We start from the raw sequence: 57,671 nt of genomic DNA, 5'->3' as shown, positions 1-57,671 counted from the left end.
ACATCCCGCTATCAGAATTGTAAGTAGCTGGTAATTGACATATAACCTGCTCTTCACAAGTCCCTGTTCTTACATTGTATTCACCCAAGCCACAGCTACATTGCCCCTCGGATTCCACCATTCCTTCGGGACAACCTGATGAATACCAAGGAAATTGATAAAAATATATATCATACCCTGTCCACCAGGTTGATATGTCATCACAGCCGTAACCTATGATACCACCAGATTTCCTGTACCCATCAGATTGCCTTACAGCAACTACATCCCAAACTACTGGAACTGCATATTTTGTCCACTGGGGCCCTGTACTTTTACAGATACCAGTATTTGGATGTTCCTCACATACAGAAAATGCAGCCGCCGAGGAGCTATAAACCCCTGCCACTATTTCTGTACATTCCTCCCCCTCAGCAAAAGCCACACATGGAAAAAATAAAATGAAAATATATATAACGATCCTACACATCTACATTCAACTCAACACAAACTTATATTATTAACTCGGCAAGCAAATAGCTCCCGCATTCATCTTTGAAGGTTACTATTCAGCACTAACTTCAAAATTTTAAATTTCCCAAGCGAATATCCAGGCCACTCCCCATTAAATAGTTATGTTAACATTTTTCCAGGGGCGATGAGCACTTAATGTTTAACTTCAGGACAACCAAGTATTAGCAAACTCTTTATTAATTATTAAACATCGCAAGTATGTGATTACACACCTTTAGCATAACCCAATCCCCAGAAAATCTGACGAAGGATATCAAGACACTATTAAGTGTGTCACCATATCAATGCTGCAAAGTTCACAAAACTAAACTTCTCTGTAAGGAAAATTTGTGATGCTAGTTATTTATACACATACCTTTGCAGTCAAATTTGGCAACGAGCAATTGCTTGGTAATATGCAGAACCACTCAAAAACCGCTTTACCCCCCACCACCCAAAACCTAACCATTTGGGGCAACGGAAGCCATCTCCTTCAAACTTATTCCAGCTTGAAAATGCCCGCCTCTAAAACGAAAGCTCTGACCTAGACAACCAAGAAAGAAGCTGATTATTGCGAACTGTTAAGCCATCATATACAACACCGCACATGGGATTTTCATCTTTACATTTTTCTGGACACTCACTAAAGGCAAAACTTAAAGCGTCACGTTCATTGACACAACACCAAGGCCGCAATAAAAATACTGAATATTAAAATAGATGCCCCCCCGATGACTCAACCTCGCCACTCACAAACCTCTCTCGACGCGACACCTTACTATCACTGTGTCTGCCGCTGTATTTCTTTGTGGAACAGATGCTCAGTCAGGACAGGATTACGAGCACCGGCGCCAGTGGATTGAAACCAGGATGCAGGAATTGACCGATATCTTTTCCCTGGATATTGCCGCCTATGCGGTGATGAGCAATCACTACCATATCGCGCTCTATATCGATACCAAAACAGCCAAATCCTGGTCTGATACTGAGGTTATTACCCGTTGGCAGGCGCTATTCAAAGCTTCCAGCTTGGCTCAGCGCTTTATTCAGGGCGAAGCTCTGGATCGCAGTGAAAAGGACAAGCTTAATGAACAGGTCAGCCTGTGGCGGGAAAGGTTGATGGATATCAGCTGGTTTATGCGCTGCTTGAACGAGTCGATTGCCCGCCAGGCCAATACAGAAGATCGTTGTACTGGTCGTTTCTGGGAGGACCGCTTTAAGTCTCAAGCACTATTGGATGAAAGCGCCCTGGCCACCTGTATGGCCTATGTCGACCTCAATCCCATCCGCGCCGATATGGCGAAGACTCCAGAAGATTCTGATTACACTTCCATCCAACAACGCATTCGCGCTGCCGTTTCCAGTGAGCAACCGAAAGGGCTACTTCCTTTTGTAGGCGACGAGCGCCTCAATATGCCGAAAGGATTGCCGTTTCAACTGGATCGCTATTTGGAGCTGGCAGACTGCCCCCTACGTCAAGATAGTTGCACCATGTAATAACAGTTGTATGAAAATGGCCCTTTTATGGGCGGCACAGATGTCGCGCTACAACTCCGGCCAGTAGAGTGGGATGAATTAATCGGAAGAGCTATCGCGGTTAAATCACGAGGACTGTCTAACACCTCAGGAAGAGAAGAAAACACTACCCTTGAGACGCTCTATGAGCACACCCCTGCACGCTCGTTATCGGCAGCCATGCCTTAAACGAAAAAAACCGGCGGCCTTGCGGCTGCCGGTTTTTTAAAACTATCAGCCGGAATTAAATGCCCAGCTCTTCGATCAGGCGATCCGGCGGCAGGTAACCGGGAACAACCCGGCCATCTTCCATCACTATCGTCGGCGTACCGCGCACATCGATAGCCTCATTGCCCAGCTTGTACTGAGCCGCAACAGGGTTTGATTTACACACATCCAACGGCACATTTTCACGGTTCTTAAGTGCTGTCAGGGCCTTGTTGCTGTCATCGGCACACCAGGCGGTCGCCAGCTTGCGGTAGCCCAGGGAGTTGAGGCCGCCGCGCGGGAATGCCAGGTAGCGCACCTCGATGCCGCGCTTGTTCAACTCGGGCACATCCTGGTGCAGCTTGCGGCAGTAACCGCAGTCTACATCGGTAAATACATAGACACTCGCCTTGGTCTCCCCCTCTGGGGAAAAGACGATCATATCCTCTTTATCCAACTCGCCCATCACTTCGGCGCGTCGCGTCGCTCGACGCTGCTCGGAGAGATTGGCAACGCCACTGCTCTGCACCTGGAAGAGATCACCGTGGACAAAGTAATTGCCATCTGCGGAGACAAAGACCGTGGTACTGGTACCGTCAATATCCACTTCATAAAGGCCCTTGATCGGGCTCTCACGCACCTCTCCGTAGGCCATCTGCGGGCTGCTCGCCTCGAGGCGCGTCTTGATAGTTTTTGCCACTCCCGCATCGACTTCCGCCAAGGCCGCCGTAGAACCTATCAGACTGAGTAGTGCTCCAGCGATCGCCAGCGGCTTCTTGATAAGCGTCATTACCAATTGCTCCTTAAATTCTCATTGGGCTTCGACTTAATCGTCGGCCTTCAGTTCCAGCCAGTATGGCAACTGTTTACCGCTGCGAACCTATTTGGCACGTTTTAACATATCCAGGCACCCCGAGCTATGTAAAACACCGCAAGACGTGAGCACTTTAGCGAAACCTGGCGCACTGCGCCAATCGGCCTCTGCCAGAGGGCTCAAAAAGCGCCGGCACAATCCCATTATTGCCAACCCACAAACAAAAAGGCCGAAGCATATGCTTCGGCCTTTTTCTGCGTCCAAGGAGAGCTTAGTTGAGCTTCTCTTTGATACGTGCAGCTTTACCAGTCAGGCTGCGGAGGTAGTACAGCTTGGCCTGGCGCACGTCACCGCGACGCTTAACCTTGAGGCTGTCAACCAGCGGGCTGTGAGTCTGGAAAGTACGCTCAACGCCAACACCGTGGGAAATTTTACGCACGGTGAAGGAGGAGTTCAGACCACGGTTGCGCTTAGCGATAACCACGCCTTCAAACGCCTGCAGACGCTCGCGGTTGCCCTCTTTTACTTTTACCTGAACGATTACGGTGTCGCCCGGTGCGAAGGGAGGTACTTCGCTCTTCAGCTGTTCCTGCTCCAGCTGCTGGATAATTTTGTTAGTCATTTGGATCGCTCCCAAATACAGATTGTGTAGCTTCTCAGCTAGTTCACCGAACTACTCGCGCCTCCCGGCGAATTCGGCCTCAATGTTCTTCGAGCTTCTGTTCCCGCTGGATTTCGTCCAGCAACAACTTCTGCTCATCGCTCAGCGCCAACCCTTGCAATAAATCCGGGCGTCGCTGTTGCGTGCGCGCCAATGCCTGTTTCAGGCGCCAGCGGCGTATTCTTTCATGGTTGCCGGAAAGCAATACTTCCGGTACCGCTACTCCCCGATATTGTTCCGGTCGGGTGTAGTGTGGGCAGTCCAGCAGGCCAGAGGAGAAAGAGTCCTCAACCGCCGATTGGTTGTGTCCAAGCGCGCCGGGAATCAGGCGGGTAATAGCATCCACCATCACCATCGCGGCCAATTCGCCACCGCTGAGGACATAGTCACCAATGGACCACTCCTCGTCGATCATAGACTCGACGATACGCTCATCCACACCTTCGTAGCGCCCCGCCAACAACACCAGGTTGCCAGCTGCGGACAGCTGCTCCACTCCACCCTGGTCGAGCTGTCGACCCTGGGGAGACATGTAGATACTGCGCACAGATTCGCCGTCTTCACCAGCCCAAACTCGAGCAGCCTCGAGAGCCTGGTAAAGGGGCTCAGCTAACATCACCATGCCCGGTCCGCCGCCGTAGGGGCGATCGTCCACAGTCCGGTGCCTGTCACTGGTAAAATCCCGAGGATTCCAACAGCGAACTTCTAACAGACCGTCTTTCACAGCCCGTCCGCTGACGCCATACTCGGTCAATGCGGCAAACATCTCCGGAAAAATGCTCACCAGAGCGATTCTTTTCGCCATCGCTCCAACGCCTTAAAAAGCCGGGTCCCAGTCGACGGTAATTACACCGACTTCCAGGTCAATATTGGTAATAAACTGATCGGGCAGGTAGGGAATCAAGCGCTCGCGCTTATCCGTCCCACCGCGCACCACCATCACATCGTTGGCGCCAGTTTCCATCATGCGAGCGACGCTACCAAAGTCGTGATCTTCGCCATCGAAATGGCTGATAACCTTCAATCCCTCGAGCTGGTGCCAGTAATACTCACCCTGCTCAAGCTCAGGCATCAATTCACGAGCTACAGCAATATCGCGCTGGCAAAGTCGAGCCGCCAAATCGCGGTCATCAATGCCTTTCACATGCACAATCAAGCCCTTGCCGTGACGCTTGCCGGCGTCAACTTCGAGAGCTTCCCAACCTTTCGGCCCCTGCAAGCGCCAATTAGGGAACTGCAGGATGTTGTCCATCGGCTCGGTATAGGAGTGAACCTTGACCCAGCCGCGCACACCATAAACGGTAGTAACGCGCCCAACCGTGACCAACTCTTCGGAAGGTTTTCCGTTATCTGTCACAGGAGCACCACTTACGCGCAAATTAAGCAGATTCTTTCAGAAGCTTGCCGACGCGGTCAGAAACCTGTGCGCCACGACCCAGCCAGAAATCAACGCGCTCGCGATCAACACGCAGACGCTCTTCCTGACCACGGGCAACCGGGTTGAAGAAACCAACACGCTCAATGAAACGACCGTCGCGAGAGTTGCGGCTGTCGGTAACGGTCAGATGATAAAACGGGCGCTTTTTAGCACCACCACGGGCCAAACGAATGGTTACCATGTAACTTTCCTATAGATTCAACACTAGGCGACCGCACTAAGCAGTCACCACAACAACTTTTTACCGGCAGCAGGGCCGGCAGAAAGGCGGCGTATTCTAATGTACCACCCCAGATTTGTATAGGGTCGTCAAGCCGCCCCGGGAGCCGCCGCTCTCTATTTCTTTTTCATGCCCGGTGGCAGGCCGCCGGGCATTCCACCCATCCCCCCCATACCGCCGGGCATGCCGCCACCCATACCGGGCAGGCCGCCGAGACCGCGCATCATCTTGCCCATGCCGCCGCCCTTGAGCTTCTTCATCATTTTGCCCATCTGCTTGTGCTGCTTGAGCAGGCGATTCAGGTCCTGCAGCTGGGTGCCGGAACCGGCGACGATACGGCGCTTGCGCGAACCGTTGAGCAGCTCGGGATTGCGGCGCTCGGCGGGTGTCATGGAGGAGATCAATGCATCCATACGCTTGAATTCTTTGCCCATGTCGGCCTGCTGTGCAGCCTGCGCCACACCGCCCATACCGGGCATTTTCTCCAGCAGGGAGCCGAAGCCACCCATATTTTGCATCTGTTGCAGCTGATCGCGCAGGTCTTCCAGGTCGAAGCCTTTACCCTTCTGGACCTTCTTAACCAGCTTTTCAGCTTTCTCTTTATCGATCTTCTGCTCCGCCTCTTCAATCAGAGACAGAATGTCACCCATCCCCAGAATACGGGAGGCGATACGATCCGGGTGGAAGGTTTCCAGGGCGTCGGTCTTTTCGCCGACACCGATAAACTTAATCGGCTTGCCGGTAACATGGCGCACGGAGAGGGCGGCACCACCGCGGGCATCGCCGTCGGCCTTGGTGAGAATCACACCGGTCAGCGGCAGCGCATCGTTAAAGGCGCTTGCGGTATTCACCGCGTCCTGACCGATCATGGCGTCGATCACAAACAGGGTCTCTGCCGGGTTCAACTCGCTGTGCAGCTCACGGATCTCATCCATCAGCTCGGAATCCACATGCAGTCGGCCCGCCGTATCCACAATCAGCACATCGGCAAATTGTTTGCGCGCGGCATCGACAGCGCCCTTGGCAATATCCAGCGGCTTCTGTTCAGCGGTAGAGGGATAGAAGTGCGCTCCCACTTCGCCGGCCAGAGTTTCCAGCTGCTTGATCGCGGCGGGGCGGTACACGTCCGCACTCACCACCATAACTTTTTTCTTTTCGCGCTCTTGCAGGTATTTGGCCAGCTTGGCCACACTGGTAGTTTTACCGGCGCCCTGGAGGCCCGCCATCAGGATTACCGCCGGGGGTTGCACGGCGAGGTTGAGAGGCTCAGCCGCCGCGCCCATCACCTTAACCAGTTCATCCTGAACAATCTTGACGAACTGCTGCCCCGGATTCAGGGCCTTGCTAACCTTCTGTCCCACCGCTGCGGTGCGCACCTGCTGAACAAATGCTTTGACCACGGGCAGGGCGACATCCGCCTCCAACAGCGCCTTGCGCACTTCGCGCAAAGTATCGCGGATATTGTCATCCGTAAGGCGCGCTTTACCGGTAACTTTTTTTAAGGCCGCCGATAAGCGGTCACTCAGGTTGTCGAACATAAATTCGTCTCGATCTCTCCGTTTACGGACTCAACCCCAGTGCGGAGGGGCGCGAAATTAGGGGGAGCAAACTGCAACTCCCACTCTGAGGCGCGGCAGTATAGCCCAGGTCGCGTCACAGCCGAAATATCACCAAGCCTTCCTTGTTGCAACAGGCTGTGACACACTCCCGCCTTATCGCAACAATGAAGACACGGATTTACCCATGGCGGCTCTCGCCCACTGGATAGCTATCGCGCTCTACCTGGCCACAACAGTCGTTGCTGGTGCGGCCCTGGCCCGAAAACAACAGCCGGATTCCAAGCTACTTCTCAGCCTCTTGGCCGGTGCGCTTGTCACCCACGGAATATCTCTCGGGCATATGCTCTTTTCCCCCGAGGGCTACCGCTTCGATCTGCTGGCAATGCTCTCACTGATCTCCTGGGTAGTGAATTTTCTCCTGCTGATCCTGGCGGTCGGGCGGCCGCTGACACTGCTTATTCTTATCTTCGCACCGGTAGGCGCCGCCACCGAATTTGCCGCCTCTCATATTTGGGGCGCAGTCACACCACACCAACAGATTTCTGCGGGCATCGCCGTACACGCACTGCTGTCTATTTCCGCCTACTCGCTGTTAACCCTAGCCACATTGCAGGCGATCTACCTCTATTACCTTAACCAGCAGCTGCACAACCACCGGCCGGTGGGTGCCACCCGACTCCTGCCGCCACTACAGAGCATGGAGTCCCTACTGTTTGGCCTGATTACTTTCGGGCAACTGCTTTTGACCGTCTCCCTGCTGACCGGCTTTGTCTTTGTCGGCAACCTGTTCGAAGAGGGGCCGATCCACAAGACTATTCTCTCTATAGTCGCCTGGGCGCTTTACAGCATACTCCTGTGGGGGCACTGGCGGCTGGGCTGGAGAGGCAATACCGCCGTGCGCTGGACCCTGAGTGCTTTCGCCGCCCTACTGCTCGCTTATTTTGGCAGCAAGCTGGTTATGGAGGTTATCCTCCAGCGCGGATAGTCGAATATATGACTGCAAAACTTGCGGAGGTCGGCAATATGTTCCAATATCTCCGCTTGGAAATAAAAAGAGTTCTCCCTTGAACGAGATGCCAACGGGTCTGCTATTTGGTTTGCTGGCCCTATTGATAGTGATATCCGCCTTCTTCTCCAGCTCCGAAACCAGCATGATGGCGCTGAACCGCTATCGCCTGCGGCACCAAGCCAAGAGCGGGCATCGCGGGGCCAAACGGGCCATGGAGCTGCTCGCGCGCCCGGATAAATTGATCGGCGTTATCCTGATCGGCAACAACCTGGTCAATATTCTCGCTTCGGTTATCGCCGGTGCTGTTTTCACCCAACTGTATGGCGACGCCGGCCTCTTCTATGCCACCGGTGCACTCACCATCGTTATTCTTATCTTTGCGGAAGTCACTCCAAAAACGATTGCCGCTTTGCACCCGGAAAGAGTAGCGTTCCCAGCGTCCTTAGTTTTGCGTCCACTACAGTGGCTCCTGACACCGTTTGTATTGCTCGTAGGTGGCATCTCCAACGGGCTTGCACGCCTGGTGGGTGTAGAGGCAACTGCCGGCAGTGAAGCGGAGCACCTGGCCCCCGAAGAACTTCGAACCGTGGTGTTCGAATCCGGCGCCCTACTTCCCAGCAAACACAAAGGCATGCTGCTCAACGTGCTGGATCTGGATCAGGCGACCGTTGAAGATATTATGATCCCGCGCAATGAAGTTGTGGGGATCGATCTGGAAAATAGCGCCGAGCAGATTCTGCAACAACTGTCGGAAAGTTCTTACACTCGCCTTCCGGTATATCGGGGCGATATCAATCAGGTGGTGGGCATTCTCCATCTGCGCAAGGCCGCACAAATACTGCGCGACGGGCCGGAGCACTTAACCGCAGAGCGCCTCAACTCTTTTACCGATGAGCCCTACTTTGTCCCCGAGGCAACACCGCTCCCCACCCTGCTGATGAACTTCCAGAAAACCAAACGCCGCATGGGACTGGTGGTAGACGAGTACGGAGAGGTGATGGGTATTGTCACCCTGGAGGACCTCCTGGAAGAGATTGTCGGCGATTTTACCGCAAGCCCGGTGCCCAGTGACGACGAGGAAATAGTCGCGATAGAGGACGGCTGGTATATGATCGAAGGCGGCACCTCTATTCGCGATATCAATCGCACCCTGGACTGGGAGCTGCCCACCGACGGACCGAAAACCTTTAACGGCCTGGCGATGGAGCACCTTGAGAGTATTCCCGACGGCAATATCAGCCTGTATATCCTCAATTACCTGGTGGAAATTGAGGAGGTATCCGACAAGATGATCACCCGGGCCAGAGTCAAGCGAATCGACAAGTAGCCCCAAGGCTAGCTGTCACTCGCCGCCTTCCAGCAAGCGCCTGACCGGGGCGAAGCTGGTGCGGTGTATCGGGCTCGGCCCCTGCACCTGCAAAGCCTCCATATGCGCCTTGGTGGGATAGCCCTTGTGGCCCGCAAGGCCGTAGCCGGGATGCTCGGAATCCAACGCCACCATCTCTCTATCCCGGGTCACCTTGGCTAATATAGACGCGGCCCCAATGGCAGCGACGCGACCATCGCCCTTTACAACCGTGTCACAGGGGTAATCCCAATTCGGTTTTTTATTGCCATCCACCAGCACAAATTCAGGCTGTACGGATAACTGGGCCACCGCTCTGTGCATCGCCAGCAGGCTCGCCTGCAAAATATTTAACTGGTCGATTTCGGCAACAGTGGCACGGGCTATGGAGTAACTGAGTGCTCGCTCACAAATCTCATCAAAAAGCTGCTCGCGCTTTTTCTCAGTCAGCTTCTTCGAGTCCGCCAGCCCTACTATAGACTTCTTCGGGTCGAGGATTACAGCCGCCGCCACCACGTCGCCGGCCAGAGGGCCGCGCCCGACCTCATCGACACCGGCTATCAATTCGCCCTTGAAAGGGCAGACATAGGGGGGTAATTCTTTCTTACTGCTCATAATTTACTACTGCTTATCGGATTCGGACTCTGCATCCAACAGGCCCAGCACTGCATCCGCAGCCCGCTCAGAAGCGTTGCGTCTCAACTGCTGATGCATCTCAAAAAATTCGCGCTGCAAATGATCCCCGAGAAGCGGGTCGTCAAAGTATCGCATCAACGCCGCACCGAGATTTTCCGGGATCGCATCATTTTGCAAAATTTCCGGGACCAACTCTTTTTGCGCTAACAAATTCGGCAGGGAGACCCACGGGGTATGCAGCATCCGCGAGACGATCATAGATGTCAGTCGCCCCAGCTTATAGGTAACAACCATCGGTTTTTTTAGCAGCATGGTTTCAAGGGTTGCAGTGCCCGATGCGATAAGCACGCAATCGGCTGCGGAAACCGCCCGCCTCGACTGCCCATCTAACAGCGTAATCGGCAGCTCAGGGTAATCTTTTAGCTGCTCTTCAATTTCCACCATACGCTGCTGGCTGGCAGCGGGGATAACAAATTTAATATCCGGGTGGCGCTGATGGCACCAGCGCGCCGTTTGCAAAAACAGCGGCCCGAGCATGCGGACCTCGCCGCCGCGACTGCCCGGCAACAGGGCAATGACCCGGTCGTCCCTCTCAAAACCCAGCGCCTTGCGCTCGCTGACAGTATCTACCTGAAGAGGGATTTCATCGGCCAGGGGGTGGCCAACAAAGGTAACCGGCACCTGGTTTTCCCGATAAAATTTCGCCTCAAACGGGAGCAGCGTCAGCATATGATCCACAGCGCGGGCGATTTTTTTAATCCGCCCCTGCCGCCAGGCCCAAACCGAAGGGCTGACATAGTGAACCGTGGGAATACCCTCCGCCTTCAGCGCAGCCTCAAGGGTCAGGGTAAAATCCGGCGAATCCACGCCGATAAACAGATCCGGTGGGTTGTCGGTAAAATGGCGGCGCAGGGACCTGCGGATTTTCAACAGCTCCGGAAGGCGCTTCAGGGGTTCAACCAAGCCCATTACCGACAGCCGCTCCATGGGGAATAAGCTCTCAGCCCCCAACACCAGCATTCGCGGCCCGGCAATGCCCTCAAACTGCACATTGGGAAGCCGCGCCTTTAATGCGGCCATCAAACCAGAACCGAGGATATCCCCCGACGCTTCACCGACAACAATACCAATTCGTATCGGCTTATTTTTTTCTGACACGCCTAAATCCCTCCTCTCAGGGAGCCGTTAGCTTTAGTAATTGGGAGCTTGCATAAATTGCAATTGGAGCCGCACGGCGCGGCCCCACAAAGAAGTGAACTAGCGGACAATGCCGCGAGTAGCAGACTGCAAAGAGTCTATCCACGGCTGAATAACGGGAGACTGTTCGCGCAACTCAGTCAGGGCCTGTAGCGCCTCTTGCGTAGTGAGACCGCGACGATAAACGGTCTTGTAGGCTTTGTTGATCAGGGCAATATCTTCCCGCGAGAAACCCCGTCGGCGCAGTCCCTCCGCATTGATCGTCTTCGCCTCGGCCGGGTTTCCGGCAACCATGACATAGGCGGGCACATCTTTGCCAATTGCAGCACCCATGCCCAGGAAAGCGTGCTCTCCCACTGTGCAGTTCTGGTGAACCAGACTGTAGCCACTCAGGATCGCCCAGTCTTTCACAATAACGTGACCGGCCAGGCCACAGTTATTCACCAGAATCGTGTGATTGCCAACAACACTATCGTGGCCGATATGGGCATAAGCCATAATCAGGTTGTCGTTGCCGATCGTAGTCTCGCCCCGGTCCTGAACCGTACCGCGATGGATAGTAACCCCCTCGCGAATCACGTTATTGTCGCCTATAACGAGGGTTGTCTCCTCGCCGCGATATTTTTTGTCCGGGGTGTCCTGCCCTACAGAGGCAAACTGGTAGATACGATTATTCTTTCCCAGCTTGGTCGGTCCGCTGAGTACGACGTGGGAGGCAATATCACAGCCATCACCTATCTCCACACCGGCTTCAATAATGGTGTAAGCACCGATACTCACCCCGGAACCAATTACTGCCGTAGGGTCGACAATAGCTGTAGGGTGGATACTTGTCTGCATTCTGGAATCTACTCCTCGACATTAATCGTAGAGGGTAACCTGTACCCTAAACATAAAAGCAGCCCGCAAAACCATAGGCCATGGTTATTTAGCGGGCTCTAGCGCGCTATGCGACCTCTTTAACCGCACACAGGATCTCAACCGAAGCCGCCAACTCGCCATCAACACTGGCTTTACAGGCGAATTTCCAGATATTTCTGCGTACAGATACCGCTTCAGATTCGAGCTCAAGGCGGTCACCCGGGATAACCTGACGCTTAAAGCGCGCCTTATCCACCCCGCCAAACAGATACAGGTATCCATCTTCCGGTTTTTTCCCCAATGTCTTAAACCCGAGGACTCCCGAAAGCTGGGCCAGGGCCTCAACAATCATCACTCCCGGGAAAATAGGCATTTCCGGAAAGTGGCCATTAAACACTTCTTCATTAGCAGAAATGTTTTTATAACCTTTTATATACTTTCCTTCCTCGAGTTCGACAACGCGATCCACCAATAAAAAAGGATAACGGTGCGGCAGGTACTCGCGAATTTCACGTACATCCATCATTCCAAACGTCCCCAGAAACCACTTCGGGGCGTAAAACGCCCCGAAAACAACAAAGCCAAATTTAATTAATCAATAAACTCAGCCGCCGCCCTCGTCTTTTGAGGACAGCGCCTGAAGCTGTTTTTCCATCTCTTTCAATCTGCGCGCCATTTTGTCCAGCTGGCCAAAACGCACAGCGTTGCGGCGCCAGGTAGCACTATCAGCAAAGGATAGCGCCCCCGAATAGTTGCCAGTATGCGGTATCGACTTAGTAACAAATGTGTTGCCTGTCACCTGACAGCCATCTGCAATTGTTATATGTCCGTTAATACGGCTGCAACCACCGAGAAGACAGTGCTTCCCTATCACGGCACTACCGGCAATTACGGCACTACCGGCAATGGCCGTGTAGTCACCAATCTTCACATTGTGCGCGATTTGAACCAGATTGTCGATCTTGACTCCCCGCCCAATAATCGTATCGCCCAGCGCCCCACGGTCCACACAGGTATTGGCTCCAATTTCCACATCTTCGCCAATCCGCACCCCGCCGAGCTGATGGATTTTCACCCAGTCGCCTTTGTTCGGTGCAAAGCCAAAACCATCGGCACCAATAACCGTTTGGCTGTGAATAATGCTTCGCGCTCCCACTGAACAGCCGTGGTGAACAACCACGCCGGCATATAAGCGCGCACCTGCACCGATCAGGCTACTCTCCCCCACAAAGCAATTGGCTCCCACAATCGCACCGGGCTCCAGCTTTGCATGGGCCTCAACCACGGCGCCGGGGCCGACGCTGGCGCCGGCACCAATCTCGGCCTCGGGGTGAACCACGGCGGCGGGATGGATGCCGGCAGGTGCCTCGGGGGTGGTATCGAACAGGGCCGTTGCGCGGGCAAAGGCCAGATAGGGGTCGGTAACACACAGAGCGGCTACCGGACACTCATCTACAAACTCCTCCGCAACCAGTACCGCACCGGCACCGGTCGTTTTCAGGAAGCGTCGATAATTGGGGCTGGCGAGGAACGCCAGCTGCTCAGCCCCCGCATCCTGCAAGGTATTTAACCCCAGGATTTCTCGATCCGGGTCTGAACCGGGTGCCAAGCGCAGCTCGGCACCCAACTCTTGCGCCAACTGGGCAAGGGAAAAACGCTCTTTCATATAGGGCTATCGACTTATTTGGCCGCGTTCATGCGATCAATAAGCGTCTTGGTCAGGTCGACACTGGGGCTTACATAGTAGGCAGTGTTGGAATCCAGTACCACGTCGAGCTTCTGCTCCTTAATCAGTGCGTCCAGGGCTTCTCTCGCCTTCGGTGCCATCGCCGACTGGATTTCCTGCCCAACCTGGGCCTCCATAGCGCGCAGTTTCTTCGCAGTGGTCTCAAAATCTGAGCGCTGGAAGTTCATTTTGCGCTGGTATTCGCTCTTCTGCTCATCCGACCAGGTCACGCTATTTTTCTGCGCGTCTTCCGCCATCTTTTGCAGCTCCGCTCGAATAGATTCGGCGCTGCTTTGCAGTTTGGAGTATTCAGAGCTGGTTTTCAGCGAATTTACCTTGGTCTTGGCGGCGTCGGTGCTCATGATCGCAGCCTGTATATTCAGCACCGCAACCTTGGTCTGTGCCAGCGCTGCGCCGGACAAGGTCATACCTGCGAGTAGTATTGCAACAATTTTTACATTCTTAAGCACGTCGGTCTCTCCAATAGACTTTATTGTAATTGCGCTGTTATACGCTTAATTTACCCTATCTGACAAGGTTAGAAGCTGTTACCCAGAGTGAACTGGAATACTTCCACATCGTCATCTTCATTTTTCTTCAGCGGTTTGGCCAAGCTAAAGGTCAGCGGACCAAACCCGGTAATCCAGGTCAAGCCAATACCCGCAGAAACGTTCATTTTACCAAAGTCCACATCGTAACAGTTGATCTGGGTATCACCACAGCTGGTATCAAAAACGTTACCCGCATCGATAAAGAAAGCCGACTGGAGTGAGCGCTGATCTTTAATAAACGGCAGTGGGAAAATCACTTCGGCACTACCTTCGATTAGGATATTGCCGCCGAAGGGGTCTGCGTCATCGTAAGTATATGTCTCCAGATTCCCATCATCATCGACCAGATAGCAAGACCAGGTTATCTCCTCACCATCTGTTGAGCAGGGAGCAAACGTGGTGGATGAATCGTCAACACCATCACCATCGGAGTCATAGTAGAAAGGAGTCAATCCTACTGCAGGAGTAGAGCGAGGCCCCAAAGTATTGCGCTCAAACCCGCGCACAGAGCCAAAGCCACCGGCATAGAAATTCTTAAAGAACGGCAGCTCGTCGAGATCGCCAAAACCGTCGCCGTAGCCCAGGCGAGTGCGCAAACGCAAAGTCAGGCTTCTAGTCAAGGGGCGGAAGTACTGGGCCGTATAAATCAGCTTATAGTACTCGAGGTCACTGCCGGGCAGGGTGAATTCCAGCGAGAGATTCTGCGAGGCGCCGCGAGTTGCCAAAACGCCCCTATTTAAAGTGGAGCGCGCATAGGAAGCCGTAAACCCAACGCTATTAAATGCATCGCCATAGCGATCGATAAAACCGTCTGCAGTGGGAAACAGATCGTCAGTTAATGACATATCCAGGCCTTCTGCCGCTGTGCCGTCCACCCAATCGTCATAAACGGTAGTGGCATTAGTTTGTGTAATAACGCCAGTCGCACCCTCATCGGCCTGTGGGGTTGTAACTATCTCCTGTACGGAGTAGCTCGAGGCCGATAGCTCCAGGTGATTAAAGTTAATATTCAGGCCAACGCGGGAGATTTCCGACATCGGGTAACCAAAGCTAACCCCACCACCGTAAGTCGTGGTGTTGTAGTCGGACAGGTTTACCTCGGAGTAATCATTTTCTGTATAGAAAACACTAAAACCGCGGCTCACCCCATCGGGGGTGAAATAGGGGTCCAGGTAGGAAAAGTTCAGCGAGGTTTGATAGGTTGAGGCATTCAAGCCAATACCCACCGACTTGCCCGTACCCAGCCAGTTATTTTCCTGGATATTGGCGCCCAGTACCAAACCGCTGCTCTGGGCCCAACCGATAGTACCGCCAATTGAACCCGAGGGCTGCTCTTCAACGGTGTATTCAACATCAATCTGATCAGAGGTACCCGGTACCTCTGTGGTCTCTACAGCAACTTCCTTAAAGTAGCCCAGGCGCTCAAGGCGAACTTTGGATTGCTCTATACGCGCCGAGGAAGCTGAAGCGGATTCCATCTGGCGCATCTCGCGGCGCAGCACTTCATCTGTAGTGCGAGTGTTGCCGCGGAAATTGATTCGGCGAACATAGGCCCGCTTGCCGGGATTGATAAAGAAGGTGATTTTTACCGTTTTCTCTTCTTTATTTGGCTCAGGAATACCGTTAACTTCGGCAAAGGTGTAGCCCTCATTGCCCAGGCGCTTGGTAATGTAATCGGAAGTGGTGGTCATGCGCACCTGGGAAAAAGTCTGCCCCTCTCGCACCAGCAGCAGGCGCTTAACTTCTTCTTCGGGAATAATCGGATCACCGGCCAAGTCCACTTCGCTAATGGTGTAGACATCGCCCTCACTCACATTGACCGTGATAAAAACGCTCTCTTTATCCGGGCTCAGGGAAACCTGGGTGGAGTCAATTTTAAAGTCCAGGTAGCCGCGATCCAGATAGTAGGATTCGAGGCGCTCCAAATCCCCGGTCAGCTTTTCACGGGAATACTTGTCATCACTGCGCAGCCAGGACAACCAGCCGGTGGTTTGCAGCTCGAAAATATCTCCCAGCTCTTCATCGGAAAACACCTCATTGCCAACAATATTGATGTGCTTAATTGCAGCAACTGACCCTTCATCAACAATAACCCGGAGTTCAACTTGGTTGCGCGGCAGCTCTTTGACCTCTGTTTTGACACTGGCGTCATAGCGGCCCTGAGCAACGTATTGACGCTGCAGCTCCTGGGCCAGCCCTTCAAGGGTCGCGCGCTTAAAAATCTGACCCTCGGCAAGGCCGTTTTCCTTCATCCCCTTTAACAGGTCTTCAGTTCCGATCGCCTTGTTGCCAGTGATATTGATCTTGGAAATTGCAGGGCGCTCGCGCACAGTGATAACCAGGACACCATTTTCCTGGCCGATCTGGATATCCTCAAAGTAGCCGGTACGAAACAGGGCCCGGGTAGCGCTCTGAATCTCCAGGGCCTCCACCTCATCACCGACTCGCACAGGGAGCGCAGAGAATACGGTACCGGCAGAGACGCGCTGCAGCCCTTCCACACGAATATCATCAACCACAAATGATTGTGCTAAAGCACTGAGAGGCAGCGCCAGGCTAAGAGAAGCCGCTTTCAGGAAATGTTTCATCTACTAATTCCGAGTCTTTTTTATCGCAACAGAGGAGTTCGAACAAAAATACTGCCAACTCCCCAGTACACTTTTCCTCTCGCACTCCGTGCAGTAGGAACAATAGCGTTTTGCCGACTATAAACGCAAAATATCGTTATATAGAGCCAGCCCCATCATACAGAACACCAGAACCATCCCCACCAGCGAGCCGATTGTCTGTACTCGCTCTGACACAGGGGAGCCCTTGATCGCCTCAATACCGTAGTAAAGAAGGTGACCACCATCGAGTACCGGTATAGGTAAAAGGTTAAGTACACCCAGGCTAATACTGAGCAACGCCAGCAGTGACAAGAATGACTGCCATCCCGCTTCTGCGGAAGTGCCCGCCACTTTAGCAATGGTAATTGGGCCGCTCAAGTTTTTGGTCGACAGCTGCCCGAGCAGTAGTTTTTTCAAGCTGTTCAGGGTAAAAACCGTCTTGTCCCAGGTCTCCTGCAACCCCTTTGCCAGAGCGCCGCCTACCCCGTAGTGATAGACGCGAACCCGGTCCTCCGGCCAGGATTCGGACTGCGGCTGAACCCCCACCTGCCCGATAGTCTCACCATTCTCCAGCTTGACTTCTGCCGGTGTCACTGACACCTCAAGTATTTTGCCTTCGCGCTCAATCGCAATATCCATCGGCACGCCGGCGCGCGCTCTCACATACTCGCTCCACCCCTGGAACGATGAAAATTCACGGCCATCGGTGGAGACAATCTTGTCCCCGGCCTTGAGGCCCGCCGCAGCGGCCGGACTCCCTTCAACCACGCGGTAAAGGGTCATACTCACCGGCGGCGTCCACAGCTGTAGACCGATCTCGCCCAGCGGATCGGGAACTTCGCGGCCCGCCAGCCAGCGGTTGATATCCGCCACCATATGATATTCGAGGTTGGAATCCGGGTAGCGTACAGAAAATTCTATAGTGCCACTATCACCCAGGCGGTTTGCGAGACGCCAGTTGAGAGCCTGCCAGGTAGGCGTGGCCTCGCCATCGACCGCCACAATTTCCTGCCCCGGTTCAAGTCCCGCCGCTGCGGCGATGCTCTCGGGTGTAACAGATTTCACAATAGGTACCGGGCCCGCTGTACCACCGAGGAACACAGCCCAGAAAAAGACGATCGCCAAAAGAAAATTGGCGGCGGGACCGGCGGCGACAATCGCCATCCGCGCCCAGACACTCTTACTATTGAGTGCCCGATCCTGTTCTTCGGCAGCCACGGGACCCTCGCGCTCGTCGAGCATCTTGACATAGCCGCCCAGGGGAATTGCTGAAATGGTGAATTCTGTACCGTGGCGATCGTAGCGGGAGATCAGCCGGCGACCAAACCCCACAGAAAAGCGCAGCACCTTGACACCACACAGGCGCGCCACAAGAAAGTGCCCAAACTCGTGGAAAGACACCAGCACACCGAGAGCCACCAAGGCCCAGATTACTGTCTGAATTAGATCCATACTCAGCTACAACTTCTTGTCATACGCAATTTAACGGCCATTATACGCCGGGCAATAAGTTTATAGGGCGGCAAGCGCCTGCTTGGCCAGTTCTCGCGCAGTGAGATCAATGGCTTCGACTGCCTCGAGTCCCGACAGTTCAACCGTCGGGGCACTATTCATCACTTTTTCTATAACGACGGCAATATCGGTAAACGCCAAGCGCCCCTCAAGGAAAGCCTCTACGGCAATTTCATTCGCTGCATTTAGTACTGTTGGAGCACTCTTTCCCTCATCCACCGCCTCTCGCGCCAAACGCAAGCAGGGAAAACGGTTGAAATCCGGGGCTTCAAAATCCAGCCGCCCCTGGGCGATCAGATCCAGCGCCGCTACACCCGCATCAATACGCTGGGGAAATGCCAGAGCATGGGCAATCGGCGTGCGCATATCCGGATTGCCCATTTGTGCCAGCAGCGAGCCATCCCGATACTGCACCATCGAGTGAATAATACTCTGCGGGTGCACCACAATCTCAATCTGCTCGGGACGCGCATTAAACAAATAGCACGCTTCGATAAATTCGAGCCCTTTATTCATCATTGTGGCGGAATCGACAGAAATCTTCCGCCCCATCGACCAGTTCGGGTGCGCACAGGCCTCATCCGGCGTGACGGCGACCAGTTCGCTCGCCGCCCGCGTGCGGAAGGGACCGCCCGAACCCGTGAGCAGTATTTTCTCTACCCCGGCCCGATCGAGACTTTCACACGGAAATGGCAGGCACTGAAAAATCGCATTGTGCTCACTATCGATTGGCAGCAACTGCGCGCCGCTCTCACTCAGCGCCCTCTGAAATATAGGTCCCGCCATAACCAGGGACTCTTTATTGGCGAGCAACACCTTCTTGCCGGCATCTACCGCCGCCAGTGTTGGGCGCAACCCCGCCGCCCCCACAATTGCCGCCATTACAGTGTCAACTTGAGCATCGGAGGCCACGCGACACAAGCCCTCCACCCCACTCAACACCTGCGTATCCACCTCCCCAACGAGCGACTGGCGCAACTCCTCAGCGCGCACCTCATCTACGACAACCGCAAATTGAGGGTTGAATCGCCGGCACTGCTGGGCGAGCTCGGCAACGCGCTCGCGGGCAGTCAGGGCAAAAATAGAATATTTTTCCGGATGTCGCGCCAGCACATCCAGGGTACTGACACCGATTGAGCCCGTGGAGCCAAGGACAGTGATATTTTGCTGGGGTGTAACTTGCATAAGCCCTTATCGTACCTCTGGGGGCACCGCTAAGGCCCCCAACAATTGTATGCCCGGGACTCGCCGGGCACTTTCGAATGAAACTCAGGGAGTTGGCGATAGAAACGCCGGCTATAGATATTTCGGCAGCTCGCTGGCCAGTGCGGCCATGGTGAAAACTGGGAGGGCAGCGGAAAGACTATCTATCCGGTCGAGGAGACCGCCGTGGCCGGGCAACATATGGCTGCTGTCTTTAATGCCGCGATGCCGCTTGAACATACTCTCCACCAAGTCGCCGATGACCGAGGCCAGAGCCGTTACCAAAACCCCAAAGGTAAACAAGATAGTGTTTTTTAGCGGTAGCTCAAACAGGAAGCACGTGCCCAGAGCCAGGATTAGACAGGCCCCCAGGCCACCAAAAAAGCCCTCCCAGGACTTGCCGGGACTGACCTCACGAGCCAACTTGCGCTTGCCGAACTTGCGCCCGACGAAGTAGGCCCCCACATCCGCCGCCGCAACGATCGCCACCACATAGAGAACCAACCAGGGGCCGTGATCCAAACCGCGCAAAACCACCAGCGACAGCCAGGTCGGCACCAGCACCACAAGGCCAATCAGGCCCCGCACCCAGCGGTTGCCCCAGAGCACGGCACTCGACGGATAGCTCTGCACCCACAAAAAAGCGAGTGCCCACCAACCGCAGGCCACCGCCAAAATCTGGCGGCCGCGATCGATATCCGGGGCATCAAAATTCATAGAAAAGACGTACTGGGCGGTAGCCATCAGGGAGAGACCCAATGCACCCAGGAAAACAAAGCGCAGGGCCCGGTTCAGATTTGAGAGATTGGCCCACTCCCAGCCCCCCAGCAGGATCACCCCGACAAATACCAGCGAAAACCACTGCATTGGAAGCGAAAACAAGACCCCCACAAACAGTGCCAATAGCACCACAGCAGTCATTATTCTTTGTTTTAGCACCGCAAACCCCTTTGTAAGTAGCTTGACCGCCCCGTCTGGATACACTGCACAGACCGAGAGCATGTCGGCAAAGATTTCCAATCAATTTATACGGCAAACCCGGTATTGCGGGCCCGCCCGAATCACGCCTGGGCGATCGCGTCATCCCCCTCGGTGCGACCACCAAAGCGGCGATCGCGCACCCCAAATGCCGCAATCGCTTTATCCAGGGCGGCCTCGTCAAAATCCGGCCAGAGCGTATCAGTAAAATAGAACTCACTGTAAGCGGCCTGCCACAGGATAAAGTTGCTGATACGCTGCTCGCCACTGGAGCGAATCAGAAGATCGACCGGGGGCAGATCTTCGAGCTGCATATATTCGCCGAGCGCATCCTCTGTAATTGAATCCGGATCGCGTGTGCCCTCGGCGACCTCTTGCGCCAACTTGCGCGCCGCCTGGGCAATATCCCAGCGCCCGCCGTAGTCGGCGGCAATAATTAAGTCCCCCTCGGTCCCCGCCCGAGTGATCTCTTCCGCTTCGGCAATGGCGCGCTGTAGACGCGGCGAGAAGCGGTCCCGCCGACCAATCACTCTCAGGCGCACGCCCTCCTCCCGCATCCGTCGGGCCTCTTTGCGCAAGTAGGAATTAAACAGGCTCATCAGCAGCTCGACCTCCTTCGGGGGCCGCTGCCAATTTTCGCTGGAGAAGGCAAACAGGGTGAGCGCTTCTACTCCGCGAGCTTTACAGGCTGAAAGCAACTCGCGGATACGCTCGACACCGGCCTTGTGGCCGGCTGAAGGGGGGAGGCCCTTGCGGGCGGCCCAGCGCCCATTGCCATCCATAATAATGGCGATGTGGCGCGGGCCTGGAGCATTTAGCTCGGTACCACCGATGCTCATTAAATTTCCATCAGGTCTTTTTCTTTCGCTGCCAGTGCTTTGTCCACATCAGCGACAAACTGGTCGGTAATTTTCTGGATGTCGTCACCAGCGCGGCGCTCATCATCCTCAGAAATTTCCTTGTCCTTGACCAGTGACTTCACATCCGCCAGCGCATCGCGGCGAATATTGCGGATGGAAACTCGCGCGGTCTCCGCCTCACCCCTGGCCTGGCGAATAAAGGTCTTGCGGGTCTCTTCAGTCAGCATCGGCATCGGGATGCGAATAACCGCACCGGCCGTGCTGGGATTGAGGCCCAGATCGGACTTCATAATGGCCTTTTCGATATCGGGAACCAGGTTTTTCTCCCAGGGAGTTACGGAGAGGGTGCGCGCATCCTCAACAGTCACATTGGCCACCTGGGACAGCGGGGTATCAGAGCCGTAATAGGAAACCTGAATACCATCGAGAATACTCGGGTGGGCACGGCCGGTGCGAATCTTGTTGAAATTTCCAGCCAGGGCGTCGAGCGCTTTGCCCATACGGGTTTTCGCGTCTGTTTTTATATCTTCAATCACGATTTCACTTCCTCTTCAATTAAGGTGCCTTCCTCGCCGCCGACCACAATATTCAGCAGCGCGCCACTCTTATCCATACGGAATACGCGCACCGGCATATTGTGCTCGCGACACAGGCAGATAGCGGTCAAATCCATCACGCCGAGCTTCTTGTCGAGAACCTCATCGTAAGTCAACTGGTCGTAGCGAGTTGCTGTCGGGTCGAGCTTGGGATCGGCAGAGTAGACGCCATCAACCTTGGTGGCCTTCAAGACCAGCTCGGCCTCAATTTCGATACCGCGCAAACAGGCTGCGGAGTCGGTGGTAAAGAACGGGTTGCCGGTGCCGGCAGCAAAGATCAAAACTTCGCCACGCTCCAGGTAGCGAATGGCCGCACGGCGATCGTAGTGATCGACAATGCCGCTCATTTGAATCGAGGACATCACTCTCGAGGAGATATCAGATCTCTCCAGGGCGTCGCGCAGTGCCAGGGCATTCATTACCGTGGCGAGCATTCCCATGTGGTCGCCAGTCACGCGATCGAGACCCGCAGCGCTCAGCGCGGCCCCGCGGAACAGGTTGCCACCGCCAACAACCAGGCCCACCTGGACGCCGATACCGACCAACTGTCCGATCTCCAGGGCCATTTTGTCCAGCACCTTGGGACTGATACCGAAACCCTGATCACCCATCAGCTCTTCGCCGCTGAGCTTTAACAAAATTCTCTTATATTTGCGGTCTTTAATACCGGGCATTCGTTAGTCCCCTTCAATGTACCTGTTAGTGGCCAGGCCTTGCCGCTGAACATTACAACAATTTCAGTCATTTACACAGAGGGGCGCCCCACTGTGGGCAAAAAACCCCAGTGGAAGCACCCCCTGCGAATGAGTACCCGAGGGCACCCAATAGTGTGCGATTAAGAAGAGGACTTAACCTGGGCCGCAACTTCCGCTGCGAAGTCCACCTCTTCCTTCTCGATACCTTCACCCACTTCGTAGCGAACAAAGGAAACCACATCGGCACCGGCGTCTTTAACCAGCTTGCCGATGCTTACATCCGGGTTCTTAACGAAAGGCTGCTCTACCAAGCTGTTCTCTTTCAGGAACTTCTTGATACGGCCGCCCATCATTTTCTCTACGATTTCAGCCGGCTTGCCTTCCATATCCGGCTGAGCCTTGATGATGTCCTTTTCTTTTTCCAGGACGTCAGCAGGCATATCTTCCGGCTTGTTCACCTGCGGGTTAACCGCAGTCACGTGCATAGCAACATCTTTAGCCAGCTCGATCTCGCCACCGCTCAGAGCTACCAGGGCAGCGATGCGGTTGTTGGAGTGAACGTAAGCGCCAACTACCGGCGCTTCAACCAGCTCGATTCGACGCACGCCGATGTTCTCACCGATTTTCTGTACCAGAGCTTCACGAGCATTTTCCAGCTCGCCTTCCATCAGCGCGGCAACGTCTTGCTGGCGATCGGCAAATGCCTTCTCTACAACCTTGGCAACAAACGCCTGGAAGTTTTCATCGCGGGCAACGAAGTCGGTCTCGGAGTTCACTTCAACCAGTACGCCGTAGGTGCCGTCTTCTGCAACTTTAGCGGCAACAACGCCGTCAGCAGCGGTACGGCCAGCTTTTTTAGCGGCCTTCAGGCCGGAGGCTTTGCGCAGGTCTTCGATCGCCTTTTCGATATCGCCATCGGCAGCGGTCAGAGCCTTCTTACACTCCATCATCGGCAGGCCGGTGCGCTCGCGCAGTTCTTTTACCATAGACGCGGTAATCGCCATGATTCAATCCTCGGGGTTCTGTCACTAAAAAATTAGAAAAAAGGGGCCGTAATTCGGGCCCCTTTTTGAGTTCGCAGTGTAAAACAAGCGTGTTACACCACTTAGCCCTGCAAATTACTCTGCAGCAGCTTCGTCATCGCTAGCTTCGACGTACTCGTCCTTCGCAACGCTGTTACCAGCTTCTGCGGCGCCGGCAAGTACGGCGTCGGCTACAGCGGTGGTGTACAGCTTGATTGCGCGGATAGCGTCGTCGTTACCGGGGATCACGTAATCAACACCAGCGGGATCGCTGTTAGTGTCGACAACACCGATTACGGGAATACCCAGCTTGTTAGCTTCCTGGATAGCGATGCGCTCGTGCTCAACGTCGATTACGAAGATCGCGTCAGGCAGGCCACCCATATCCTTAATACCACCGATGGAGCGCTCGAGCTTGTCCATAGCACGGGTACGCATCAGAGCTTCTTTCTTGGTCAGCTTCTCGAAAGTACCGTCCTGAGACTGGGCTTCCAGCTCGCGGAAACGCTTGATAGAAGCGCGGATGGTTTTGTAGTTGGTGAGCATACCACCCAGCCAGCGGTTGCTGACGTAAGGCTGGCCACAACGCTCTGCCTGCTCTTTGATAGATTTCTGAGCGGCACGCTTGGTGCCAACAAACATAATCTTTTTCTTCTGAGCAGTCATACCCTTGATGATCTGCAGGGCTTCGTTGAAAGCCGGTACAGTGTGCTCAAGGTTGATGATGTGAATCTTGTTGCGGGCACCAAAGATGAATTGACCCATCTTCGGGTTCCAGTAGCGGGTCTGGTGACCAAAGTGAACACCAGCCTGCAGCATATCGCGCATACTTACTTGCGGCATAATAAACCTCTATCTATACGGGTTAGTCCTCCACGTATCCCATGCGTCAACCCTTGAGGGCACCCAGACACATGTGTCGATGCGTGTGCGGCTTTTACTCACCCGGGGAGCACCCCCAGGCGGCGCGCTTTATACCACAATCGGCCCCCTTAGTGAAGGCGTGACACCAATTTCGCGCAAAGGGTCACGCCGACACCGCATTCCCGAGATGCCTGGATCACCCCTGCGCCAATAGCGGCAAAATGTGTCCTACAGCCAGCAATCCGCTACAATAGCCCGCCTCTTGGGCGCTACCCGCCCCAACCCAGAAACAAAGGATACGCATGACCTCAGCCATTAAGACCCCAGAACAAATCGCCAAGATGCGCACCGCTGGCCGCCTGGCCGCAGAGGTGCTGGAAATGATTGGCGAGTATGTCGTTCCAGGAGTCACCACTGAAGAACTGGATAGACGCTGCCACGAACATATCGTGAAGGTACAAAAAGCGATCCCGGCCTGCCTCGGCTATCGCGGCTTTCCAAAATCTATCTGCACTTCCGTCAACGAAGTGGTCTGCCACGGCATCCCCTCCGAGAGCAAAATTCTCAAGAAGGGCGACATCATCAATATCGATGTAACCGTTATCAAAGATGGCTGGTACGGTGACACCAGCAAGATGTTTTTTGTCGGCAAGCCCGCCGCTCACGCCGAGCGCCTGGTGAAAATCACCCAGGAGTGCATGTACAAAGCCATCGAGATTGTTCGCCCCGGCACTACCCTCGGCGATATTGGCCACGTTATCCAACAGCACGCCGAGAAAAACTACTATTCAGTCGTTCGCGACTTCTGCGGGCACGGCATCGGCGACGTCTTCCACGAAGACCCGCAAATTCTTCACTACGGTCAACCCGGCACCGGGGAAGTACTCAAAGAGGGCATGACCTTCACCATTGAGCCGATGATTAACGCGGGCAAAGCGGGCACGCGGGTACTGGGTGACGGCTGGACTGCGGTAACCAAGGACCGCCGCCTCTCCGCCCAGTGGGAGCACACCATGGTGGTAACCAGCAACGGGGTAGAAGTACTCACCGCGCGCGGCGAAGAGAGCTTCTAAGCCGCACCGGTGGCGCCGCGAGAGACTCACAACTCACTCGCGGCGCCGCTGCGACAACTCCCCGCAAACTGAACTCAAGCCGCTCTTCACTTGCGGCAGCCCAAGAGCCAAACGGACTTACCATGCAGCCGGCAAGCCCCCCCTACTTCGAACGCCCCCTGTTTTTCTTTGACCAGTCCCGTTTTCGCCGGGATTTAAGCTCCGGTGACAAGCCCACGCTGGAAATATTTAAAGATGCTGTCGGCGCAGCCGAGCGGCAACTGGCAGAGCGTTTTCGCGAGGGAGAGGACGTCGTCACCCTGGTACACGAGCGCGCCCTATTTGTGGACTGCCTTCTGCACTACGCCTGGCACCAGTTCGAGTGGGCCGAGGGCATAGGGCTTCTCGCTGTGGGTGGCTACGGGCGCGGCGAACTGCACCCCCACTCCGATATCGATTTGCTGATCCTCTCCTGCGAGCACCCAGCTGCGGAGACCATCGACAATATTGAGCGCCTGGTGGCCTTTTTGTGGGACCTGGGACTCGATATCGGTCACTCGGTGCGAAATATCCAAGAGTGCCTGGAGCTGGCGGCAACCGATATCACCGTCGCCACCAACCTCACCGAATCCCGCACAGTTGTCGGTGACAGTGCCGTGGGTGAGCAGCTGGCCGCGCAAGTGGAGCACAAAAGGCTCTGGCCCACCGAAGAGTTCTTCAAAGCCAAGCTCGCCGAGCAGAGAAAGCGGCACAGTAACCAGCAGGCCGCCGAATATATTCTCGAACCCAATATTAAAAACTCCCCCGGGGGCCTGCGGGATATCCAGACAATCGCCTGGGTGGCCAAATATTTTTTCCAGGTGCGCACCCTGAAGCAACTACAGGGCAAGGCATTTTTTACCGAGGAGGAGTTCGCCATATTGCAGTCCGGGGAGACCTTTCTCTGGCGGGTGCGCTACGGCCTGCACCTTCTCGCCGGCCGCGCAGAAGAGCGACTGCTATTCGACTACCAGAGAGAACTGGCCAAGCAATTCGGCTATGTGGATAGCGACACCCAGCTCGCCGTTGAGCAGTTTATGCACAACTACTATCGCATTGTGATGGCGCTACAGGAATTGAACGATGTGCTGCTTCAATACCTCGGCGAAGCCATTCTTCAGCGCAAGGGCAGTCAGCTGGTCATCCCCTTAAACGAGCGATTCCAACTGCGCGACGGCAATATTGAGGTCGCCTACCCGCAGGTATTTAACCGGGAGCCCTCGGCCCTGCTGGAGATCTTCGTGCTGATGGCCAACAATCCGGAGATTAGCGGAGTGCGGGCCTCCACTATCCGCCTGATTCGCGAGCACCGACACCTGATCGACGACCAGTTCCGCACAGATCCGAAAAACACCCAGCTGTTTATGCAGCTGCTGCGCTCGCCGCGAGGCTTGTCGACACAGCTATCGCGCATGACCCGCTACCGCATTCTCGGGCGATACCTACCGGAATTTGGCCGGGTAACCGGACAGATGCAACACGACCTGTTCCACATCTACACCGTGGATGCGCACACCCTGCAAGTTGTGCGCAATATGCGCAGCTTCCGGAGTCCCGAGGCGCGGGAGAAATTCCCCATCGCGGCGGAAATCCTCGATCGCCTGCGCCAGCCGGAACTGCTGTATATCGCCGGCCTCTACCACGATATCGCCAAGGGGCGCGGCGGCGACCACTCCAAGCTGGGCGTTGTAGATGCGGCGGAATTCTGCCAGCGCCACCAACTGCCCGCCCGCGACCGGCGACTGGTTTGCTGGCTGGTGGAAAAGCATCTGCTGATGAGCCAGGTATCGCAAAAGCAGGACATCAGTGATCCCGAAGTGGTACACGCCTTCGCCCGCGAAATGGGCGACCGGGAGCACCTCGACTACCTGTACGCCCTCACTGTCGCCGATATCAATGCCACCAATCCGGAACTCTGGAACAGCTGGCGGGCGAGCTTGATGCGCCAACTCTATCAGGCCACCCGCCACGCCCTGCGCCGGGGCCTGGAAAACCCTATCGACCGGGAAGAAATTATCGAAGAGACCCGCTGCCAGGCAATGGAAAAACTGACCGCTATGGGACTCCCACAGGCCTCAGTGGAAAATATCTGGGCGCAGATGGGGGAGGACTATTTTGTTCGCGAGACCGCAGACAATATCACCTGGCATACTTCGGCTATCCACGAACTGCACAGCAGCCCGGACACTAGCCAAAAAGACACCCTGGTTTTAACCCGCAACTCGGGCCCCGGCGAACACGATGGCGCCACCCAGGTTTTTGTCTACACCCCGGATAGAGCCAACGTATTTGCCGCTGCGGTGACCGGCCTGGATATGCTCAACCTGAACATTCACGATGCGCGCCTGTACAGCTCGGCCTCCGGCTATACCCTGGATACCTTCTATGTGCTGGACGAGGCGGGTCAACCGCTCCTGGATGAACCCCAGCGCCTGGCACAGATTCGCGATACCCTACAACAGGAGTTGGCCCTGGTTGAGGACTACTCAAAAATTATTCAGCGGCGCACACCCCGCCGCCTGAAAATGTTTGAGTTAAAGAGCCAGGCCCACCTGTCCACCGAACCCGGCGATCACTACAGCACCCTGGAAATCACCAGTGCCGACAGACCCGGCTTGCTGGCCCGCATCGCGCGAATTTTTATCGCTCACGATCTGCGCCTGCACAATGCAAAAATTTCGACACTCGGCGAACGGGTTGAAGATATTTTTCACATTACCGATGCCGAGGGCTCACCGCTTAACGATATCGAGGCCAACCGCGCACTGGAAAAAGCCATCTGTGCTGAATTGAACAACCAAGACGCCTAACCGGAAAACACCCGAGGCCCGCTCACGACCATGAATCCACATCTGGAACAATTGCAGCCCTATCCATTCACCAAGCTGCAAGCCCTGAAAGAGGGCCTCCAAGCGGCGGACAAGCCGCATATTGCGCTATCGATCGGCGAGCCCAAACACGCACCGCCAGAATTTGTCCGCACCGAGCTCGTTCGACACCTGGACAAGCTCGCCGCCTACCCATTGACCAAAGGTATCGAACCCCTGCGGCAGGCAATCGCCGACTGGCTGTGCCGGCGCTTTCAGCTCTCCAATGTGAGTGCCGACAGCCAGGTGCTACCGGTCAACGGGACTCGGGAAGCGCTTTTTGCCTTCGCCCAGGCGAGCGTTGCCGCCGACAGCAAAGTCCTGATGCCCAACCCCTTTTACCAAATCTACGAGGGCGCCGCCCTGCTCGCCGGAGCGCAGCCGCACTTTATTAACTGTGTGGCGGAAAACCAATTCAAAGCGGACTTCGCCTCGGTGCCGGAATCCGTGTGGCAGCAGTGCGAATTGCTGTACCTGTGCTCCCCCGGCAATCCCACCGGTGCCCTCCTCGACATTGAAGATTTCAAACAGCTGATAGAGAAAGCGGATCGCTACAATTTCACCATCGCTTCCGATGAGTGTTATTCAGAGCTGTACTTCGATGAGTCATCGCCACCGGCGGGCCTGCTGCAGGCCTGCGAGACGATGGGGCGAACAGACTTTCACCGCTGCGTGGTATTCCACAGCCTATCAAAGCGTTCAAACCTGCCCGGACTGCGCTCGGGCTTTATCGCCGGAGACGCCGATCTACTGCAAAAATTTTTGCTCTACCGCACCTATCACGGCTGTGCCATGCCGCTGCCCAACCAGTACGCCTCCATCGCAGCCTGGCAAGACGAGGAACATGTGCGCCAAAACCGCGCACTCTACAGCGAAAAATTTTCTTCAGTTCTCGAAATTCTCGATGGCTGCCTCGACGTTGAGCAGCCACAGGCAAGTTTTTATTTGTGGCCCAATGTCGGTGACGGTGAACGCTTTGCCAGGGAACTCTATGAGGCGCAAAATATCACGGTACTACCCGGCGCCTTTCTCGCGCGCGATAGCGCCGGCCGAAACCCCGGCCGCGAGTATGTGCGCCTGGCACTGGTAGCGACACTGCAAGAGTGCATCGACGCCGCGCACCGCATAAAGGCATTTTGCAGCTAAGACAAACTCACTCTTCGAGAAGAGCTAACAACTCGAAACAACCAGCGGCTCAAGAACAGACAGGAACCCCACGCCCAGGCACCGTTTAATCATGGCAGTAAAAAATCTACTCAAACAAGAGCGCGTCAATTATATCTTGCAGCGCCTGGAGGAACTCTACCCGGAAACGCCCGTTCCTCTCGATCACAAAGACCCCTATACCCTACTAGTTGCGGTACTGCTCTCCGCCCAGTGTACCGACGAACGGGTCAATCAGGTAACTCCGGCACTCTGGCAACTGGCAGACAACCCCAGGGATATGGCGCAGGTCCCGGTAGAAGAGATCCAGAAAGTCATTCGCCCCTGCGGCCTGTCTCCGCAAAAATCCAAAGCCATCAGCAAGCTGTCGCAGATCCTGATCAATGAGTACCACAGTGAAGTGCCAGAGAATATGGCCGCGCTGGAAACCCTGCCCGGGGTCGGACACAAAACCGCCGGCGTAGTGATGTCACAGGCTTTTGGACACCCAGCTTTTCCCGTCGACACCCATATTCACCGCCTGGCCCAGCGCTGGGGTCTGACCAATGGTAAAAATGTCGCCCAAACTGAAAAAGACCTGAAGCGACTGTTCCCCAAAGACAAGTGGAATAAATTGCATTTGCAGATTATTTTCTACGGCCGCGAGTTCTGCTCTGCGCGGGGTTGCGACGGCACTGTTTGTGAAATATGCACCACCTGCTACCCCAACCGTAAAACCCCCAAGAAAACCAAAAAGGCGTAACCGTGATTACTCTGTACGGCATTAAAAACTGTGACACCGTAAAAAAAGCCCGCAAGTGGCTGGAGAAAAATGGCGTCGATTATCACTTTCACGATTTTCGCGCAGACGGCATGGAGAGTGTCCCCCTGCAAGCCTGGCTGGATAAGTTTGGCTGGCAGGAGGTTCTGAACCGCCGCTCAACCAGCTGGCGCGAACTGAGCGATGCGCAGAAAAACGCCATGGACAACGCACTCGCCTTTGACCTGGCCAGTGCCACGCCCACCCTGATTAAGCGCCCGGTCACCACCACCTCAACAGAAACCCTTTTCGGTTTTAAAGAGGTGACCTTCGAACAACTGCAAAGCTAGTCGAATTAGGAGATAACCAGTATGAGCAATATTTACAGTATCGGTTTTGGTGTCGGCACCTGCAACAGCAAGGGCGACTGGCTGGAGGTTTACTACCCCAAACCCCTATTTAAACCCAGTGCGGAAATCGCGAGTGCAGTCGTTGAAACACTCGGCCTGACAGAGGGAAATCACAGCCTCTCCCTGGACCCCTCCCTGTTACACAAATTGGCCGATGCGCTGCAAAGAAGCGGCGCTGCCGAGCAGGCTGAAATCTTGCAGCAGTTCGCCAATACCCAGCGTCCTCTCGCAGCGGTTATCTTGAGCTCTGACGAAGCCCCGCAGTCGGTACCCGAGGCCTACCTCAAGCTACACCTTCTCTCCCACCGCCTGGTCAAACCCCACGAGACCAAACTCGACGGTATTTTTGGCAAGCTGGTTAATGTCGCCTGGACCAACCAGGGCGCCATTGATCTGGAGGAATTGCCCCAACGCCAACTGGAGGCGAGACTCAAGGGCGAGCACCTGGATGTCTCCTGCGTGGATAAATTCCCCAAGATGACCAACTACGTGGTACCGACTGGCGTTCGTATCGCCCACACCGCCCGCGTGCGCCTGGGTGCCTACCTGGGTGAAGGCACCACTATCATGCACGAGGGCTTTGTTAACTTTAATGCGGGTACCGAAGGGCCCGGCATGATTGAAGGGCGTATTTCCGCCGGCGTCTTTGTCGGCGCCGGTTCCGATCTCGGCGGCAGCAGCTCCACTATGGGCACCCTGTCCGGTGGCGGAAATATCATTATCTCAGTGGGCGATAACTGTCTGCTCGGCGCCAATGCCGGCATCGGTATTCCTCTCGGCGACCGCTGTACTGTGGAGGCCGGGCTCTACATCACCGCCGGTAGCAAAGTCGCCCTGCTAGATGACAGCGGCAAGTTGGTAGAGCACGTCAAGGCTCGCGACCTGGCCGGAAAGTCCGATTTGCTATTCCGCCGCAACTCCACCAGTGGCGCGGTGGAGTGTCTCACTAACAAGAGCGCTATTGAGCTCAACGCAGCTCTACACAGCAATTAAAACGGCGCGGTGCGGGGCTTCTGTTCCGCACCGCAGCGCCCCACCGCTATAGCCGCCCCTTCGCGGCTCACCTCCCCAACACAAGGAAAGCTCACGTGACTCCCACTCTCCAACTCGCTTTCGACCTGATTCGCCGCCGCTCTGTCACCCCCGAAGATGCGGGATGTATGGAGCTGATGATCCAACGTCTGGAAAAAATAGGATTCCAAGTAACAAAATTGCGCCGGGGTGACACCGATAATTTTTGGGCGGTACGGGATGGCTCTAGTGAAGGCCCCCTACTCGCCTTTGCCGGGCACACCGATGTCGTACCCACAGGCCCGGAGCAAAACTGGAGCTGCCCCCCGTTCGAACCAGAAATTCGCGACGGTTTTCTCTACGGGCGCGGCGCGGCGGATATGAAGGGTTCCCTGGCCGCCATGGTGGTTGCCTGTGAGGAGTTCGTTGCGGCACACCCTGACCACAGTGGCCGCATAGCATTTCTGATCACCAGTGACGAAGAGGGCCCCGCGACAAACGGTACCGTTAAGGTTGTCGAGTGGCTTGAGGAACAGGGAGAAAAAATTGACTGCTGTATCGTCGGCGAGCCCTCCAGCAGCGAGCGGGTTGGCGATATCATCAAAAATGGGCGCAGGGGTTCACTCGGTCTGGAACTAAAAGTTCTCGGCACCCAGGGCCATGTAGCCTACCCTCACCTGGCCGAAAATCCGATACACACCCTGGCTCCAGCGCTCGCTGAACTCGCTGCCGAAGAGTGGGACCAGGGGAATGAATTCTTTCCCGCAACCAGTTTCCAGGTTTCCAATATCAATGGCGGCACCGGTGCCACCAATGTTATTCCCGGCGAAGTGGACCTAGTGTGCAACTGGCGCTTTTCCACTGAATTAACCGCCGAAGATCTGGAGAGCCGCGCGCGCGCAATCCTGGATAGGCACAAGCTCAAGTACGAGGCGAATTTTAAATTATCCGGATTGCCCTTTCTCACCGCCGAGGGCCCCCTGGTCCAAGCCACTCAACAGGCCATTCACACAGTCACCGGGGAAGAAACGGAGCTGTCAACTGCCGGCGGCACTTCCGATGGCCGCTTTATTGCCCCCACCGGAGCCCAAGTGGTCGAACTGGGGCCAGTCAATGCCACTATTCACAAGGTGGACGAAAGAGTTGAAGCCGATCACTTAAATATACTCAAAGATATTTATCGAGAGGTCTTAACAGAGTTACTCAGCTAAATTAATTTGGCTCAGGTTAAAGATTCAAAAAGAGCAAAAGCTCAAAGTGTACGCTTGAGAGGCCCCAGCTTTCCTGGCCGGGGCAGTTAATTTCAGTAGCTTTACCCGCCAAATAAACTGACTATCCCCTCAATATGACAATTCAGCGTATTTGCCCCCTCTAACACCGCCCCTTCGCTATGCTCCACCCGACAATAAAAAGGAGCTTATCGACCATGGAGAGGTTTATAAAACTTATCGCTGCGGCAATTATCGCAAGCCCGATATTTTCAGCCAACGCAAACACAAGTGCAGCCTTGCCCAATTTTAGCTATGAGGACATATTCGATCTAGAGTACGCCAGCGATCCACAGTTTGGCACTAACGATAAAAACATTTATTACGTGCGCAACTCCCTGAATAAAATGGCGGATACCACAAGGGCAAACCTTTGGTATATCAGCGACGATGGCAAAGACCACCGCCCCCTGACTTCGGGAGACTTTTATGATCACTCCCCTCGCCTATCTCCAGACGGAAGGACCCTGGCTTTTATCAGCGATAGAAGCGGAAAACCCCAGATACATTTATTGTGGCTAGATAACGGCCAGAGTGAGCAAATTTCCCACCTGCCCAAAGCCCCAGCAAATATCCAATGGTCCCGCGATGGCCAGCATATTACTTTCACCATGTTCGTGCCCGAGAGTAAACCACTCCCTGTAGAACTCCCCACACCACCGGAAGGGGCTCAGTGGGAGGAAGCACCCCAGTTTATCGATAAAAGCTTATACCGCATCGAGGGTGTGGGATACTTAGAACAGGGCAATTCACAAATTTTTGTCATTTCCCGCGAAGGGGGCACTCCCCGTCAGCTCACTAGCGGCAATTACGAACACAGCGGTCATCTCAGCTGGGAGAAAAATAATAAATCCATCTATTTTTCTGCAAACCGCCACCCCAATCATGAAATCGAGCTGCTCAATTCAGAAATTTATAAAGTCGATATCGACAGCGGGAATATTGAACAGATAACCGAAAGATTTGGCCCCGACTACCAACCTAAAATCTCACCCGACGGGAGAAAACTGGCCTATTTGGGCTATGAAGATCAGCGACTTTCCTACCACCAAAATACTTTGCGGGTAATCGACCTCGCCAGTGGAAAAAATCACTTGGTGAAAACCGCCAGTGATCGCAGTGTTTCCGATTTCCAATGGCTCGCCGACAGCAAGCGTATTGCCTACAGCTATGACGACCACGGCTCAACCAAAATTGCCCTTAAAAAGATCGGAGGTAAAGCAACGGTAGTCGCGGATAACGCCGGAGGTCTGACATTAGGCGCTCCCTATAGTTTTTCGGACTTCGCTGTCTCCAAGCGTGGAAATGTAGTGTATACACAAACCACCCCTCAAGTTCCCGCCGAGCTTGCAATTTCCCGGAGCGGCAAGATAACAACACTCACGGCTATCAACAGTGATCTGATACCGCTGCGCAATATGGCCCATGTGGAAGAGATCAACTATAAATCCAGCTTTGACGGTCGCAACATTCAGGGTTGGGTAACCTACCCTCCCAATTTCGACCCCAAAAACAAATACCCCTTGCTGCTTGAGATTCACGGCGGCCCCCTAACCAACTACGGCCCGCGATTTGCCGCCGAAATGCAATTATTTGCCGCTGCGGGCTATGTAGTGCTCTACACCAATCCGCGCGGCTCCACCAGTTATGGTCACGAGTTTGCCAACCTGATTCACCACAACTTTCCGAGCCAGGATTACGATGACTTAATGGCCGGTGTCGATGCGGTTATTGCCCAAGGCTATATTGATGAAGAGCAATTATTTGTTACCGGAGGAAGTGCCGGCGGTACACTGACAGCTTGGATTATTGGTAAAACCGCACGATTCAGGGCGGCGGTCGTTGTGGCCCCGGTAATTAACTGGGAGAGCTTTGTACTAACTGCCGACTACTCCAAGCTATTTACACGCTACTGGTTTTCAGGAATGCCCTGGGAGACCCCCGAGGAGTACCGCCGCCGCTCACCACTCACATATATCGGTAATATCACTACACCGACAATGCTATTGACCGGCGAAAACGATTATCGCACCCCAATATCTGAAACTGAACAGTTTTACCAGGCATTAAAGTTAAATGATGTAAAAGCGGCTATGGTACGCCTCCCCAATACATCCCATAACTTCTCTGACAGACCCAGCAAGAGAATCTCTAAAGTAGCCTCGACCCTCTACTGGTTTGATCAATACAAACCCGACAGGGAGAATGAGAGTGAGGATATAGTGAGCAATTAACTAAATTTCATCTACCGACTCTGCCTAATCAGAAAGGAGCGGATCAACCGACCCGCTCCTAATTCAAGAGTCACCCCTTCAGGTACACCGCCACACCTCAATCAAACCATCAGCAGCTTACTTAACAACCCTCCGGAAAAAGCTAAACGATTTACACGGCCCCTAACACAAGACAAGCTACAGCCTTCTTTCTATGGCGCCTGTATCTACGATTTGATTACCCTCGGCATAAAGGCGACACTTTCCAAAAACCTTATATCGTTTTCTATATCGCTCACAGAGGCCAAGCGCATCATCATTTGCGACTTGTTGATCGATATTTTCTTCAGAAAAACCTATAGCAAAGGCTCCCCTAAAATCCAAAGCTAAAGCTACAGCTTTTTTCCCAGTCATATTTTGGTATTTTTCAAACTTTTCACCCAATCCTTCTTTAACCGGCTTAGCGGACAACCGAGGTCCTTGTATTTTCTCAATCTCTCTGCGCATTGAATTTAAACGAGACTCCCACTCCAAATTGGAAAGCTGCACCATCAAAGGACTTGCAACCTGAGAAAAATATTCTTTATCACGATTAATATAAAGCTCATGCGCATACCACCATGCTATTCTAGTATCCCTAGGCGCACGCAGATAAGCCTGCTCAAGCATTTCAAAATAATCTTCTCGCGGGTACCCCAGCACTTGCATTACAATCGCAAGCTCATACCAATAGATGGGTATATCATCTTGGAAGTTAACAAGTTTGACATACTTATCTCGTATATCTGTTACCGAATTTAAATTAGCACCCTCAAGTTTCGAAAGTTCTTCAGCCAAACTTATACGTGCCTGAGCCTCCAGAAACCAGAGTTCCCCATGAAAATCCACAGGAACAGAATCCAACCACTCTTTTGCCTTCGGGAAATTCCCAGCCTGTAACTCTGCAATCGCCATTGCAGAATTTAACTCATAACTACGAACCTCCTGCTTTTCAGCATAATCAATAAAACTCTTTAACTGGGCAACTTCCTGACCCGTAATCGCCATAAAATTTGCAATTTCTAAAATCGCATTTTTCTTAGGGAGTCGCGTTACAGTACTATTAAATTCAGTCTCTTTCATCTTGGGCATAGGCATTCTAAAATACCCAAATTTGGACCTAGGTAAACTAAGATATTCTGACTCGAGCTCTTCGAACGTCATACCAAGCTCCTCCCAAAGTGGGCGCACCCCAGCCAAGCCTTTGTTGTAGCCATTCAGGTACCGTCCCAAAGCTTTTGCCCGCTGCGGATCAAAAATCAACCAGTGCGCTAACATCCAACCATTAGCATACAAAGCTTCTCGATCCCTATCATTCAAAGACCCATTTTTTGCCTCAAGGAGCATCTTTAAAGGCAATTCCTTTGAATAATCTAGTGTAATAGCTCGACTTATTGGAATCATCCCAAGCTCATATTCATCCTCGTGGAAGCTGATCGTAGAAAAAACCTCCGCCATTCCCTCACTATACCAGTAGGGCAGGTTAGATGAGCTGCGCCCATAAGTAAGGAAATGCACATACTCGTGAAATAAAATTTGACGTGCAGGATTACCTGGGTAATATTTATTTCCCGCCAAATTCACCAGAGCAAAGCTACCGTGAGAGGTATTGCGAAATAAACCTACGACCCTGCGAACATCCTCCCGACCAGAAATACCCTTAAAACTTAACGTGTCCGACAAGGCATAAACGGTTAGCTTTTGCTGATCCGGTATAAATCCTATATGCCTCTCCGCTACAACCCTCAGCCTTTCAAGGTCGATAGCCAACCTCTCAACCTTCTCCGATTTACCATTGGTAACTATACGAAAGTGCTTAGTCTCTACCTCATACCAGCTTGAATTAACCAACTTTTGAGTTGATGTACACCCCCCCAAAAAAGCAACAGATAATAGTAAAACCCATAGAAATTTACATATAACCCGCCTACAAACCATTTCTAACTCCATCCCTATCCCTTAAAATAATTTAACAATCCAAAAAAATAAGAAACCATACGTCACAAATCACCTGTCATAAGTGACTCACGCACTATAAAACCCTTGGGAATTACAGTAACTTAACCCTCACACAACCAAACATCAATACAGAGGCTATCAGAATATACATTTCCGACACACCTTATAACCTTATCGCAAACTCCAGCCAGACAATTTCGAAAACAGCCTCTATTCCCCATAGGTTTGGCCGACATAAACCATATGAAAGTGTTAAAGACTTAGCACTCAACTGAGTCTATTGTACCGATTAAAATCAGCCAGACTTCTTAACCCAAGCCCCCAACCTGCTACCCAGCCTTTTGTTCACATACAATATACCTGAAACAAATACCACCACTCCTTCCCCCGCTACTGGAGTTATAAAACTCTTTAACTGATTATTTTACGTTTCGGCCAAACCGCTTTCAAATAGCCAACGCACAGAATAGAAGCCAAATAGCTTTCACCGCACTAATATTGAGGAGCAAGCTATTACCAACTTTAAGAAAATCCCGATGGTACTTCTGGGTTTAGCCAAGCCGGAGACGACATTCCGTACGACACTGAAGACTACACCTTGGAAGTACCACTATATTCCAGAGTAAATACCCTGTATATTTTACAAGCCTGTAACCACAATGGATGCTTTGATTCAGACACTCTTACGGTTAACGATCCACTTATTGGCAGTATTGGTTACTTAAAAGCAAGTAGCTCTGGCGAAGGTGAGCACTTTGGGGCCTCGACAGCTTTTAGCGGCGACGGGAATACTCTTGCCATCGGAGCTCCAGGTGAATTACTTCGAACTGAAAACTCTAATCCCCCGGAACAGTTTATATCTTTACCCGAACGAATTTTAACTAAAAGGAACAGGCCACTCTCAAAGCCAGCAATAGCTGACAGGGGGATTATTTTGGCCGCTCTATTAGTTTAAGTAATGATGGCAGCACACTCGCAATCGATGCCCATAAAGAAAATAGCAGCGCTACTGAAATCAACGGGAATCAGGGCAGTAGCAATTTTAATTCACCTGCTTTCAACTTTGGTACCGTATATTTATATGCCCGCACAAATAATATCTGGGCTCAACAGATTTATATAAAATCTAGCAACAGTGATCTCGACGATGCACTTGGTTACTCCGTCAACCTCAGCGAAAATAGGGATATCCTTGCAGTCGAGGCTCCCAATGAAGACAGCTATGCCAGTGATATTAATGGCGATAAGCAAGATAATAACGTCCGAGATTCTGGAGCAGTTTATATGTTTACACGCTCAAATACGACATGGAGAAAAGAGAGTTATATCAAAGCAAGTACTACAGAAAAAGAAGATGAATTCAGTTGCTCTGTAAGCCTCAGTGCAGATAGAAACACCCTTGTAGTGGGCGCCCCGGGTGAAAATAGTAATACTACCGACACTGGCGACAACAAGAAAAACAATGACGCCCCTAATTCAGGCTCTATATTTATCTACTAATTTTTAATGGCTCAGGACTTCAGGAAGGTTTACAATCAAAATACACTTTGGCTGAGGGGTGCATAACTCAACGAGTCGTTAACTTAAAGGGTGGCTCCGAATAAAAATTACGATCTGACTTACCATTACTTACAAAATTAAGTCTGAGCCAATTCAACTTCAATACATACCCACCCCTAAAAATTTATCTATCTTCAACGGCGAACCTTTTGCCATATGAACCACTGGTAGGGACCCAATAAATAGAATAGAAGCTCTTTATTGCGATGTAAGCGTTAAATCATTAGGTGCTAACACCGCAATAAATGGCGTGATTAATTACCTCTACACTTAACCGTGATCGTGATATGCCTTAGCCCGTTTCATATGGCGATCCTTTTTCTCCGCCTTTAGGGTTTCCAGTTTAGCCAGCTGCTGCTCTGTTAAAATGGACTCAAACTGGGTGCGCATTTGATTGCGGCTCTGCATTTTAGCCACTTCCAATCTGCCAATCTTAGCACCCAGGCTCGCCAGAGTTTTCTGGTCCGCCCCAGAGCGAATCGCTTCACGCAGCGCTTTATAGGCTCCATGTATTTCCTCGCGCTGAGCCACTTTACCCTCGCGGTTGGACTCGCGAAACGCCTTCATTTGATCCTTTTGTGCTTCGCTCAGCTCTAACTCTTTAACTATTTTGCCCGGCCCATGAGCGCGACCTTCCGCCCGCCCGTTGCCATCACACGCCATACTCACTGCCGGTACAGCCACAACACCAGCCAATGCCAAACTACTTACTACTGCTTTCCAGTTTTTCATCGTTCAACCCTCTCGTTTGCATTCAGTAAATACATACTAAGTGGCCGCCGTGTAAACAGGGGATAACTGTGGTAAACCTTTGTTAAGAACGTTAAGCAGGCTATTTTTACACTAATGCGATATTTATTTAGACGGACAAACCTGGTTGCAGTTAAATCGCTACTAAAGGAATTAAATCGATGGAGGGGGCTATTTTTAGAACTTTATTTCGGAAGCCGTACAGGCTTACCCTGCTGGGCCTCCGCAACACATAGAGGGCACTCAGTGCAGAGCGGCCGAGGTGGGACTTGGCTTTGTATCGGTTTCTTCTAGCGAGTGAGTCAAAACGAAGTAATAAACGACCTGTTCGCGGCCCTGCACTTCGGCTATCAGGTCAAAGTTATACTCCCCCCGCTCCCCGGGAGAAATACGCACAGCAGCGATATGCTCGGGCTCAATAAACAGCTCGGCGACAGGTCGCTTACCGCGCATGACCTGAACTAACTTAGTACGCGCATCTTCAGCGGTGAAGCGCCAGTGGTAGTCGTCATCATCGTAAACTACCGAATCGCTACTTCCAGCGCGAACAATACAGTTCGTATGCTCAGTCAACCAGGGCCAAAATTCACTAAATGGCAGGGAGCTTTTCATAGGGGTATCAGTCATCAAGCTCAAGAACTTCGCAGTCGAGTGCAAGCTCTTCCGCGATTTGCTGGCACCAGAGGTTGAGTCGCTCAGCGGTCATCTCTTCCTGCTGGTCCTCATCGATAGCCAGGCCGACAAACTTTGCCTCCCCCGCCACCTCAGCTTTTGACGCCTCATACTCGTAGCCCGCCGTAGACCAGCGGCCCACTATTGCAGCTCCCCGCTCCACAATCACATCGTGGAGCATACCCATGGCATCCAGGAAGTAGTCGCCGTATCCGAACTGATCCCCCAGGCCAAATAGTGCGACGGTCTTGCCGGTAAAATCAATTTCCTGCACGTCCTCCCAGAATTCCTCCCAGTCGGACTGGATCTGACCAAAATCCCAAGTGGGTATTCCAAAAATGAGATGCTGGTAGCCGGCGATATCCAGCTGGGTAACATCGGCAATATCAAATAAATCTACATTCTCTTCGCCGAGGCGGGCGCGGATGCGCAAAGCTACTGACTCGGTATTCCCCTCGTCGCTGCCATAGAACAAGCCGATTTTACTCACTGTCAACCCTCTCCGCCCGATCCGGGCCACTACATACTGAATTACAAGGCGGCGTATTCTCCCAGCAATAACCTGGCTCAGCAAGTTACCCTGCAAGTATGGAGTGGAAGATACAAAGAAAAAGGCCCCCGGGGCAGCGGGGGCTAAGGGTTATGAACCTGCTGGGCCTTGGGGAAGGGTGCACCCAGCGGATCGCACAAGGAGTCTTTGGTTGGGGGGCCTAGGACTCTGAATCCTGACTTGAAGAACCTTGGTCACGCCGCATCATGCGCCGCTCTTTGCGCTGAGTTTTCAGCGTTTCCCACTTGGCCTTCTGTTCGTCAGTCAGAATGGCCTTAAATTGTTCCCTCATCCTGTTTTGGCTCAGCATCTCTTGAACCTTTAACTTGCCGAGCTGCTCGCCCAGCTGATTCAGTGTCGCCTGGTCGGCACCCGAATCAATCGCAGTATTTATTTGCTGGCGCAACTCGTACATTTGCTGGCGCTGTGCCGCTCTCGCTTCCTGAGAGTTCTCACGGTTGGCCCTCAGCTGCGCCTGCTGACCTTCAGTCAACTCGAGCTGGCGAGCCATATATTCAAATCCGCGTCCCTGGCCGCCCTCAGAGCTGCCGAGGGCCATCGCTGCTGGAGCGATAAGAACACCCGCTATTGCCAAGCTTCCGACTGCTTGTTTCCAGTACTTCATTCCCTCGTCCTCATGTTTGTGTTCAGTGACTTCATAGTAATCTCAGCTTGTGTAAACGGGGGAAAACGCCGGTAAACATTTGTTAAGAACGGTAAAAAGCTTTTATGTTGGCGGTAACCAGCGCCAGCGCTTTGCATATAATGGCCACACAGAAACTGAGAGAACGCCATGAGCCGCATCCTTTTAATCGACGATGACACCGAACTCACTGACCTGCTGCAGGAATACCTTACCGGTGAGGGTTTTGAAGTAACTGCTGCCAACGATGGCGGCCGAGGGCTGGAACTCGCACAGAGCGAAAGTTTTGATGCTCTGGTACTAGACGTCATGCTGCCCGTTCACAATGGGTTTGAAGTGCTGCGCAAGCTTCGCGAGGAGGCCTCTGCTGCGAGCCGCTCGCTACCGGTTCTGATGCTTACGGCAAAGGGAGATACCGTCGATCGAATTGTCGGCCTCGAAATGGGTGCCGATGACTATCTACCCAAACCCTGTAACCCCAGAGAGCTGGCGGCGAGACTGCGCGCAGTACTGCGTCGCGGGCGAGTTGAGCCCAGCGGAGAGAGTGACGACAGCCTTAGCAGCGGTCAGATTCGATTGCTTCCCGCCGAGCACCAGGGCTATTGGGGCGACCAGGTGCTCGCTCTGACCGGGGCCGAATTCGCCGTACTCAAAGTGTTGGTTCAACATGCCGGCGAAGTGGTCGGCAAAGAGGTACTTACCGAGAGCGCCCTGGGCCGCAAACTGATGCCCTACGATCGCTCTATCGATGTCCATGTCAGCAATATTCGCAAGAAGCTCGCCGACAAGGGGGCCAGCCGCGACCTGATAATCAATATCCGAGGCGCCGGCTACATGCTTACCCAGAGCAAGCAGTAGGTCTTCCAGTATGCGCAGTCTGTTTTGGAAAATGTTCTTTGGGGCCTGGATCACCGCTATGGTGATGGTGGTGGCCGCAATTTACATTACCCACTTCGGTGAATTCGGCGACCCTCGGCAAGAGGAGCGCTGGGAGGGGCCCGCCCTGTTTCGTGAGGTCATGCGCAATATGCGCATCGCTCGCCGCCACGGCCCCGAGCAATTCCAGCACTGGCTGGAAAAAGCCCCCAAGAAAGTCAAACGCCAGGTCTATGCGGTCGATCAGCAGGGGAGGGATATTCTCAGCCGCGACGTACCATCGAGTATGAAGCCACTTATCGACAGCCTCGACTACCGCAACCGCGAAGCCCACAGGTTGGTCAACAATAAGCCCACCGTGGGCTTCTTTCTGCCCCTGCGCACCGGCGACCCCCTGCGTATCATCGTCATTGCCGGAGACAGCAAGGAAGGCCTGCTGCTGCGTTTCCTGTGGCGCAACTTCTGGCCGATGTTGCTGCTGTCCATGATCGCCTCCGGCCTCGCCTGCTACTGGCTGGCCCGCTACCTGAGCCGCCCACTGGAACAGTTGCGCGCCGCCACCAAGCGGGTCGCCGCCGGCGAGCTGGACTACCGCGTGACCCCATCCCTGAAGTCCCGCAAAGATGAGCTGACCGACCTGGCCCTGGATTTCGACTCCATGACTGCCCAGCTTCAGGAGTCGATGTCCGAACAGCGACGTCTGATCAAGGATGTCTCCCACGAACTGCGTTCGCCCCTGGCGCGCCTGCAAGTGGCACTGGCGATCGCGCGCCAAAAACAGATCGGTGGACTGGATACAGAGCTGGATAAAATCGGCAAGGCCGCAGATTATCTGGAAGACATTATTGCCGACGTGCTATCTCTTCCTATCAGCGCCCAGGAGCAGCGCCCCCTGGACGATGTAGTGGAAGTTAACGCCCTGATCGGAGCGCTGGCGGAAGACCTGCACAGCGAAGCTGCGGAGAAAAAACTGTCTATTGATATCCGCTCCAAAGGCGAAGAGCTTCTTGTCGCAACCCGGGGCAGCTCCCTGACCGCCGCGCTGGAGAACATTCTGCGCAACGCGATCAAGTACAGTCCCGAGCAAGGCCAGGTGAGAGTGTCGATTGAAGCGTCAGCAGACACCTGTACCATTTCGGTCGTCGACTCGGGCTCCGGCGTGGCAGATGAAGAGCTGGAGGCTATTTTTCGCCCCTTCTACCGCACCGATAGCGCGCGCACCCGGGAAAGCGGTGGCTTTGGACTCGGCCTTGCCATCGCCCAGCGCACTATCCTGCACCACAGGGGAAGTATCAGCGCCCAAAATAGCTCGAATGCCGGACTTTGTGTTGAGATCAACCTACCCCTGCTACATATCCCTGACGACTAAGCAGCACAGCAGCTAATATAAGCATCTCTACCGCCAGAATTTTCTGGCGGTTGCTTCCCAGCACCCGCAAATAGCAAAGGAACCCGCTATGCGCTGGATTATTTATATCCTGATTTTCCTGGTACTACTCGTGCTCGCAGGATACCTGTTTCCCCGCGAGGTCACCGTTCACCGCAGCGTGCTTATCAATAAGCCACCCGCCACAGTTTTCCCCTACGTCAACAATTTCCGCAAGTTTAACGAGTGGTCCCCGTGGCGCCATATCGACCCCTCAGTAGTCTATGAGTACAGCGGTCCCCCGGCCGGAGTCGGCGCCAAAATGACCTGGCGAGGAGAAAACTCCAAGGCCGGCAGCGGCAACCAGACCATCCTCACCAGCCAGAGAAACTCCACTGTCACCACCAAACTGGAGTTTGGTGACGGCAGCCAGGCCACAGCCGAATTCCAGCTGGAACCCCAGGGCGGCGGCACCCTGCTCACCTGGAATTTTTACAGTGATACCGGCGGCGGCCCCAGGGCGCGCTGGATGGGACTGGCAGTGAAAAAGATGGTGGGGGAATCCTATGAACAGGGGCTGGAAAAACTAAAGAACCTCGTTGAAACCGCCCCGGAGGGCTCCTCCACCAATACGGTGTCAGATATTCCCTCGGATGTGGATGACGCTATGGGTGATGGCCCCCAAGGCATTCCCAATGAATTGCGCAATCAAAATGAGGAGGAGGCGGGGGAGACACCCGCACCCCCACAATAGCCCGTCGCGCAGCCCCTGCGGCGGCCCCCTTCCCCGATAGCCGCCCGGGGCTTTATCGGATTGGGGAGCTGGAGAAGTGATGCACTACCAGCTCCGGCTTATCCCGCTGGATAAACAGGGTGGCCAAGATCCGCTTTCCCCCACGACTCCAGGTACTGTGGTCGTGGGCGTTAAAGGTCACGGTGATTTGATTAAATCCGGGCTGCAATAGCTTTTCTGGAATATGCAGGTCTGCGGCATAAAGGCGCTGGACCTTGCTGCCATTAATATATAAATGTGCATGCCCCTCCAAAAAAGGCTCATCTTCCTCACCGGCAAAGCGCGGCGATTCCAGTTCAAACCGATCGTAATCAATATGGAGGTTGTAGCCCGACAGGTCATCCCGGCTGATATCCAGCTCAATCCTGGGCACTGCGGCATGCACAGGTATCTCAATCATGGGGTGCTGATCGCCATTGTGCCCTGCATGAGAATTTGTCTGGGCCATCTGTGACAATACCGGAACCGCTGTGCCCCAGAGCAAAACCCCGGCGATAAAATACCTGCGCATTTTCATTGAATATTTACTCCTGAAGGAGCCTCTGAATAATTCCGTAAGGCCTCCAGCTTTCAGAGGCCCCCTAGATTAAATACGAGTTAGTAGTCCCAACAGCGATTCACAACCCCCTCGCTGTCCAGCTTGCCAGCAAAACGCGGGCCAAACGTATACGGGAAGGCTGGAATTAATTCCCCACTATTGTCCTCTGTCACCGTCAAATGATAATGGTAGCCGCGCTGATTATCGCTGTGACCGTTGAACTGATCGAGATAGGCCCCGCCCCGGTCAGTCAAACTTTCATCCCAGTAGTAATCTTCGTAAAAGAAACCCGAGACAGCCTCAAACTGATTGCCAGAGGCGGATGTATAGATATCATCAGTGTCAGGGCCCGCATAATTCGTATAAGTAACACCGCGATCGACATTGTATTCATCGACTAACAGGCAGTTGCGCCGACCGGCAACACCGCAACCCGTAGCTGAATTCGGGTTATCGTAGTTGCGAATTACCCAGCTACTCTTTGCCAGTACGCCAGTATCTTCCCATGGACCATAGATAGCGTAGCCATCGGCGGTATATCCATAGATGGGAGAGTGGCCATCAGCAGTATCACCGACGATATCTGCCAGACAACTGCTATAAACATGGTGGTGATAGTCACCATTTGCCGCGTGACCAGCACAAATATCCACATCGTAAAATTCGGCCTCAGCGGCCAAGGTATGCCAGGTATTATTGACCCTCTGTCCGTCACTCCACTGATAAATGGAGGTGCCGTTGACCCAATACCCCTGGGCACCGAGACCTGATTCACAGGGCTCTGTCGCCACTTCCGGCTCTGCCGGGAAATACCCCTCGTGGGAAACCTCTTCCGGGCAGACGGGGCCCGGCGGCCAAAAGCCGTAACCTGCCCCAGCGGCACAAGTGCCGTTGCTGCGGTAGCCAATATCCTGAGCAAAGCTGACCCTATCCCCCACTTCCACAGAGGGATAGCCATTGAGAAAATCGGAAAATGCTTTGGGGCGACCAACAAGCGAGTCAAATATTTCCTGAGTGATATCGATCTGATAATTGGGAATACCCGAGGCCGTAACCTTCGTGTAGTCTTTCCCATTAATCCTGACAGATTCAACCCTCTGGACATTCACCAACACCCGGCGATTGCTGTTGCTTTTGAAAATATAGCGGGCACGCTCTCTGTCTGTATTAAGTATCCACCCCTCTTCTGAAACTGTATAAGCAGAGCTCAACGCATCATCCTCTGCATCATATTCAGACTCGGGGAGCTGTTGCGCCGCAGCACTGGCAATACTCACCCAGGGCAAAACCCCAACCGCAAAATATCTTTTTAGCTTCACAAAAACACTCCTTATTTTTTATTTATCAAGAAACAACTTCACATCTTTAAATATCGACAGGGAATTTGGGCACTCAGCGCAACCCAAAAACCCAACGCAACACACCTCCTCACACCCAAAACAAAAAAAACGACATCCCTGATGGGGCAGCTTGAGCAATACACCACCCCCTCCAACAGAAACACTCACCCGTACATAAACAATCAATTTTCACTAATCGAGCAAGACACCCACAAAAATCCTTAAAAATAATTTTTAATAATCAACAGCAATAAAAATTTCAGGCACCCCATCAACTTTTCGCAATCACAAAAAAATCGAAAAACCCCAAAATAAAAAATCATCAAAAAAGTTTATTTATTTTTTTAAACACAACTAAAGTCTTACACGGCAAAAAACTAGCCCGCAAAAGTGAATGAATTGTGGACGCCTGCGGACCAACTTCACAACAATCGACATTTTCTAACCCTCCTTCGAGAAAAAGCTGCCTGTCAAAAAATTATTAACTAACACAACAGGAAAAATGAAAGACTGGACGCTGTAGACATCTCAAAGAAACACCCTCGGCGGTCCGGTATTTTTTTGAGGAGGGGAAAGTAAATTGTTGTGCTAACAGGTGAAGGGAAAAACTACAATTAAATATACGATTAAATTCAACTCGAAAACTTTGGATTAATCGCCCGCCATCTACCTTTCTACTGGCGTTTTAGCACTGCCTTACACGTATAAAAAAGCCCGCTAGTGCGGGCTTTTTTATAACTAACCTAATTTCGGTCGATTGCGCCGGGCTGCGGGTGCCGGCGACTTGCGCAATTTCCTGCGCTGGCGCTCCAGGTTTTGCTTTTCACCCTGGGTCAGTGGGCGCTGGCCCAGTTTTGGCATTCCCGCCGTTACACAGAGATCATCGATCTCCCGGGGCTCCATTTCGATCCACTGTCCGACACGCACATGGGAGGGAATAAACACGCTGCCGTAGCGCACGCGCTTCAAGCGACTCACCCTGACACCCTGGGACTCCCACAGACGGCGCACCTCACGATTGCGCCCCTCCATGACCACACAGTAGAACCAGCGATTCTTACCCTCGCCGCCACTCTCAACAATATCGGTAAAGCGCGCAGATCCATCGTCAAGCAATACGCCCTTGAGCAGACGTCGCCTCATCTCTTCGTCCACATCCCCCTGAATTCGAACCAGGTATTCGCGATCGATCACCGAGGAGGGGTGCATCAACTTATTGGCCAACTCGCCACTGTTAGTAAACAACAGCAGGCCGCTGGTATTGAAATCCAGGCGCCCAACTGAAATCCAGCGGCCGGTTTTCAGTCTCGGCAGGCGATCGTAGACCGTCGGGCGGCCCTCCGGATCGTGGCGGGAACATATTTCCCCAACGGGTTTGTTGTAGAGGATCACCCGACAGCGATTCTGCTCCGCCGAAGGCAGTCGACTGCCATCAAGCTCGATATGATCCGCTTCAGTTACTCGCTCTCCGAGTTCCGCCACTTTTCCATTTACGGTTACACGGCCCGCGTCGATTGCGCGCTCCATCTCACGGCGCGAGCCGAGACCGGCGCGCGCTAATACTTTCTGTAATTTCTCGCCTGCTGGCGGGGTACCATCACTCATGGGGTGGTGTTTTCCACTTGTACTACTTCTTTGGTTCTTCATCGACATCAGCATTTACCGCCGCCGACTCCTCGGCGACCTCAGCAGCTGTGTCGTCTTTGGCAAACATACTGCTAGGTGGCAGCGTCGCGGTTAGAGAGTCCTCACTCTCCTCTATATGCAGCGATTCGGCACCGCTTTCGTCGTCGCTGTAAACTTCGTCCTCATCACTGGGGTCAAGCTCTGCATCCGCCTCCGGGGAGTCTTCCGACTCCTCCCGCGCCAGCTGCTGCTGAACTTCCGCAGCTGCACTTTCCACCAGATCTTCTTCGCTAGAGGAGCGCAGCGCGTCACCATCGATATCCGGCTCGGGCGGAGCTGTTACTTCAGTCACACCGGACTCAGCCTCAGCGACAATCTCCTCGGCCAGCGCCTCTACCAGTGCATCATCCACATCCTCCCCCTCAGCGGCAGGGGCTTGTGTAGAGACTTCAGCCTCGGGGGCTTGCACAGGCTCAGGATCTGTCGAAATACTCGTATCCGCCTCGGCATCCCCCGCCTCTGCAAGCGGCTCTGGGGGCAGTCCTTCCCGCTCCAATATCTGGTTCAGACTGTCAATATCGCGAATCTCAGCCAGGGTCGGCAGGTCATCCAAATTACTTAAATTAAAGTAATCGAGAAACTCCCGGGTTGTCGCGTAGAGAGATGGCTTGCCGGGTACATCCCGCTGCCCCACCACCTTAATCCAGCCGCGCTCCAGCAGTGTTTTAACAATCTGCGAACTCACCGCTACGCCGCGAACATCCTCGATATCGCCCCGGGTTACCGGCTGGCGGTAGGCGATAATGGCGAGGGTCTCCAGGGTTGCGCGGGAGTACCTCTGCGCCTTCTCCTCCCACAACCGATTAACCCAGGGGGCCAGCTCTTCAGACACCTGAAAACGCCAGCCACTGGCGACCTTCTTCAGCTCAAAGCCCCTATCGGCACAACTCTGGGCAATTTCTTCGAGCACATCTCTCAGGGTAGTCTTGGAGGGCTGCTCTTCCTCCTCCAGCAGAGACAACAATTTCTCTTCACTGAGAGGCTGGCCAGCAGCCAGCAGGGCGCCTTCGACAATTTTACGCAGTAATTCGGGGGCGATTGTCATCTTCTAATTTCTAACTCGAATACATTTCTGACGCTTTATCCGGGGCCTCTACAGCTTCGTCCCCGGGCCCTTCAGCGTCGTCAAGAGCCCAATCCTCCAGCTCGCTGTCGACACCCTCCCCGCCTTCACCGCTGTGGGTAGTGGCGCGAGCGCGCACATGAATCGGGCCAAAAGCTTCGTTTTGCACCAGTTCCACCAGGGACTCTTTCACCAGTTCCATCACTGCCAGGAAGGTCACTACGACACCCAGGCGTCCCTCCTCCACGGTAAACAAGCTGACAAAAGGCACAAACTGGCCGTGGCGAATTCTATCCAGTACCTGGGTCATACGCTCGCGAGTAGACAGCTTCTCCCGCTCGACCTGGTGACTCTCAAACATATCCGCGCGCCGCAATACATCTGCCAGGGCAACCAGGACTTCTTTCAAGTCAATTTCCGGGTCGGGGCGTGTGATACTGCGATCGGGCGCCTCTGCACTGGCCTGGTGAATATCCCGGCCAACGCGGGGGATCTCATCGAGGTCCTCAGCCGCCGTTTTGAAGCGCTCGTACTCCTGCAAGCGGCGAATCAGAGCCGCGCGGGGGTCTTCGCCCTCCTCTTCCTCGGCCTCCGGCGGTCGCGGCAGCAGCATCCGCGACTTGATCTCCGCCAACATAGCCGCCATAACCAGGTACTCAGCGGCCAATTCAAAGCGAATTGCCGTCATCATATCCACATACACCATATATTGATGGGTGATGTCGGCGACGTTGATCTCGAGAATATCCAGGTTTTGGCGGCGAATCAGATACAGCAGGAGATCCAGGGGCCCCTCAAAAGCTTCCAGAACAACTTCCAGGGCATCGGGTGGAATAAAAAGGTCCTGTGGGAGGTCGGTAAAGGCTTCGCCCTGCACCAGGGCCAGGGGGGAATCCTCATCCGAGTCCCCGCCCTGCGATTCGCCATCGCCATCGCCAGCCGGGTCAGAGGCCTCGTCACCGCCAGCCGCAACTTCGGCCAACACCTGCTCCTCGACCTGCGCTAGTAACTCTTCACTGGACACCCTGCCCCACCCTCAATCGTGCAAACGCGCGATTATACACGAGCGACGCGGCTTTCAGCCCAGTATTTCGTCAGTCGCGCCACACCCCTGGCGAATCAGCTGGGGCTCATCGCCGGTCAGATCCACCACCGAAGTGGGTTCCAACCCGCAGAAACCCCCATCGATAACCAGCTCAACCTGGTGCTCCAGGGTTTCGCGGATATCGTACGGCTCAGTCAGAGGCTGCTCTTCGCCGGGCAGAATCAGGCTGCAACTCATCAGCGGCTCGCCCAGCTCTTCGATCAGGGCCAGGGTGATGGGGTTGTCCGGCACTCGAATACCGATGGTCTTGCGTTTCGGGTGAATCAGCCTGCGCGGCACTTCGGCGGTCGCCGGCATAATAAAGGTGTAGGGACCCGGGGTGTGATTCTTCAACAAGCGAAACATCTGGTTGTCGACCTTGGCATAGGTCGCCAGCTCCGATAGGTCCCGGCACATCAACGTGAAGTTGTGCTGTTTATCCAGCTGGCGCACCGCCCGAATACGCTCGACAGCCAGCTTCTCTCCCAGGCGACAACCGATGGCATATGCGGAGTCGGTGGGAAAAACAATAACGCCCCCCTGGGCGACAATCTCAGCCGCCTGACTAATCAGGCGGCCTTGAGGATTATCCGGATGAATCTGAAAAAACTGCGCCACAAAGCCCCCCAAAAGCCTTACCGATAGAAAATACCTCACCGCCACTCACCGGTCTCAACGCCGGGCGGCGGCCCCCAATTCACAGAATTGGAATCAGGGCAGCGGAGCGTGACCCCGCTGTTCCCGGTACAGAGTGTGCCACAGATTCCACACAGGCTCGACGTCTGTGGGCAAGTGAACGCACCCCAACTCCCGCCAGGGCTGCTCCGGTTGATGGAAATCGCTGCCAAGAGAGCAGTGTGGCATCGATCTGCCCGCCGCTTCGGCGGCGGAGAGCAGAAGAGCCCTCAACTCCCGGGTCTGAGTCGGGTTTTGCCGGCCACACAACAGCTCCACCGCATCCCCGCTCCCAGCGAGAAACGCCCCCAACAGCCGCAACAACTGGGTGCGGGTCAATCCGTATTTGAGGGGGTGGGCCAATACCGCACAGCCACCGGCCCCGTGAATGGTCGCGATGGTCTCTTCCAGCTGGGGCCACTCGACCCGCACATCCCCCACCTTACCGGCCCCCAAGTAGCGCTTAAAGGCCTTGCCCACATCCTCTATATGGCCCGCCTCCACCAGCCAGCGGGCAAAGTGCGGCCGCCCCAACACCGAATCGCCCGCCATAGCGCGGCCGCCCTCAAGGGCCCCGGTAAAACCGCGCTTTTCCAACTTTTCCGCAATGCGCAGCGCCCGCTCCTCGCGCAGCTGTTCGCGCAACTGGATCGCCGCTCGCAGCGACTCCGACTGCGGATTGATATTCAGCCCCACAATATGCACAGGCCTGCGCCCCCAGAGGCTGGAGAACTCCACTCCCGCGATCACCGCTACTCCCAAACGGTCGCCCTCGCGCTGCGCCTCCCCTACACCACCCACCGTATCGTGGTCGGTCAGGGCGAGCATTGTCACACCCTGGGATTTCGCTCTCGACACCAGCTGTGCAGGACTTAAAATACCGTCGGACGCGGTACTGTGGCTGTGCAGATCCACCAGGTCTGTCTTCAAATCGGCTGAAAGGGTCTTCAACAACAGGCTCTCACTCAGTTCGACGATGAAAAAGGTCGCCATATCCGTCTTTTTAGGAACAATCGCCCTTTGCCGCTGTCTATGCGGCACCCGGCGTTTTCAGGGATAAGGCCCGGACTCGCAGTCACAGTAAGCGACGCGCCGGGGCCGAAGTCTGACAGCAGTTTTGTCAGCGGGGAAATTGAACTGGCGGTCAGTACGATTTGACGCCCCTCAGCTTCCAGCGGGCATTATCACCGGAATTGAGTATGACCGAAACGAATTCGACCACGACATCTCCCGAGAAACCTAAAAAGGAAGGGTTTCTCAGCAATATCACCTTCAATGTCATTATTCCGACATTGATCCTGACCAAGCTCTCCGGAGATGAATGGCTGGGCACCACCTGGGCACTGATAGCCGCCCTCGCCTTCCCCCTGGGCTACGGCCTTCGCGACCTGCTGCGCCTGGGCAAGGTCAACTTTTTCTCAGCCCTCGGTTTTATTGGCATCCTGCTGACCGGCGGCATCAGCCTGCTGAAGCTGGACCCGCAATATATTGCGATCAAAGAAGCCGCTATCCCCGGCCTGCTGGGCATCGCCACCGCACTCTCCGTTTACACCCGCTGGCCCCTGGTCAAAACGTTGCTCTACAACGACCAAATTCTCGATACTGCAAAAATTGCCCAGTCCCTACAGGATAATGGCAACCAGCCGGCCTTTGACCGCACCTTGCGCCAAACCTCATGGATTGTGGCCGGATCATTCTTTTTCTCCTCGGCGCTGAACTATATCCTCGCCAAAATGATCGTTATCAGCCCGCCGGGCACCGAGGCCTACAACACCGAGCTGGGTGAAATGACGCTGTATGGCTATCTGGTTATCGCACTCCCATCAACCCTGATTTTGATGGGCGCGCTCTTTTTCCTCTTCTCCCGCATCGGCAAACTGACCGGGTTAAAGCTGGAAGAAGTCATGGTTGCGCAATAGCAACTTTAAAAAACTAACAAGAGTATTAACAAGCATGTGGTACGCAATCATCAGTGAAGATGTTGGCGATAGCCTCCCCTTACGCAAAAAAGCCCGCGCCGCTCACCTGGCCCGACTCAACCTGCTCAAAGATGAAGGGCGCCTACTGGCCGCAGGACCGCACCCCGGCATCGACAGCGAGGAGCCCGGTGAAGCCGGCTTTACCGGCAGCCTGGTCATCGCCGAATTCCCCTCTCTGCAAGAGGCCCGGACCTGGGCGGACAGCGACCCCTACATCGAAGCGGGCGTCTATGCATCGGTTGTGGTCAAGCCCTACAAGCTCGTGCTGCCCTAACAAAAACTCCCAATAAATAGCTGTATCACAATGAAAAAATTCCTGTCCGGTGTGCTCGCTGTGGCGCTGCTGAACTCAGCACCAGCGGCGCTTGCAGCGGAGACCCGCTACATTACCGACCAACTTCACGTGCCCATGCGCTCTGGCAAAGGCAACGAGTTCCGGATTATCCACCGCGGCCTGGCCAGCGGCACCGAACTGACACTGCTCGAAGATGCGGCATCAGAGGGCTGGGCAAAAGTGCGCACCCCCAGCGGCACCGAGGGCTGGATCAGGCGCCAGTATTTGGTCAGCGAGCCGGTGGCCAAATTAAAGCTGGCAACGGCGGAGGCAAATCTGGCCCGCTTTGAAAAAATGGAAGGCAATCTGGGGGGCGAGGTTCGCCGCCTGGAAACAGAGAACAGTGAACTGCACAGCGCCCTGACTTCCGCCGAACAGCAGAGCCAGGCACTGGCCGCCGAGCTCAAGAACCTGAAATCCCTTTCCGCCGACGCCATCTCACTCAATGAGCGCCACCAGAAACTCCTGCACCAATACGAGCTGCTAAAGCAAGAAAAAAGTATGGCGGAAGCGGAGATCCAGCGCCTGTCCAGCAGCGATGCGCGCAAGTGGCAGCTGTACGGAGCCCTATCCGTTGTACTGGGCGCTATCCTGGCGATGATTGCCCCACACTTGCGCCCGCGCAAGCGCAATTCCGAGTGGGCCAACTGATTTCCTCGCCGCGATAAAAATCGCTTACTATACGGCTGCGGGCACGCAAATAAGCACCCCGCAGTCAGTAGCATCCAGGCATATATCAACCCTCTCTCTCACTGAGACCTGGCATATTAGTAAACCGATTTGACCCGGACACTCAAAGGACACGGATGATGCGCAAGTTATTCACTCTGCTTTTTTGCACCCTTTTCAGCCTGCCACTCTTTGCTCAAAACCCACAGGTAGAACTAAAGACCGACCTCGGCGTTATCCGCGTGGAGTTATTTGCCCAGCGAGCCCCGGTCACCGTAGAGAATTTCCTCGCCTATACCGACAGCGGCTTTTACGATGGCATTATTTTCCACAGAGTAGTACCCGGCTATGTCGTGCAAGGTGGCGGCTTCACCTTCGACTTCCACAAAAAAGAAACCCGCGACGCCATCATCAACGAATCGACCAACGGACTGCAAAATCTGCGCGGAACCCTGTCAATGGCACGCACCCGCGACCCCGACAGCGCCACCTCGCAGTTTTTTATCAACCTGAAAGACAATTTCAAACTCGATGGCAGTGAAGACAAACCCGGCTATGCCGTTTTCGGCAGAGTGATCGAGGGAATGTCGATCGTCGAGAAAATTGAGCGGGAACCCCGGGGACTCTACCGCCAGCACCCCGAGGCCCCAAACATCCCAATCCGTATACTTTCCGCAAAACGAATTAGCGCCAGTGACACTACTGTCGCTGAAAATAGCAAGGGAGAATAAGTAGTGATCGCTCTCAGCGTAAACCTCAATAAAATCGCCTTAATTCGCAACTCCCGCGAAGGCAACTTTCCCGATGTCATCGCCCACGGGCGCAGCTGCCTGGACGCCGGCGCCCAGGGGCTGACCGTTCACCCCCGCCCCGACCAGCGACATATCCGCCCCGGCGATGTGCGCGGTCTGGCAGCGCTCTGCGCCGGCCGCGAAAACATTGAGTTTAATGTTGAGGGCAACCCCTTTGCCGCCCCCCTGGGGGATTACCCCGGCCTGATCCCCCTGGTGACAGAAACCCAGCCGGACCAGTGCACCCTGGTACCCGACAGCAACGATCAGCTCACCTCGGACCACGGTTTTGACCTCAAGCGGGACGGCGATCGCTTGGTTCCCATCATTGAGCAACTGAAAAAAGCCGGCATACGTGTCAGCCTGTTTATGGACCCGGACCTGGAGCAAATCGGCCTGGCCAAGGCGGTGGGCGCAGACCGCATCGAGCTCTACACCGGCCCCTACGCCGAAGCGGCAGCCAAGCAGAGCCCAGAGCTGGAAAGTATTTTCTCCGCCCACTGTGCCGCAGCCGAGCACGCACACCAACTGGGCCTGGGCATTAATGCCGGCCACGATCTCAACCTGGTCAACCTGCCGCGCTACCGCACCCTGCCGGGACTGCAAGAGGTCTCTATTGGCCACGCGTTTACTGTCGACGCTATCGGTATGGGCCTGGAAAATGCCGTCAACGCCTACGTCAACTGCCTCGCCGGCAACTGATGCAAAGTCTCAACATTATTGGCGCCGGTCGCCTGGGCAAAACCCTCGGGCGGCTGTGGCAGGAAAATGGTGTACTGCGGGTACAGTCGATTTACAACCGCAGCCTGGAGAGCGGTCGGGCTGCCAGCCGATTTATCGGCGCCGGCAACGCCGCCGAATCCCTCGCCGCAATGCCGGCGGCAGATCTGTGGCCGATCAGTTGCATCGACAGCGAAATCGGCGTATTTGCCCAGCAGCTGGCCGCAAGTGACCTTATCGACCACAGTACCCTGGTATTCCACTGTAGCGGCGCCCTCAGCTCTGAGGTGCTCAAAGCTTTAAAGCCCGCCCTCACTGCCAGCGCCCACCCGGTACACAGTTTTGCCAAACCGGAAACTTCGCTGGAGACTTTTGCCGGCACCAGCGTCGCCATTGAGGGGGACCCCCGAGCCGGGCAAATCCTCTCTGCGGCCTTTGCCGCTATTGGCGGAGAAATCCTCAATATCGACCCCAGTAACAAGTCCCTCTACCACGCCGGATCGGTCATTGCCTCCAACTATTTAACCACCCTGATGGACCTGAGCCTGCAGAGCTTTGCCGCCGCCGGTATAGAGCGAGACAGGGCCCTGCGCCTGCTGGCGCCGATTGTTTCGCAGACCCTGCAAAACAATATGACCCTGGGGCCGGAGAAATCGCTGACGGGCCCCATTGCCCGGGGGGATATCGCAACCGTGAGCGCGCAGGTGGAAAGCCTCGCCGCTGTGGATAGCCAACTGGCACTCTGCTATCGCCATCTGGGCCTGGCCTGTGTAGAGTTGGCGCGGCGCGGTCCACTCTCCGACGAGAGTGCGGCCAAATTGATCGAATTGCTGAGCGAGCCAACGCGGTGAAAGACTCCTCCGAATACCTGGAAAAAAAAGCCTTCTTCGACAGCCTCTTGACGATTTATGGGCGCAAGCCCGTACTCGAAGCCCTCGAGGATTTATCCGTACCCGTCCACAAATTACACCTGGCCAGCAGTAACCGGCGCGACCAGTTGATTCAGCGGATGGAGAGCCTGGCAGAAGAGCGCCAGATTGAAATCGCCCACTGGGATCGCAAAGGCCTGTCCCGGATTTCCAAAAACTCCCGCCAAGATCAGGGGGTAGCCCTGGACCTTGCCCTGCCCCACTACGGCCGGGCGGCGGACTTTTTACAGAAAGTTAGCGCTCCAGAGCATAAAAGCACTTATGAATTGCTGGCCCTGGATGGCATTACCAACCCACAAAACCTCGGCATGATTATCCGCTCGGCCTGTGCCGGTGGCATCGATGGAATTATTCTGCCGAAAAAAGGCTGTGCACAGATAGATCCACTGGTGATCAAAGCCAGCACCGGCACCCTGTTTAAAACCCAGATTTTGCGTTGCGACAAACTGGCGGCCACCCTGGGAGAGTTTCGCGAGGCTGGCGCCCAGATTTGCGGCCTGTCATCCCACGCTCAAACCACTCTGAGAGAGGTCTCCAGTCAAGTTTCCACCATTTTTGTACTGGGTAATGAGACCCACGGCGTCAGCGATGCCGTCGCCAGCCAGTGCAATGAGCTGGTGCGTATCCCGATGCAAAACGATGTGGAAAGCCTGAATGTGGCGGTTACTGCCGCGCTGATCAGCTTCCGCCGTGAAATCTAACTCTCCCCAACTGGGAGGCATCCGCCTCCCAAGTCTCCACTTATCCCACGGATTCCCACCCAGCTTATCCAAGATTTTCCACTACCCACAGATTCTGTGGATATCTCTGTGGCTAACTTCGAGCGGCAGGCCGCAAAGGCCCGTGAATTGGTCATTGTGACAATATGAAGAAAAAATAGACAGCTCGGGAAACGCTCAAAAAATCAACGAGTTAGCAAAAGCCCAAGCATATTTTTAATAGCAATCTGTACTAATTAAAGATCGAATAAGGAGAAAAGCTCACTGTGGAAAATAGAGTACCAGGGAGTCTGTAAATAATTCCACAGTACCTCTGCGAAGCTTTAAAGCCCGCCCTGCGGGGCTTTCAGGAGGCTCCCTGCCACCGCCAAATAAAAGAAAGGGGCGCTAAGCACCCCTATCCACTATCCCCTTACTCCCACTCAATCGTTGCGGGCGGCTTGCTGGAGACGTCGTAAACCACACGGGAGATATGCTCTATCTCGTTGATAATGCGATTGGAGACCTTCTCAATCAGCTCGTAGGGCAGGTGCGCCCAGCGCGCGGTCATAAAGTCCACCGTTTCAACGGCGCGTAGGGCCACTACATACTCATAGCGGCGGC

58 protein-coding genes (2 of these 58 only partly in view) are annotated in these 57,671 nt (G+C 54.2%); 23 read left to right on the top strand and 35 right to left on the bottom strand.

The genetic code is table 11. The annotated features are described in order from the left end of the window. Positions 1-4 carry the start of a hypothetical protein gene (locus ACJJIK_RS21530; RefSeq protein WP_444943821.1) on the bottom strand. It extends 1,397 nt beyond the left edge of the window, so only the first 4 of its 1,401 coding nucleotides appear in the window; its start codon is at positions 2-4; its stop codon lies beyond the left edge, outside the window. Positions 5-842: 838 nt separating this feature from the next. Between ACJJIK_RS21530 and ACJJIK_RS21525 the strand changes: the two genes are divergently transcribed. Beyond that, positions 843-1,040: a hypothetical protein gene (locus ACJJIK_RS21525; RefSeq protein ID WP_444943820.1), complete on the top strand. Its 198-nt coding sequence runs from the start codon at positions 843-845 to the stop codon at positions 1,038-1,040. 322 nt (positions 1,041-1,362) lie between these two features. Then, entirely contained in the window at positions 1,363-1,989 is a 627-nt protein-coding gene (locus ACJJIK_RS21520; RefSeq protein ID WP_444931805.1) for a transposase, read from the top strand. A gap of 262 nt (positions 1,990-2,251) precedes the next feature. On the opposite strand, the gene ACJJIK_RS21515 is transcribed toward ACJJIK_RS21520, so the two are convergent. The 6 genes from ACJJIK_RS21515 to ffh form a co-directional block, all read right to left on the bottom strand. Beyond that, entirely contained in the window at positions 2,252-3,004 is a 753-nt protein-coding gene (locus ACJJIK_RS21515; protein ID WP_444943819.1) for a DsbC family protein, read from the bottom strand. A gap of 295 nt (positions 3,005-3,299) precedes the next feature. Beyond that, a complete protein-coding gene (gene rplS / locus ACJJIK_RS21510; protein ID WP_444932332.1) occupies positions 3,300-3,656 on the bottom strand; it encodes a 50S ribosomal protein L19 in 357 nt (118 codons plus the stop codon). Positions 3,657-3,729: 73 nt separating this feature from the next. Continuing rightward, positions 3,730-4,494 (bottom strand): tRNA (guanosine(37)-N1)-methyltransferase TrmD, encoded by a 765-nt coding sequence (gene trmD / locus ACJJIK_RS21505; protein ID WP_444943818.1) that lies wholly within the window; start codon positions 4,492-4,494, stop codon positions 3,730-3,732. A gap of 12 nt (positions 4,495-4,506) precedes the next feature. Then, a complete protein-coding gene (gene rimM, locus ACJJIK_RS21500; protein WP_444931808.1) occupies positions 4,507-5,046 on the bottom strand; it encodes a ribosome maturation factor RimM in 540 nt (179 codons plus the stop codon). A 22-nt stretch (positions 5,047-5,068) separates the two neighbouring features. Beyond that, entirely contained in the window at positions 5,069-5,308 is a 240-nt protein-coding gene (rpsP, locus tag ACJJIK_RS21495; protein WP_444931809.1) for a 30S ribosomal protein S16, read from the bottom strand. A gap of 155 nt (positions 5,309-5,463) precedes the next feature. Beyond that, positions 5,464-6,885: a signal recognition particle protein gene (ffh, locus tag ACJJIK_RS21490; RefSeq protein ID WP_444931810.1), complete on the bottom strand. Its 1,422-nt coding sequence runs from the start codon at positions 6,883-6,885 to the stop codon at positions 5,464-5,466. Between the two features lie 205 nt (positions 6,886-7,090). Here ffh and ACJJIK_RS21485 point away from each other — a divergent pair, with 205 nt between their 5' ends. After that, the gene (locus tag ACJJIK_RS21485; RefSeq protein WP_444943817.1) at positions 7,091-7,891 is read left to right on the top strand and encodes a cytochrome C assembly family protein; all 801 of its coding nucleotides are present in this window, start codon (positions 7,091-7,093) and stop codon (positions 7,889-7,891) included. Between the two features lie 79 nt (positions 7,892-7,970). Further along, the gene (locus tag ACJJIK_RS21480) at positions 7,971-9,242 is read left to right on the top strand and encodes an HlyC/CorC family transporter (protein WP_444943816.1); all 1,272 of its coding nucleotides are present in this window, start codon (positions 7,971-7,973) and stop codon (positions 9,240-9,242) included. A 15-nt stretch (positions 9,243-9,257) separates the two neighbouring features. Here the strand turns inward: ACJJIK_RS21480 and rnhB are convergent, their stop codons facing one another. From rnhB to rpsB, 15 genes are all read right to left on the bottom strand, one after another. Beyond that, positions 9,258-9,875: a ribonuclease HII gene (rnhB, locus tag ACJJIK_RS21475; protein WP_444943815.1), complete on the bottom strand. Its 618-nt coding sequence runs from the start codon at positions 9,873-9,875 to the stop codon at positions 9,258-9,260. 6 nt (positions 9,876-9,881) lie between these two features. After that, positions 9,882-11,054 carry a lipid-A-disaccharide synthase gene (lpxB, locus tag ACJJIK_RS21470; protein WP_444943814.1) on the bottom strand — a complete coding sequence of 391 codons (1,173 nt, stop codon included), beginning with the start codon at positions 11,052-11,054 and terminating at the stop codon, positions 9,882-9,884. A gap of 99 nt (positions 11,055-11,153) precedes the next feature. Continuing rightward, complete coding sequence (lpxA, locus tag ACJJIK_RS21465) at positions 11,154-11,933, bottom strand: acyl-ACP--UDP-N-acetylglucosamine O-acyltransferase (protein WP_444931815.1); 780 nt, start codon at positions 11,931-11,933, stop codon at positions 11,154-11,156. Between the two features lie 106 nt (positions 11,934-12,039). Continuing rightward, a complete protein-coding gene (fabZ, locus tag ACJJIK_RS21460) occupies positions 12,040-12,480 on the bottom strand; it encodes a 3-hydroxyacyl-ACP dehydratase FabZ (protein WP_444931816.1) in 441 nt (146 codons plus the stop codon). 78 nt (positions 12,481-12,558) lie between these two features. After that, on the bottom strand, positions 12,559-13,620 hold the full coding sequence (gene lpxD / locus ACJJIK_RS21455) for a UDP-3-O-(3-hydroxymyristoyl)glucosamine N-acyltransferase (protein ID WP_444943813.1): 1,062 nt from the start codon (positions 13,618-13,620) through the stop codon (positions 12,559-12,561). Between the two features lie 14 nt (positions 13,621-13,634). Beyond that, positions 13,635-14,150 carry an OmpH family outer membrane protein gene (locus ACJJIK_RS21450; RefSeq protein WP_444943812.1) on the bottom strand — a complete coding sequence of 172 codons (516 nt, stop codon included), beginning with the start codon at positions 14,148-14,150 and terminating at the stop codon, positions 13,635-13,637. Between the two features lie 68 nt (positions 14,151-14,218). Beyond that, complete coding sequence (gene bamA, locus ACJJIK_RS21445; protein WP_444943811.1) at positions 14,219-16,819, bottom strand: outer membrane protein assembly factor BamA; 2,601 nt, start codon at positions 16,817-16,819, stop codon at positions 14,219-14,221. Between the two features lie 117 nt (positions 16,820-16,936). Then, the gene (gene rseP / locus ACJJIK_RS21440) at positions 16,937-18,292 is read right to left on the bottom strand and encodes an RIP metalloprotease RseP (RefSeq protein WP_444931820.1); all 1,356 of its coding nucleotides are present in this window, start codon (positions 18,290-18,292) and stop codon (positions 16,937-16,939) included. Between the two features lie 60 nt (positions 18,293-18,352). Continuing rightward, positions 18,353-19,537, bottom strand: coding sequence for a 1-deoxy-D-xylulose-5-phosphate reductoisomerase (ispC, locus tag ACJJIK_RS21435; protein ID WP_444931821.1), 1,185 nt, complete (start codon positions 19,535-19,537; stop codon positions 18,353-18,355). A 111-nt stretch (positions 19,538-19,648) separates the two neighbouring features. After that, complete coding sequence (locus ACJJIK_RS21430) at positions 19,649-20,494, bottom strand: phosphatidate cytidylyltransferase (RefSeq protein ID WP_444931822.1); 846 nt, start codon at positions 20,492-20,494, stop codon at positions 19,649-19,651. Between the two features lie 122 nt (positions 20,495-20,616). Next, complete coding sequence (uppS, locus tag ACJJIK_RS21425) at positions 20,617-21,372, bottom strand: polyprenyl diphosphate synthase (protein ID WP_444931823.1); 756 nt, start codon at positions 21,370-21,372, stop codon at positions 20,617-20,619. Then, on the bottom strand, positions 21,372-21,929 hold the full coding sequence (gene frr / locus ACJJIK_RS21420) for a ribosome recycling factor (RefSeq protein ID WP_444931824.1): 558 nt from the start codon (positions 21,927-21,929) through the stop codon (positions 21,372-21,374). Before frr ends, uppS begins: the two co-directional genes overlap by 1 nt. Beyond that, positions 21,926-22,663 (bottom strand): UMP kinase, encoded by a 738-nt coding sequence (gene pyrH, locus ACJJIK_RS21415; protein ID WP_444931825.1) that lies wholly within the window; start codon positions 22,661-22,663, stop codon positions 21,926-21,928. Before pyrH ends, frr begins: the two co-directional genes overlap by 4 nt. A 161-nt stretch (positions 22,664-22,824) precedes the next feature. Continuing rightward, a complete protein-coding gene (tsf, locus tag ACJJIK_RS21410; protein ID WP_444931826.1) occupies positions 22,825-23,688 on the bottom strand; it encodes a translation elongation factor Ts in 864 nt (287 codons plus the stop codon). A 114-nt stretch (positions 23,689-23,802) separates the two neighbouring features. Beyond that, the gene (gene rpsB, locus ACJJIK_RS21405) at positions 23,803-24,549 is read right to left on the bottom strand and encodes a 30S ribosomal protein S2 (RefSeq protein WP_444931827.1); all 747 of its coding nucleotides are present in this window, start codon (positions 24,547-24,549) and stop codon (positions 23,803-23,805) included. A 323-nt stretch (positions 24,550-24,872) separates the two neighbouring features. Here rpsB and map point away from each other — a divergent pair, with 323 nt between their 5' ends. The 8 genes from map to ACJJIK_RS21365 all read left to right on the top strand — a co-directional run bounded on the left by map (position 24,873) and on the right by ACJJIK_RS21365 (position 35,354). Beyond that, positions 24,873-25,643, top strand: a complete 771-nt coding sequence (gene map / locus ACJJIK_RS21400) for a type I methionyl aminopeptidase (RefSeq protein ID WP_444931828.1) — start codon at positions 24,873-24,875, stop codon at positions 25,641-25,643. 122 nt (positions 25,644-25,765) lie between these two features. Further along, positions 25,766-28,471, top strand: coding sequence for a [protein-PII] uridylyltransferase (locus ACJJIK_RS21395; RefSeq protein ID WP_444943810.1), 2,706 nt, complete (start codon positions 25,766-25,768; stop codon positions 28,469-28,471). A gap of 30 nt (positions 28,472-28,501) precedes the next feature. Then, positions 28,502-29,674, top strand: coding sequence for a succinyldiaminopimelate transaminase (gene dapC, locus ACJJIK_RS21390; protein WP_444943809.1), 1,173 nt, complete (start codon positions 28,502-28,504; stop codon positions 29,672-29,674). 91 nt (positions 29,675-29,765) lie between these two features. Next, positions 29,766-30,434 carry an endonuclease III gene (gene nth / locus ACJJIK_RS21385; protein ID WP_444931831.1) on the top strand — a complete coding sequence of 223 codons (669 nt, stop codon included), beginning with the start codon at positions 29,766-29,768 and terminating at the stop codon, positions 30,432-30,434. Between the two features lie 2 nt (positions 30,435-30,436). Further along, positions 30,437-30,781: an ArsC family reductase gene (locus ACJJIK_RS21380; RefSeq protein ID WP_444943808.1), complete on the top strand. Its 345-nt coding sequence runs from the start codon at positions 30,437-30,439 to the stop codon at positions 30,779-30,781. 21 nt (positions 30,782-30,802) lie between these two features. Beyond that, positions 30,803-31,834 (top strand): 2,3,4,5-tetrahydropyridine-2,6-dicarboxylate N-succinyltransferase, encoded by a 1,032-nt coding sequence (dapD, locus tag ACJJIK_RS21375; protein WP_444943807.1) that lies wholly within the window; start codon positions 30,803-30,805, stop codon positions 31,832-31,834. 95 nt (positions 31,835-31,929) lie between these two features. Further along, positions 31,930-33,063 carry a succinyl-diaminopimelate desuccinylase gene (dapE, locus tag ACJJIK_RS21370; RefSeq protein ID WP_444943806.1) on the top strand — a complete coding sequence of 378 codons (1,134 nt, stop codon included), beginning with the start codon at positions 31,930-31,932 and terminating at the stop codon, positions 33,061-33,063. 215 nt (positions 33,064-33,278) lie between these two features. Beyond that, positions 33,279-35,354, top strand: a complete 2,076-nt coding sequence (locus ACJJIK_RS21365) for a S9 family peptidase (RefSeq protein WP_444943805.1) — start codon at positions 33,279-33,281, stop codon at positions 35,352-35,354. A 177-nt stretch (positions 35,355-35,531) separates the two neighbouring features. On the opposite strand, the gene ACJJIK_RS21360 is transcribed toward ACJJIK_RS21365, so the two are convergent. Continuing rightward, a complete protein-coding gene (locus ACJJIK_RS21360; protein WP_444943804.1) occupies positions 35,532-37,322 on the bottom strand; it encodes a hypothetical protein in 1,791 nt (596 codons plus the stop codon). Positions 37,323-38,615: 1,293 nt separating this feature from the next. On the opposite strand from ACJJIK_RS21360, the gene ACJJIK_RS21355 reads away from it, so the two are divergent. Beyond that, positions 38,616-38,831: an FG-GAP repeat protein gene (locus tag ACJJIK_RS21355; RefSeq protein WP_444943803.1), complete on the top strand. Its 216-nt coding sequence runs from the start codon at positions 38,616-38,618 to the stop codon at positions 38,829-38,831. Positions 38,832-39,161: 330 nt separating this feature from the next. Here the strand turns inward: ACJJIK_RS21355 and ACJJIK_RS21350 are convergent, their stop codons facing one another. The 4 genes from ACJJIK_RS21350 to ACJJIK_RS21335 form a co-directional block, all read right to left on the bottom strand. Then, a complete protein-coding gene (locus tag ACJJIK_RS21350; RefSeq protein ID WP_444943802.1) occupies positions 39,162-39,623 on the bottom strand; it encodes a Spy/CpxP family protein refolding chaperone in 462 nt (153 codons plus the stop codon). 261 nt (positions 39,624-39,884) lie between these two features. After that, on the bottom strand, positions 39,885-40,253 hold the full coding sequence (locus ACJJIK_RS21345) for a hypothetical protein (RefSeq protein WP_444943801.1): 369 nt from the start codon (positions 40,251-40,253) through the stop codon (positions 39,885-39,887). 7 nt (positions 40,254-40,260) lie between these two features. After that, on the bottom strand, positions 40,261-40,803 hold the full coding sequence (locus ACJJIK_RS21340) for a flavodoxin (RefSeq protein WP_444943800.1): 543 nt from the start codon (positions 40,801-40,803) through the stop codon (positions 40,261-40,263). Positions 40,804-41,023: 220 nt separating this feature from the next. Continuing rightward, positions 41,024-41,488: a Spy/CpxP family protein refolding chaperone gene (locus ACJJIK_RS21335; protein ID WP_444931840.1), complete on the bottom strand. Its 465-nt coding sequence runs from the start codon at positions 41,486-41,488 to the stop codon at positions 41,024-41,026. Positions 41,489-41,656: 168 nt separating this feature from the next. Here ACJJIK_RS21335 and ACJJIK_RS21330 point away from each other — a divergent pair, with 168 nt between their 5' ends. The 3 genes from ACJJIK_RS21330 (at position 41,657) to ACJJIK_RS21320 (ending at position 44,502) form a co-directional block, all read left to right on the top strand. Continuing rightward, positions 41,657-42,364 (top strand): response regulator, encoded by a 708-nt coding sequence (locus ACJJIK_RS21330; RefSeq protein ID WP_444943799.1) that lies wholly within the window; start codon positions 41,657-41,659, stop codon positions 42,362-42,364. Between the two features lie 10 nt (positions 42,365-42,374). Continuing rightward, a complete protein-coding gene (locus ACJJIK_RS21325; RefSeq protein ID WP_444931842.1) occupies positions 42,375-43,751 on the top strand; it encodes an ATP-binding protein in 1,377 nt (458 codons plus the stop codon). A gap of 88 nt (positions 43,752-43,839) precedes the next feature. Then, the gene (locus ACJJIK_RS21320; RefSeq protein WP_444931843.1) at positions 43,840-44,502 is read left to right on the top strand and encodes an SRPBCC family protein; all 663 of its coding nucleotides are present in this window, start codon (positions 43,840-43,842) and stop codon (positions 44,500-44,502) included. A gap of 52 nt (positions 44,503-44,554) precedes the next feature. Here the strand turns inward: ACJJIK_RS21320 and ACJJIK_RS21315 are convergent, their stop codons facing one another. The 7 genes from ACJJIK_RS21315 to ACJJIK_RS21285 all read right to left on the bottom strand — a co-directional run bounded on the left by ACJJIK_RS21315 (position 44,555) and on the right by ACJJIK_RS21285 (position 51,920). Beyond that, on the bottom strand, positions 44,555-45,058 hold the full coding sequence (locus ACJJIK_RS21315; RefSeq protein WP_444931844.1) for a hypothetical protein: 504 nt from the start codon (positions 45,056-45,058) through the stop codon (positions 44,555-44,557). Between the two features lie 80 nt (positions 45,059-45,138). Beyond that, positions 45,139-46,398: a YHYH protein gene (locus ACJJIK_RS21310; RefSeq protein ID WP_444943798.1), complete on the bottom strand. Its 1,260-nt coding sequence runs from the start codon at positions 46,396-46,398 to the stop codon at positions 45,139-45,141. Between the two features lie 759 nt (positions 46,399-47,157). Continuing rightward, a complete protein-coding gene (rluB, locus tag ACJJIK_RS21305) occupies positions 47,158-48,024 on the bottom strand; it encodes a 23S rRNA pseudouridine(2605) synthase RluB (RefSeq protein WP_444931846.1) in 867 nt (288 codons plus the stop codon). A 22-nt stretch (positions 48,025-48,046) separates the two neighbouring features. Then, on the bottom strand, positions 48,047-49,150 hold the full coding sequence (gene scpB / locus ACJJIK_RS21300; RefSeq protein WP_444943797.1) for an SMC-Scp complex subunit ScpB: 1,104 nt from the start codon (positions 49,148-49,150) through the stop codon (positions 48,047-48,049). A gap of 10 nt (positions 49,151-49,160) precedes the next feature. Beyond that, positions 49,161-50,192, bottom strand: coding sequence for a segregation and condensation protein A (locus ACJJIK_RS21295; RefSeq protein WP_444943796.1), 1,032 nt, complete (start codon positions 50,190-50,192; stop codon positions 49,161-49,163). Between the two features lie 54 nt (positions 50,193-50,246). Beyond that, entirely contained in the window at positions 50,247-50,870 is a 624-nt protein-coding gene (locus ACJJIK_RS21290) for an L-threonylcarbamoyladenylate synthase (protein ID WP_444931849.1), read from the bottom strand. Between the two features lie 93 nt (positions 50,871-50,963). Continuing rightward, positions 50,964-51,920: a PHP domain-containing protein gene (locus tag ACJJIK_RS21285; protein ID WP_444943795.1), complete on the bottom strand. Its 957-nt coding sequence runs from the start codon at positions 51,918-51,920 to the stop codon at positions 50,964-50,966. A gap of 206 nt (positions 51,921-52,126) precedes the next feature. On the opposite strand from ACJJIK_RS21285, the gene ACJJIK_RS21280 reads away from it, so the two are divergent. The 7 genes from ACJJIK_RS21280 (at position 52,127) to rlmB (ending at position 57,050) form a co-directional block, all read left to right on the top strand. Next, a complete protein-coding gene (locus ACJJIK_RS21280; RefSeq protein WP_444931851.1) occupies positions 52,127-52,846 on the top strand; it encodes a VC0807 family protein in 720 nt (239 codons plus the stop codon). A gap of 34 nt (positions 52,847-52,880) precedes the next feature. Beyond that, positions 52,881-53,180 carry a YciI family protein gene (locus tag ACJJIK_RS21275; protein ID WP_444931852.1) on the top strand — a complete coding sequence of 100 codons (300 nt, stop codon included), beginning with the start codon at positions 52,881-52,883 and terminating at the stop codon, positions 53,178-53,180. A 30-nt stretch (positions 53,181-53,210) separates the two neighbouring features. After that, on the top strand, positions 53,211-53,891 hold the full coding sequence (locus ACJJIK_RS21270; RefSeq protein ID WP_444931853.1) for a TIGR04211 family SH3 domain-containing protein: 681 nt from the start codon (positions 53,211-53,213) through the stop codon (positions 53,889-53,891). A gap of 158 nt (positions 53,892-54,049) precedes the next feature. Further along, on the top strand, positions 54,050-54,640 hold the full coding sequence (locus ACJJIK_RS21265; RefSeq protein WP_444943794.1) for a peptidylprolyl isomerase: 591 nt from the start codon (positions 54,050-54,052) through the stop codon (positions 54,638-54,640). Between the two features lie 3 nt (positions 54,641-54,643). Further along, complete coding sequence (locus ACJJIK_RS21260) at positions 54,644-55,402, top strand: pyridoxine 5'-phosphate synthase (protein ID WP_444943793.1); 759 nt, start codon at positions 54,644-54,646, stop codon at positions 55,400-55,402. Then, complete coding sequence (locus tag ACJJIK_RS21255; RefSeq protein WP_444943792.1) at positions 55,402-56,271, top strand: Rossmann-like and DUF2520 domain-containing protein; 870 nt, start codon at positions 55,402-55,404, stop codon at positions 56,269-56,271. The genes ACJJIK_RS21260 and ACJJIK_RS21255 overlap by 1 nt, the downstream gene beginning before the upstream one ends. Then, positions 56,268-57,050: a 23S rRNA (guanosine(2251)-2'-O)-methyltransferase RlmB gene (gene rlmB, locus ACJJIK_RS21250; RefSeq protein WP_444943791.1), complete on the top strand. Its 783-nt coding sequence runs from the start codon at positions 56,268-56,270 to the stop codon at positions 57,048-57,050. The genes ACJJIK_RS21255 and rlmB overlap by 4 nt, the downstream gene beginning before the upstream one ends. A gap of 430 nt (positions 57,051-57,480) precedes the next feature. Here rlmB and guaA read toward each other — a convergent pair whose 3' ends face one another. Beyond that, positions 57,481-57,671 carry the 3' end of a glutamine-hydrolyzing GMP synthase gene (gene guaA / locus ACJJIK_RS21245; protein WP_444943790.1) on the bottom strand. 1,387 nt of this gene lie beyond the right edge of the window, so only the last 191 of its 1,578 coding nucleotides appear in the window; its start codon lies beyond the right edge, outside the window — the gene reads right to left on this strand; the stop codon is at positions 57,481-57,483.

The organism is Microbulbifer regidiadema (SeqCode) (assembly GCF_052466995.1).
This window is presented reverse-complemented; position numbering and strand designations above follow the sequence as displayed.

Excerpts from the sequence above, each read along its gene's own strand:
- ACJJIK_RS21520 (WP_444931805.1), top strand. The coding sequence starts at position 1,363 with ATGCAGGAATTGACCGATATCTTTTCCCTGGATATTGCCGCCTATGCG.
- rnhB (WP_444943815.1), bottom strand. The coding sequence starts at position 9,875 with ATGAGCAGTAAGAAAGAATTACCCCCCTATGTCTGCCCTTTCAAGGGC.
- rpsP (WP_444931809.1), bottom strand. The coding sequence starts at position 5,308 with ATGGTAACCATTCGTTTGGCCCGTGGTGGTGCTAAAAAGCGCCCGTTT.
- dapD (WP_444943807.1), top strand. The coding sequence starts at position 30,803 with ATGAGCAATATTTACAGTATCGGTTTTGGTGTCGGCACCTGCAACAGC.
- ffh (WP_444931810.1), bottom strand. The coding sequence starts at position 6,885 with ATGTTCGACAACCTGAGTGACCGCTTATCGGCGGCCTTAAAAAAAGTT.
- ACJJIK_RS21360 (WP_444943804.1), bottom strand. The coding sequence starts at position 37,322 with ATGGAGTTAGAAATGGTTTGTAGGCGGGTTATATGTAAATTTCTATGG.
- rpsB (WP_444931827.1), bottom strand. The coding sequence starts at position 24,549 with ATGCCGCAAGTAAGTATGCGCGATATGCTGCAGGCTGGTGTTCACTTT.
- pyrH (WP_444931825.1), bottom strand. The coding sequence starts at position 22,663 with ATGCCCGGTATTAAAGACCGCAAATATAAGAGAATTTTGTTAAAGCTC.
- rseP (WP_444931820.1), bottom strand. The coding sequence starts at position 18,292 with ATGGATCTAATTCAGACAGTAATCTGGGCCTTGGTGGCTCTCGGTGTG.
- ACJJIK_RS21280 (WP_444931851.1), top strand. The coding sequence starts at position 52,127 with ATGACCGAAACGAATTCGACCACGACATCTCCCGAGAAACCTAAAAAG.
- ACJJIK_RS21315 (WP_444931844.1), bottom strand. The coding sequence starts at position 45,058 with ATGAAAATGCGCAGGTATTTTATCGCCGGGGTTTTGCTCTGGGGCACA.
- ACJJIK_RS21285 (WP_444943795.1), bottom strand. The coding sequence starts at position 51,920 with ATGGCGACCTTTTTCATCGTCGAACTGAGTGAGAGCCTGTTGTTGAAG.
- trmD (WP_444943818.1), bottom strand. The coding sequence starts at position 4,494 with ATGGCGAAAAGAATCGCTCTGGTGAGCATTTTTCCGGAGATGTTTGCC.
- ACJJIK_RS21270 (WP_444931853.1), top strand. The coding sequence starts at position 53,211 with ATGAAAAAATTCCTGTCCGGTGTGCTCGCTGTGGCGCTGCTGAACTCA.
- ACJJIK_RS21335 (WP_444931840.1), bottom strand. The coding sequence starts at position 41,488 with ATGAAGTACTGGAAACAAGCAGTCGGAAGCTTGGCAATAGCGGGTGTT.
- ACJJIK_RS21275 (WP_444931852.1), top strand. The coding sequence starts at position 52,881 with ATGTGGTACGCAATCATCAGTGAAGATGTTGGCGATAGCCTCCCCTTA.
- fabZ (WP_444931816.1), bottom strand. The coding sequence starts at position 12,480 with ATGATGGATGTACGTGAAATTCGCGAGTACCTGCCGCACCGTTATCCT.
- bamA (WP_444943811.1), bottom strand. The coding sequence starts at position 16,819 with ATGAAACATTTCCTGAAAGCGGCTTCTCTTAGCCTGGCGCTGCCTCTC.
- ACJJIK_RS21325 (WP_444931842.1), top strand. The coding sequence starts at position 42,375 with ATGCGCAGTCTGTTTTGGAAAATGTTCTTTGGGGCCTGGATCACCGCT.
- ACJJIK_RS21320 (WP_444931843.1), top strand. The coding sequence starts at position 43,840 with ATGCGCTGGATTATTTATATCCTGATTTTCCTGGTACTACTCGTGCTC.
- lpxD (WP_444943813.1), bottom strand. The coding sequence starts at position 13,620 with ATGAAAGAGCGTTTTTCCCTTGCCCAGTTGGCGCAAGAGTTGGGTGCC.
- ACJJIK_RS21345 (WP_444943801.1), bottom strand. The coding sequence starts at position 40,253 with ATGAAAAGCTCCCTGCCATTTAGTGAATTTTGGCCCTGGTTGACTGAG.
- ACJJIK_RS21350 (WP_444943802.1), bottom strand. The coding sequence starts at position 39,623 with ATGAAAAACTGGAAAGCAGTAGTAAGTAGTTTGGCATTGGCTGGTGTT.
- ACJJIK_RS21355 (WP_444943803.1), top strand. The coding sequence starts at position 38,616 with ATGTTTACACGCTCAAATACGACATGGAGAAAAGAGAGTTATATCAAA.
- ACJJIK_RS21330 (WP_444943799.1), top strand. The coding sequence starts at position 41,657 with ATGAGCCGCATCCTTTTAATCGACGATGACACCGAACTCACTGACCTG.
- uppS (WP_444931823.1), bottom strand. The coding sequence starts at position 21,372 with ATGAGCATCGGTGGTACCGAGCTAAATGCTCCAGGCCCGCGCCACATC.
- ACJJIK_RS21365 (WP_444943805.1), top strand. The coding sequence starts at position 33,279 with ATGGAGAGGTTTATAAAACTTATCGCTGCGGCAATTATCGCAAGCCCG.
- rluB (WP_444931846.1), bottom strand. The coding sequence starts at position 48,024 with ATGAGTGATGGTACCCCGCCAGCAGGCGAGAAATTACAGAAAGTATTA.
- dapC (WP_444943809.1), top strand. The coding sequence starts at position 28,502 with ATGAATCCACATCTGGAACAATTGCAGCCCTATCCATTCACCAAGCTG.
- nth (WP_444931831.1), top strand. The coding sequence starts at position 29,766 with ATGGCAGTAAAAAATCTACTCAAACAAGAGCGCGTCAATTATATCTTG.
- tsf (WP_444931826.1), bottom strand. The coding sequence starts at position 23,688 with ATGGCGATTACCGCGTCTATGGTAAAAGAACTGCGCGAGCGCACCGGC.
- ACJJIK_RS21515 (WP_444943819.1), bottom strand. The coding sequence starts at position 3,004 with ATGACGCTTATCAAGAAGCCGCTGGCGATCGCTGGAGCACTACTCAGT.
- ACJJIK_RS21255 (WP_444943792.1), top strand. The coding sequence starts at position 55,402 with ATGCAAAGTCTCAACATTATTGGCGCCGGTCGCCTGGGCAAAACCCTC.
- scpB (WP_444943797.1), bottom strand. The coding sequence starts at position 49,150 with ATGACAATCGCCCCCGAATTACTGCGTAAAATTGTCGAAGGCGCCCTG.
- ACJJIK_RS21395 (WP_444943810.1), top strand. The coding sequence starts at position 25,766 with ATGCAGCCGGCAAGCCCCCCCTACTTCGAACGCCCCCTGTTTTTCTTT.
- ACJJIK_RS21485 (WP_444943817.1), top strand. The coding sequence starts at position 7,091 with ATGGCGGCTCTCGCCCACTGGATAGCTATCGCGCTCTACCTGGCCACA.
- ACJJIK_RS21265 (WP_444943794.1), top strand. The coding sequence starts at position 54,050 with ATGCGCAAGTTATTCACTCTGCTTTTTTGCACCCTTTTCAGCCTGCCA.
- map (WP_444931828.1), top strand. The coding sequence starts at position 24,873 with ATGACCTCAGCCATTAAGACCCCAGAACAAATCGCCAAGATGCGCACC.
- ispC (WP_444931821.1), bottom strand. The coding sequence starts at position 19,537 with ATGCAAGTTACACCCCAGCAAAATATCACTGTCCTTGGCTCCACGGGC.
- lpxA (WP_444931815.1), bottom strand. The coding sequence starts at position 11,933 with ATGCAGACAAGTATCCACCCTACAGCTATTGTCGACCCTACGGCAGTA.